Genomic DNA, 56,227 nt, shown 5'->3' on the forward strand with positions numbered 1-56,227 from the left:
TCGGCACGCTGTTGAGTTCTCAAGAATCGGACGCACACCGCGCTTCGCACTCTCGTTCGAAGCTCCGGGGCAACCCGCCAAACTTTACTGTTTCGACCCGAGCCGGTCAAATCGGCCCTTTTTCGACCCAGCCTCCCTACACGACTCAATGCCCGAAACCCGCCAAGGCGTGTTTCAGCTTCCGAGACCTTCAGGGAGTTTGTCAGAGAGCCGGCCGCTTCCGCGTCCTGCGCTTCGCTCCAACAAGAAGGACATTACTGACATTCGCGGTGCAGATGCAAATCGGGGTCCCGGACCTCGTCCGAGCCTCCCGGCACCTGCCCTCGGCACCGGTCCTCCGGCGTCGAGGGAAGCAGTGCTGATCCCTCTGGTCACTCCACTCGCACGCGTCTCCGCGAGCGACACCTCCATCATGCCGTACCCACACAAGTCGTTTTCGTGGAACGACCTGGGGAACGACACGGTGGGAGCCGGATCGGCTCCCACCTGTCACGCACTGCACCGCCCAGCAGACGCCTCTCGGCGAGTGGCCGCTCGTAGCGGCTGAGGTTGAGGCCCGGGGTCATGTTCCGGACGGCATCAGGTGTAACCGCCCTCCCCCACGACCTATTCCCGGACGCAGAGGAACTCCGCACCGCCCTGCCGAAGAGCGAGACCGCCGTCCCGGACCTCGAGCTGCACGTCGACACCGTCTCCGGCGAACCGCTCCGAAGACAGCGCTCTGAACTGCAGCGGCGGCTGCCCGTCGAACCGCACTCCCAGCCCTCGCGCCGCCGGCTCCACCACGAAGGTCATCCCGTTGCCCAGCGAATATGCCCCCGCCAGCGCCTCCAGCTGGTCATCCGTCGGCAGATCAGGGTCCTCGAGCTCATCCGGGTAGCCGGACCATCCGTACGCGGACGCGATGGCGGCGAACGCACGCAGTACGACCCATGTCCCCGCATCCCCGTTGGTCATCACAACGGCGCCCTTCCGGACGTCGCGATGCGCCAACATGTGGCAGCAGAAGCCTGCGTTGCCGCCACTGTGTCCGTAGCGGCTGCCCGACTCGTCCAGAAACAGGCCGAGGCCCAAGTGGTTCAGCCCGCCGATGCGTGAGGTCGCTCCGATCTGTGGAGTCAGCATCTCCGTCGCGAGCTCGACCGATAGCACCGCGTCGTCCGCCCCGGCGTACGCGCGCTGCACACCTAGAGCGAACTTCGCCAGGTCCGTCGGCGTCGTCCAGAGCCCCGCGGCGGCCAGCTGCGGATACACGTCCCACTTCCCGTCCAGCGGGCTGCCAGCGTCGTCGTGTCCAGTGGCTGCTCTCGGGTGGAGCTCCGCTGGAAGCGGTTGCGCGTAGTCGCTGTCGGACATGCCGAGCGGTTGCAGCACCAACTCCTGCATGAGCTCGCGGAACGGCGTACCCGTCACGTCCTCCAGCAGTTGCTGGATCACCGTTGTGCCGCCCCCGGAGTAGCGGAACTGCGTTCCCGGCACGAGATCGACGCGTACGCCGATGTTCGTGGCCGGCCGCACGCCGTCGAGGATCTGTGCTGTCGCCGGCAACGCCGCATCCCGCGTGTATCCAGGAAAGCCGGAGACCGTCATGCCGGCGCTATGGCTCGCCAGCTGACGAAGCGTGACCGCGGGCTGCCATTGACCAACCGGCGGAACCAGCCAGGACGTCAACTTGCGGTTCACGTCCTCGTCGAGGTCCAGGAGGCCGCGATCGACCAGCCTCAGCATCGCCAGTACGGTGACCGGCTTGCTGATCGAGGCCGCCTGGAAGAGCGTCGTCGGCGTGACAGGTCCCCCACCCGACACGTCGACGACGCCGGCTGCCCCGGTCTCGGCGACTGCACCGTCCTCGAACACGACCCAGCTCGCACCCGGCACACCGAACTCGTCCAGATCGGCTTCGATTCCACCGCGCAGCATGTCCCTGCCCCTCGCCGGTTCCGTCGGAAACCCTCGCAGCGACAGTACGGCGAACGGGGCTCGCGGCAGTCGTTATCGCGACGGCTGCGGCGCCGAGCAGTCGATCTTCGGGTTGGCGCCGATGTAGTTGAGCGGGCCGGCCACGATCGTCACCAGCGTGGTACCGACCCTGGCGCAGGTCGCGTCGGAGCCTGCGAAGTAGTTGCGTTGCGCGGCGGCCGCGAAACCGATCAGCAGCCAGACCACAGCAATGATCGCAACAGCTCGGGAACCAGTCGCAGAGGACCTACGAGTGCGCATGTTCACCTCCAGGGTTGGGCGCACACCCCCGTGTGAACGCCTCCCAAGTGCCCGTCGGGAAACGAGCGGAAACTCAGAGTTCGCGAACGTCGTAGTACGGCTTGATGTGTTTGTTGACGTACGAGCCGATGCTCGGCGCGGCCATGAGCGCCGCATACTCCGGCTGCGGAACGTCCAAGTACTGGTAGACGTAGCCGTTGACGTACTCGAGCTCCAGCGTCCCGTCGGACCATCCGACCGATCGCACACTCGACGAGTTCACCGGGCGTCGCCTCATCCGCGGCTCCTTCCGCACGCGCTCAGCCGCTCAGTCTGCCTGCCCCGGCGGTCATGATCACGCAGATCGCTCCGGGTCCTGCGCCTGGAGGCGTGCCAGAGCCCGGGTCAGGTCGCCGAGCGCCGTGTTGAGCTCGGTCAGCACAGCGTTGTCGAGCGGCCCGCCGGCGCGGTCCAGTCCGAGGTTGGCGGCGAACCGAACATGAGCGTCGGGCGGCGCCTTTTCGAGGTAGGTGTCGAGTGCCTGCTGGAGATAGGGGCTGGGCACGACCTCTGGTCTCTCGCGCCATTTGGTGAGCGTGCGCGGCGATATCCCGAGCTGCTCGGCGAAGGCTTCGTTCGTCAGCCGCAGCGCCGTACGCAAGGCGTGCGCGTGCCGGCCGGTCCATTCCTCGATGACTGTCATCCGTGCCGCTCCTTCCACATCGACTACTCCCTGCAATGAGAATATGGCGTTTCGGTCACCGCTGGTGGGCAGAATTTGTGCGCTGTGGATACCGGTTGAGTTCCTGGTGAGGACGCCGGACCACGCGTTGACTTGCCTCATGGACGAGATCAGCGGGAGAACCGCGACGCTGCTGCGCAACACCAGACAGCGTCATCTGCGCGTCGCACACACGTCCGGACCACGCCGCTTCGAGCTCGTCCGCCACCGCGACATCTCCGGCGTGAGTGGTACGGGCGTTGTCGCGGAGGGGATCGAGTGGAGCGACGGCACGGTCGCGCTGCGCTGGGGCGGCAACTACCCGACCACCACCGTGTGGCAGGACGGGATCGACGCGTTGCTCGCGATTCACGGTCACAACGGGGCGACCGTGATCCGCTGGCTGGACGAGTAGGCATGCGCGGTCGACTCCGGTGGGGCGGGCCCACCCTGCAGACAGCCCGCCTCACCGGCCTACTCGGTGAAGAACTGCTCCCGGTACGGCGTATCCGCCGCCTGCGCGGAACGCTCGGGGGCGGAGCCGTTTTGCTCGAGGGCGGAGCGGGCCTGCTTGGCGGAACCGTTCTGCTCGGGGGCGGGACGGCCCTGCCCCACGGCGGAACAGTTCTGTTCAGGCGCGGAGCCGTTCCGCTCGACGGCCAAGCCGTTCTGCCCGGGGGTGGAGCCGTTGTGCTCGGCGGGATCGTTCTGGTCCGACCTGGTGGGACGGGTTTCGTGACCGCCGTGTCGTGGGATCGGGCGCTGCTCGGATGGAGTGAGCGAGCCGGCCGGGTCGGGCATGGTTCCGTCCTGGTCGGTGTCGGTCAGCTCCTCGACTGCCGTGCTGAAGGCGAGTTCGGCGCGGGTCGGCCGTCGGCGTTCGATCTCCTCGGCGGCGGCTCGCCGGACCGGGAGATCGTTCGCCGCGGCCGACAGTTCGGCGAGGGTGTCGAGGAGGCCGAGCGCGTTCTCGACCTCGCCCGGGTGGTTCACCATCCACCAGACCGCGGCCGAGCCTGGCGTCGCGAAGACGTCGTCCTTCAGGTAGGCACGCTTGTCTTGCTCCATGCGGCGTTCGAGCAGCGTGGTCTGCTCCCGCCGGTGCAGCGAGGCGAGGTGCTGCAGGTGCTTCTGGTCCGCATCCGGCAGCCTGAGCCTCACCTCGGTGGCCCAACTGCGGACCAGGCCCTTCTCGTCCAGCGCGGGCTCGCCGAGGAGCGCGGCCAGGCGGTGCTGGTTGAGGGACTCCTCCGTCACCTGCTGCCGGGCGGTGAGCGATCGCGCCCTGACCAGCAAGGCATCGACCGCGACCGCACCGAGGTCCGCGTGGCGCGAGCCAGACAGGACCGTCGACCACTGCACGATCGCCGAGAAGCTGAACTGGAAGTCCGGAGAGGCCGACGGCAACCGTACGTCGGCGACCGTCCTGGACGGCGGCCCGGAGAAGACCGGCTCCGAGTCCGGGAGGACGACGTGAGGCGTCGGCGCCGGCTTGGTGACCACCGGACGGGGCTCGTCGGGCTGCTTCCACACAACGGCCAGCAACACCAGCAGCACCACGATCAGCACGACGGCCGCCCACGCCGGCAGACCGGCGACCAGCGAAACGACGTACAGAACCAGCACGATCGCCGCAGCGGTGAGGAGGGAGTTCCGATGGAGCTTCATGGCGCCGTTCCTTCACCGCGTCGGGCGGACGTCAGCAGGTGGACCAAGTCCACAGAAAGTTTCCCATGGGCTGCGGAGCGTGGCGATTGCTCTGCGTGTCGGTCAGCCGGTGAGCGAGCGCAGGGCCTGGCGGGAAGGAGTCAGGAGAACGGGTTTGTAGGGGCAGCGTTGGTCGGTGAGGGTTTCGTAGGCCCGGATGGCTCGGTTGGCGGCGTCCCAGCCTTGCTCGGCGGGAGTCCGGCCGAGGCCGCGGTTGCGAACCAGAGCGCCGTAGAAGGCGGAGCAGAAGACCGTGGCTTCGTACCACCCGATGACCGTGCTCGTGCCGATGTAGGTGATGTCGTCCTGGATGCAGTCGCGGATCGCACGTTGCCACTTGCCGATGCCGGTCTTGCAGCCGTCGGCGATGACGACGCCGCTGGCGATACCCCACTGGTGATCGAGGAACCAGTCGGCGAGCGACCGCAGCGACACCTGGGTCTCACCGTCGGTGGACAGGAACGACGGCTCCTCGCTGTGGTCACCGTGTGCCATCACGTGCAGGACGGTCGACGGGGTGGTGAGAGCCGAGAACGCGGTCTCGTGGTCCCGGGTCCGGACGAAGTTGACATCAAGGTACGGGCGGTCCCAGCCGGCGTTGATGTTGCCGGTGATGCCCTGGACGAACGACATCGACGCGTCGAACGAACTGTCCAGACCCAGATCCACCAGAGTGATCAGCCGGTTCTTCATAAGCCCACCCCTCCAACGCTTTTCCCCACTTTTCGCGGCCCGTCGCACCATGATGAACCACAGATCCGACAGTTCGCGCGCGGGTGGTGCGGTACTGAGACGGCCCGCCCGAACCGTACGTCGTACGGCGGATCGGAGGCTGCGAGAACCAGTGCGGACCGTGATCGGCCTATCGTGGGCCGGGCACGGGCGCCGAAGGAGGAAACCGATGAATCAGGTTCCGACGGTTACGCTGAGTCACGGGACCGCGATGCCGCGGATCGGGCTCGGGACGTCACCGATGAACGACGCGGACGCCGAGCGGGCGGTCGGCACGGCGCTCGAGCTCGGGTATCGCCTGATCGACACCGCGGAGAACTACCGCAACGAGACCGGCGTCGGCCGGGCGCTGAAGAACGCCCCGCGCGACGAGGTGTTCGTGACGTCGAAGTTCAACAAGCGCTGGCACAGCGTCGACGGCGCGCGTCAGGCGTTCGAGGCGAGCGCGGAGAAACTCGGCGTCGAGTACCTGGACCTCCTGCTCATCCACTGGCCGAACCCCCAGCAGGACCGGTACGTCGAGGCGTGGCACGGGCTCATCACGCTTCGCGAGGCGGGCCTGGTGCGCGCGATCGGTACGTCGAACTTCAAGCCGGCGCACCTGCAACGGCTGATCGACGAGACCGGCGTCGCGCCCGAGGTGAACCAGGTCCAGCTGAGCCCAGTCTGGGCGAAGGCGGCCGAGCGGGAGTTCCATGCGGCGCACGGGATCGTCACCGAAGCATGGAGTCCGCTCGGGAAGGGGACCGACCTGCTCAGTCACCCGACGGTGCAGCAGATCGCGAAGGCTCACGAGCGGTCGGCGGGACAGGTCGTTCTGCGGTGGGAGACGCAGCAGGACGTCGTACCGATCCCGAAGTCGGCCGATCGCGGGCGGCTTGCGGCGAACCTGGCGATCTTCGACTTCGACCTGACCGACGGCGAGCTGTCCGCGCTTGCCGGCCTCGACGGAACCGCCCGGCCTCCCGCGGACTCGGATCACACCGGTCACTGATTCCTGACCTCCCGGGCAGTTCGATCCGGCGCAGCTTGGTCCGGCGCAGCTTGGTCCGGCCCTCTCGCGGGATCGTCAGTCTGGGTGGGCTGGTCTGTGGGACGAGAGCGCCAAATAGGGGCCGACCAGCTCGAGGAAGAGAGGGCTGGGTGGCAGGCCCAGTTCTCGGTCGAGCATGGCTTCGAAGCGGTGGTAGTGCTTGATGGCTTCGACGATGTCGCCGTTGTCGAGATGGGTTCGGACGATGGTGCGATGAGCACTCTCGTGGAGCGGCTCGATGCTGATCGCGGCGCGGGCGGCCTCGAGGGTTTCGTGCGTACGGCCCTGTTTCCGGCGGCGGGTGGCGAGAGCGTCGAGTGCGCCCAGGCGAAGGTACTGCAGGCGTTCCCGGGCGGCGAGGACCCAGTCGTCGTACCAGCCGGGCAGCAGCTCGGCGGAGTGCAAGACCGCGTCGGCGGCATCCTCGGCTTCGGTGCTGCCGTTGTCGGGGTCGCGGATGAGCAGCTCGGCGCCGTCGCGGAAGCGGTCGACGTCGACGGCGACCGCGTCGGCCAGGGCCAGGGAGGAATCGCCGATCTCGATCAGGGGCGGTACGCCGACGTGCCGGTGCCGGAGGCGCCAGAGGACGGCGCGGAGACGGGCTGCGGCGACCTCGTCGGTGCAGTCCGGCCAGAGGGTCGCGGCCGCGTGGGTCCGGGCGCACCGGCCGTTGAGCGCCAGGAGGGCGATCAGGTTCTTCGGTCCCGCCGGCAGATCGATCTGCCGCACCGTCGGCGCGGAACCGTCGCCGGCCTGCCGCGCGAGAGGTGTGGAAAGACGGTCGTACGCCGAGTGTGCGGCGGCCGAGTAGCCGTGGGACAGGTCGGGAGAGGGTCCGTACGACGGGTGCTCGAAGGAGCGGTCGGGATACATCGCGGGCGAACCGTCGCGGTACGTCGCGGCGGAACGATCGTCTCCGGCCGGAAGAGGTCCGTCGTACCCCTGAGCGAACACGTGATCGGGTCGGCTCTCGGGAGGTCCGTCGTGCACCAGCGCCGCTGAACCGTTGGCCGGCGCCGTCAGGCGGCTCGGGTCGGTGCCAGATGCGGGCGACGGCAGGTCGGCGGGGCCGTCGACCTGCGCGGCGGGAAACCCGTTCGGTGGCGGGGCGGGAAGCTCGTTCGGTGCCGGCGCGGGCGAACCGTCAGGCCCCGCGGCGGGCCAACCGTTCGGCCTCGGGCCGGGCCAGCCGTTCGGCCTCGGGCCGGGCCAGCCGTCGGCTGCCGGGCCGGGCGAACCGTCCGGCCCCGGGCCACCAGAACCGTCCGGCTCCGGGCCACGAGAACCGTCCGACACTTGAGCGGGCCAACCGCTCGGCCCTTCGGTGGACCAACTGTTCGCCGCCGGGCCTGTCGAACCGTTCGATCCTTGGGCGGGCCGACCGTTGGGTGCCGGGGCAGGAGAACCGTTCGATCCTTGCGTTGGCCAACCGCTCGGCCCATGGGCGGGCCAACTGTTCGCCGCCGGCCCTGTCGAACCGTTCGATCCTTGGGCTGGCCGACCGTTGGCTGCCGGGCCGGGCCAGCAGTTGGGTGCCGGGCCGGGCGAACGGTTCGGCTCCGGGCCCGGAGAACCGGTCAGCTCCGGGCCAGGCCAACCGATCGCCCCTTGGGCGGGCCAACCGATCGACCCTTGGGCGGGCCAACTGTTCGCCCCCGGGGCAGGAGAACCGTTCGGCTCTGGGCCCGAAGAACCGTTCGGCTCTGGGCCAGGCCAACCGCTCGACCCTTGGGTGGGCCAACTGTTCTCCCCCGGGTCGGGCGAACCGGGCGATCCTTGGGTGGGGCGACCGTTGGGTGCTGGGGCAGGAGAACCGTTCTGTGCAAGGGATGGTGTGGTTGCGGGGTCCGTCACCGTCAGGAGCCAGTCGCCCAGCAGTTGCAGGCGCAGCTCACCTCGCAGGAATGTTCGCATCGCACGGCCCCCCTCGCTGAGGCGGCGCGCGTCGGACGAGCCCTGCCCCACGGCTGTGTTGCTCGCAGTCTGTCCCCGCTGTGTGTAACGGCCGAACCACCAACCGCCACGTACTTCCTTGCACCATTGGCCAGGACCGGCCCGTTGTCAAGACTCAGGTTCGCCCGACGAAGGCCTCGAGCCAGGCTCGGACTTCGTCGTAGACCGCCTCCGCGGACGTCACCACGACGGTCGTTTCAACCTCTCCGGCGAGGTCGGACACCTGGGTGATGCGAGCGCGCAAGCCGGTCGCCTCGTCGGTCTCCCGCCAGACCCGGATGACCATCGCCGCCGCGTCGGGCACGGAACCGCTCCCGGACTGCATCTGATCGGTCATGATCCACTCCCCCACGGGCCGACTGACCGCTGCCTCACGCCGTGCCCAGCACGGACAACCGGAAGACCCACGATGAGGCAACGATCCCTCGGCCCGGGCGGTTACGTCGACCACCGCATTCCTGACAACGCTGTGACAACGCCGGGACAACGCCGGGACAGCGATGTGACAGCGCTGCGATCATGCGGCCCGGCATCCACTGGCTGGGAGCACCGGATCGCACGGAGGGGGTGACTCATGAACGAGAAACTGACGGCGGTAGAGCTCGACCTGGAGGAATGCCAGGTACTTCCGGAACGGGAGGCGCTGGGCGGTTACAACTGGGCGAACATCTACGCGTCCAACACGGCGGTCGCGCTGAACGCGTCGTCGTACTGGTCGGTGGCCAAGGCCGCGGCCTTCCAGACGATCGTGGTCAAGCAGCGCTGACAGCGCCGGATCGGGTGTGCGGGCGGTGAGCATCGAGTTCGCCGTCCGCACGCCGCAGTACCGAGGGGGTTTCGATGACGGATCTCGGCAGGATCTCCCGGACGGAAATGGCCGGCCAGTCGGCCGAGCTGCTCCCGGCCCGGGAGGCGTTGGCACTGATCAACATCACCAACATCACAGCTGTCAACCTGGCGATCGCGGTGAACGCCGCATCGGTCGGCTCCAACGCGACCGCCATTGCCCTGCAGCATGTGGCCGCCTTCCAGCGCTAGTTCCAGTACTGGTTCCAGCGCTGGTTCCAGCGGCATCACGTTCCCGCCCGGCGCCTGCCGCGGCGGGCGGGTGCGTGCGGGCGGTCTCCGGGGGAACGCGAGGCAACGGTAGGGGGCGGGGTCGTGACGGCGACGGAGAGCGGCATTCGCACGGTGCCGGTACGAGGTGGGCCGAGGCCGCGCCGAGTGGCCGGCGTGCGGCTGCTCGGGCGGTACGAGGGCTCCGGGTTCCGGGACGAGCGGTACCTGGCCGAGCGGGCCGACCGGCAGATGGTCCTGCTCACGAAGCTGCTCTACCTGATCGTGGAGAACGCCGACGGGCATGCGTCGACCGACCTGCTGGCCGATCGGGTCAGCCGGGAGTACGGTCACCGGCTCGATCCCGACGACCTGATCAAGCTCATCCAGGAGAAGCTCGGACCGTCCGGCCTGGTCGCGCTGTGGAACGGCGCGCCGGTCGGGCAGCGCAAGGCGGATCCGCTGCTGGCGCTGAGCGTCCGCGGCGTCCTGCTGCCGGCCGGTCCGGTCCGGGTGATCGCACGCGTCCTCGCGCCGCTGTTCCACCTCCCGGTCATCGTCGCGGTCCTGGCGTCGGTCCTCGCGTTCGACGTCTGGATCGTGACCAGCATGGCACCGTCCGACGTGTTCGCCGCACTGGTCGAACCGGCCGGCGTCATCGCCGTACTGATCTTGTTGCTGGCGGCAACGCTGTTCCACGAGTTCGGGCACGCGGCCGGCTGCCATTACGGCGGAGCCAAGCCGGGGCGCATCGGCGTCGGCATCTATCTGTGGATTCCCGCCTTCTACACCAACGTCACCACCGCGTACCGGCTGAACCGCGCCGGCCGTTTACGAACCGACCTGGGTGGGGTCTACTTCAACGCGGTGTTCATCGTCGCCTCGGCCGGCCTGTATCTGCGGACCGGATGGACCCCGCTGCTGGCGATCATCGCCCTGTCCCACCTGGAGATCGCTCAGCAACTGCTGCCCATCGTCCGGTTCGACGGCTATTACATCCTCGGCGATCTCGCCGGAGTGCCGAACCTGTTCGGGCACGTCCGGCCGATCCTGTGGAGTCTCCTCCCCGGAGGTCGCGCCGCCGCCGGCGTCGCCCAGCTGCGGCTGCGCACCCGGGTCGTTGTCACGACGTGGGTGCTCATCACTGTGCCGGCGCTGCTCATCGGACTCGGACTCCTCACCTGGAACGCGCCGAGCTACCTCGCGAACTTCTGGGATCGCTCCGCGGAGCTGTGGAGCAGCGCGAGCGGACTCGCCGCGGCAGGTGAGATCGGCGCCGCGGTCGTCGCGTTCCTCTCGTTGCTGGCGATCACGATCCCGATCATCGGCCTCAGCGTCGTCCTGGTTCGGTCGGTGCTGCACGTCGTACGCGCGGTGCGGTCCCGGCATGCCGAGCCACCAGAGCCCGCGGAGGAGGAGCCAATGGACACCGAACTCCCGGGCGCGGCCGCGTTCACCGAGGAACGGATGCTCCACCACCGGCTCCCACCACCGCAGCATGGCTGGCGTCACGGTCTGTACTTCGTCTCCAGCGGCCGGATCAACGTAGGTCCCAGTCCTGCCGAGCAACGCCGGCAGGAGCGGATCGATCGCGTTCGTGCGCCGCTGCGCGGTCCGCGGCGCGTTGTCACCCTGAGCCGCAAGGGCGGGGCCGGGAAGACGACCACGACCCTGATGCTCGGCCATACCCTCGCCATGTACCGCGGAGATCGGGTGGTCGCGCTGGACGCCAATCCGGATGCGGGTTCGCTCGGCTACCGAGTACGGCGGGAGTCGCCGGCCACGGTCACCAATCTTCTGGGGGAACGCGACCTCATCACCAAGTACGCCGACCTGCGCGAGTACACCTCGCAGGCCCCCAGCCGACTCGAGGTCATCGCGTCGGACGACGACCCGACCATCAGTCAGGCCCTGGGAGCCAGGGACTACCGGGTCGTACTCGACCTGCTGACGCAGCACTACAACATGATCCTCGTCGACACCGGCACCGGCATTCTCGACAGCGCCATCCAGGGGATCCTGCGCGAGGCGGACCAGATCGTCGTCGTGATGCCGCCCGCACTCGACGGAGCACGGGTCGCGGCCGGGACGCTGGACTGGCTGGACCAGCACGGGCACGCCGACCTGGTGGCGTCCGCGGTCGCGGTGATCAACACGACCAGAGGCCGGCAACGCTGGCTGCAACTCGACGAGATCGAGAACCATTTCTCCTCCCGCTGCGCCGGAACAGTCCGGATCCCCTGGGATCCGGCACTGGACAGCGGCGCCGCTGTCGATCTGAACGACCTGCGCCCTGGCACCCGCGACGCCTACCTGGAGCTCGCGGAACTGGTCGCTGACGGCTTTGCAGTGAACCGCTGGACCACCGGAACGCTGACCGACCCGTCCACCACCCCCGAAGGAGTGTCATGAGCCGGCGATTCGAAGTCATCTTGGTGATCGCGTCCCTTCTCGCGAGTGCGACCGGTACCGCGAGCATGGTGACGTTCCGAAAAGGCCAGGACCTGGATCTGGTCGCGTCGGCCAACCCGGGGACGCCGGGCGGTTCGGACACCGACCGCACCGCCATGGTCGAGCGGGCGCGGGGCAAACGTGTGCAAGCTGATGCGGTGGCGAGCGCTTCCGCCACCTGCGACGGGTGCAGGGGTACGGCGGCCGCCGTACAGGTGGTCTATGTGAACAAGGCGAAGAAGCCGACAGCGGACAACCTCGCCAACGCGTGGTCGAGCTGCAGCAACTGTCGCGCCACGAGCGTCTCCTTCCAGGTCGTCGTGATCCGGCCCGGTACGACGCTGGCTGCCCGCAACCGCGCCTTCGCGGTGAACGCCTCCTGCAGCGGTTGCACGTCAGCGGCCGTCGCGGTGCAGTTCGTGGTCGTCACCAGCAAGCACCGCGCATTCTCCCGCCAGGGCCGGCAGCAGCTGGAGGCGCTGGCCAATGAGCTCCAGGCTCAGCTCTCGTCCCGGACCAAGGCCGATCGCCTCGCGGCGGCGAAGAACACGCCTGCGTCATCCGGGATCGACGCGCTGGTCCGGAAAGAACTGAAGCCGGTCAGTGTGACGCCGAAGGTCACGATCGAGACCGGCTGACGGGAGGTCGCATCATGTCTGTCCGTCGATGGGTCGTCCCCACGGTCGCTGCCCTGGTAACGCTCGGCTTGACCGCCTGCGAGCCGCTCGACACCACGACGCCCGGCGGCAGGTCGACCAGCAGCAAGGGAAAGCCGAAACCGACGGCACAGTCCGGCGCCACGGTCAAGATCACGACGTCGAACAGGACCTGCTGGGCGGGCAGAATCGGTACCACGACGAAGCAGGGCTGTGGTTCCGCGACCTTCCAGGTCAGGTCCTCGAAGGGGGCGTATACCGTCAATCTCCGCAAGACCAAGGGGGCCGACGGCATCAGCGTCGTACTGGTTGTCAATGGCAAGAAGGTCGACCAGGGCAGCAGCTCGAGCGTCGTCGCGGTCAGCTACGTCTCCGGCTGACCGCGCTTCCCAACGACCAGTACGCGTTGCCGGCACGGCCTATTCGGTCGCCCTCGTCAGGCAGGCGGCGGCCTCGGTCCGGTCTTGTACGCCGAGCTTGGACAGGATGCTCGCCACGTGATGCTCGACGGTCCGGCGGCTGATGTACAGCCGGGCAGCGATCTCCGGATTCGGCAGGCCCTCCGCGAGTACGGCCAGTACGTCGTACTCGCGCTTCGTCAGCAGCGCGACACCACGAGGTCCACGGCGGGCCGCACCCGCGCCGGCCGCGCGGAGCCAGGCCGCGGCCGCATCAGCATCCAGCGCAGCGCCAAGGTCCTCGAACACCGCCAGAGCCATCCGTGCCTCCGCGACCGCAGCAGCCGGCTCATCGGGAGCCATGGCGTCGGCCAGCAGCATCCGGGTGCGCGCGACCTCGAGCGGCATCTCCAGCAAGCCGAACCAGGTCTCGGCCGCCGAAAGCCGTGGCACTGCGTCATGATGCCGACCGTCCGCGATCAAGGTCACGCCACACAGCCGCGCGCCGCGGGCAGCGATCAGACCGCTGTCGGTCTTGGAGCCGAGCGCAGTCAGTCGAGCAGCCTCCGCGGCGGCACCGGCCGCGTCACCGGTTGCCAGACAGGCCCGGCCGAGTACCTCCCGCAGCCGAGCCTCCTCCAACGGCGTGGCCCGATCGAGCTGGTGTCGGATCAGCGAGATCGCCACCGCCGGCTGGCCGCCGGCCAGCTGAACGGCAGCAAGCACAGGCTGTACGACGATGCGGTCCTCGAACCCGATCAGAAGCCGCCGTGCCTCGGCCAGTCGCCCCTGCGCCAAGCGAAGATCGGCGAGAAACGCGGCCGCCTCGGCCTGCACGGCCGGCAACGCGTCCCGCGCGAGCTCCGCAGCCGCGGACAGTTCAGTCTCGGCCCGCGGCCAATCACCGGTGCAGGCGAGGACAGCGCCGTACGACGCCCGGCACGTCGCGTGCAGGTACGGACAGCCGTACCGCTCGATGAAGCCGTCTAGCGATCGGGTCCACTGCACAACGCGCAAGAAATCGGCGCCGCGGACGCACGAGCGCATCAGAAGACAGCTCGTGAAGACGACTGTGTCGAGCCGGGTGTCTTCACCGCCGAGCGCACCCGCCAGCGCCTCGTCCAGCAACTCCGTGCCCTCGAGCACGTGTCCCCGGTTGATCAGCGCCGAACCCCACAGACTCAAGGCGCACAACTCGAGATCGTGATCCCCCGCCTCGACCCCGACCTCGTACGCCGCCTCGGACGCGGCGGCGGCCTGCGATGCGTCGTCCGTACAGCCTGCCCGCGCGAGCGACGCCCACGCAGCCACGACCGGATCGCCGACCTGCGACGAGACCCGGACCGCCCGCGCGGCCCAGCCTCGCGCCGCGGCACGGTCACCGAAGTTGGCGTCGTACAGAAGGCTCAGGCCGATCGCCGTGACCACGGCCTGCGCGGGATCGGTACGGCGGTAGTACCCGTAGGCGAGTTCCCAGCAGGCGAACGCGGCGCCGATGTCGCCGAGCCACCAGTGGGCGTCCCCCAGTCCGGCCAGACCCCGGGCCGTTGCCGAGATGGTGACCGACTCGCCGAACGCGGCCCGAGCCGCGACCCAGTCCCCGGCGCCGAGGGCGTTCTCCCCGGCTGCGAGGAGACCGTCGATCCCCTCCACAGCTCGACGGTAGACGCGCTGCGGCCCCCGGGGGAAGTGGGAAGTTCCCGGGGGCCGTGGCGCTTTCAGCTGGTGCCGGCTGGACCGGCCGGTGGATCAGCTGCAGCCGGAGGTGCTGCCGCAGCCCTCGCAGACGTAGCAGGAGCCGCTCGGGCGCATCTTCGTGCCGCAGGTGAAGCAGAGCGGGGCGTCCACGGAGGTGCCGGTGATGAGTTCCAGCATCTCGGCGGTGGTGTGCGCCTCGCCCTTCACCGGCTTCGCGGAGGCGGCCTCCACCGCAGCGGGCTTCTCGATCTCGGCGGCCGGCTCGACCGTCTTCAGCGACTCGGCCTCGGACACCTCGACCGGAACCGGCTCGTACGAACCGGTGTCGAGCTGCCGGGACCGCTCCTCCGCCGAGTAGATGCCCAGGGCGGCCCGCTCGTCGAACGGCAGGTAGTCCAGCGCCAGGCGGCGGAAGATGTAGTCCATGATCGACTGCGCCATCCGGACGTCCGGGTCGTCGGTCAGACCGGCCGGCTCGAACTTCAGGTTGGTGAACTTCTGGACGTAGGTCTCCAGCGGCACACCGTGCTGCAGCGCGATCGAGATCGCGATCGAGAAGGCGTCCATCACACCGGCGAGCGTCGAGCCCTGCTTGCCCATCTTCAGGAAGACCTCGCCGAGACCGTCGTCCGGGTACGAGCCGGCGGTCATGTAGCCCTCGGCGCCACCGACGGTGAACGACGTGGTCCGCGACGGCCGCGACTTCGGCAGGCGCTTGCGGGTCGGCCGGTACTCGATGACCTTCTCGACGATCTTCTCCGCGACGGCAGCTTCGGCGGCAACAGCCTCCGCAGCCTTCTTCGCCCTGGCGTCCGCCAGCGGCTGACCGACCTTGCAGTTGTCGCGGTACACCGCGAGCGCCTTCAGGCCGAGCTTCCAGCCCTGGAAGTAGACGTCGGCGATCTCCTCGACCGTCGCGGTCTCCGGCAGGTTCACCGTCTTCGAGATCGCGCCGGACAGGAACGGCTGCGCCGCCGCCATCATCCGGACGTGGCCCATCGGCTTGATGGCCCGCTCACCCATCGCGGTGTCGAAGATCTCGTAGTGCTCCGGCTTCAGGCCCGGCGCGTCCACGACGTGGCCGTGCTCCGAGATGAACTCGACGATCGCCTCGATCGTCTCCTCGGTGTAGCCGTACTGACGCAGCGCCCGCGGGACCGTCGTGTTGACGATCTGCATCGAACCGCCGCCGACCAGCTTCTTGAACTTGACCAGCGAGAAGTCCGGCTCGATACCGGTCGTGTCGCAGTCCATCATGAAGCCGATGGTGCCGGTCGGCGCGAGCACCGAGGCCTGCGCGTTCCGCCAGCCGTTCTTGGTGCCGATCTTCAGCACGCCCTCCCACGCCGCGGTGGCGTGCTTCTGGACGTCCTTGTCGATCTCGTGCACGGTCCGGATCGCGTCGTTCGCCGCGGCGTGCTTGCGCATCACCCGGGTGTGGGCGTCCTTGTTCCGCTCGAAGCCCTCGTAGGCGCCGACGATGCCGGCCAGCTCGGCGGACCGCTTGTACGACGTGCCGGTCATCAGCGAGGTGATCGCGCCGGCGAGCGCGCGGCCGCCGTCGGAGTCGTACGCGTGACCCGTTGCCATCAGCAACGCACCGAGGTTCGCGTAGCCGATGCCGAGCTGCCGGTACGCGCGGGTGGTGACGCCGATCGCCTCGGTCGGGAAGTCCGCGAAGCAGATCGAGATGTCCATCGCGGTGATGATCAGCTCGACGGCCTGAACGAACTTCTCCGAGTCGAACAGGTCGTCGTCGCGGAGGAACTTCATCAGGTTCAGCGAGGCGAGGTTGCAGGACGAGTTGTCCAGGTGCATGTACTCCGAGCACGGGTTGGACGCGGTGATCCGGCCCGTCTCCGGCGTGGTGTGCCAGTCGTTGATCGTGTCGTCGTACTGCAGGCCGGGGTCGGCGCAGGCCCACGCGGCCTGCGAGATCTTGTCGAACAGCGCCCGCGCGTCGACGGTCTCGATCACCGAGTTGTCGAGCCGCGCGCGCAGCCCGAACTCGCCCTTCTCCTCGACCGCACGCATGAACTCGTCCGAGACCCGGACCGAGTTGTTCGCGTTCTGGTACTGCACGGAGGTGATGTCGCGACCGCCGAGGTCCATGTCGAAGCCCGCGTCCCGCAGGACCCGGATCTTCTCCTCCTCGCGCATCTTGGTGTCGACGAACTCCTCGATGTCAGGGTGGTCGACGTCGAGCACGACCATCTTCGCCGCGCGCCGGGTGGCGCCGCCGGACTTGATGGTGCCGGCCGACGCGTCCGCGCCGCGCATGAAGCTGACCGGGCCGGACGCCGTGCCGCCGGAGGACTGGAGCAGTTCCTTCGAGGAGCGGATCCGGGACAGGTTCAGGCCGGCGCCCGAGCCGCCCTTGAAGATCAGGCCCTCTTCCTTGTACCAGTTCAGGATCGACTCCATCGAGTCGTCCACGGCGAGGATGAAGCAGGCCGACACCTGCTGCGGCGAGGACGTCCCGACGTTGAACCAGACCGGCGAGTTGAAGCTGAAGTACTGGTGCAGCAGCAGCCAGGTGATCTCCTGCTCGAAGACCTCGGCGTCCTGCGGCGACGTGAAGTAGCCGTGCTCCTCGCCGGCCTTGCGGTAGGTCTTCACGACCCGGTCGAGCAGCTGCTTGAGGCTCCACTCCCGGTTGTCGTGGCCGAGTGCGCCGCGGAAGTACTTCGTGGTGACGATGGTGGAGGCGTTCACGCTCCAGAAGTCGGGGAACTCCACCCCGCGCTGCTCGAAGACCGTCTCACCCGTCTTCCAGTTCTGCTGCACGACGTCGCGGCGCTCCCACGTCACCTCGTCGTACGGGTGCACGCCTTCGGTGCTGAAGACTCGCTCGATGGTGAGTCCCGCGGGCGCGTTCTTGCGCCCCCGGAACCCGGCCGCCGACCTCTTGGTCGACCCCGAGTGGCCGGTCACCGTCTCTGTCATGGTTGCTCCTCGCCCTGTGTCTACTACCGCGGTCTGTCGGGACCGCCCCGTTGGAGTACTGCGCGACGCCACTACTTGTGGAACTACTTCTCGTTCCCCCGGTTTACGTCTACTGGGCCGGTTATTGGGTCGGCTTCAACTGGCCCGGCTCGGTGCCCTGCGGCTCCTTCTCGGCCCGCAGCAGCGCGATCTCGGTCTCGAAGTCGTCAGCCGACTCGAACTGCCGGTACACGCTCGCGAACCGCAGGTACGCGACCTCGTCGAGCTCCCGCAGCGGCCCGAGGATCGCCAGTCCGACCTCGTGCGCGGGCACCTCCGGCGAGCCGCCGCCCTTCAGCGCGTCCTCGACCTTCTGACCCAGGCGCGCCAGCTGGTCGGCGTTCACCGGCCGGCCCTTGCACGCCTTTCCGACCCCGTTGATGACCTTCTCGCGGCTGAACGGCTCGGTCGCGCCGGAGCGCTTCACGACCGTGAGCTGCATCTGCTCGACGGTGGTGAACCGCTTCTCGCAGACCGGGCACTGCCGCCGGCGGCGGATCGCTCCGCCGTCCTCGGCCACCCGGCTGTCGACCACCCGGGAGTCGGCGTGCCGGCAATACGGACAGTGCACGCGAACACTCCTCCCGTGACCACCCCGGAAGGGGCGGGTTGTGGATCGGCCTGGGGACAACTTGTGTAGAACCTGTGTGCAACCAACCACTACCTGTGGAAAATTACACCCGTGTAACCACTACATATAGGGATCCTAGATCGCTGCTCCGACAGTTTGCAAGCACGCTCGGATTGCCCGGGCGTGTCACAGATTTCAACACCGAAGCGGCCTCGTGTACTCCCGCGTGGCGTCGCCGCGACGACCCTTTCGAGGCGCAAACTACGGCCCGCACAGACCACTCCCCGGAGCCGGCCGAAGCCGCCCCGGGGAGTTGTCCACAGCTCACCGGCCGGGCGCAACGGTCTCCGCTCCGGGCTCGGCCGGAGCCTTCCGCGTCCGCAGTGTCACACCGGCCAGGACGGCGCCCGCGGCCGCGATCACCGCGGCGCCGATGAGCGCCGCCGAGTACCCGTCGGTCAGCGCCGCCGCGTCGTCCAGCAGGTCGGCGCCGTTCGCAGCAGCCACCGCGGTCATCGCGGCCAGCCCCAGCGCGGAACCGATCTGGTAGCTGGTGTTCACGATGCCGGACGCCAGTCCGCCCTCCTCGGGCCGCGCCGACGACAGGGCGATGCCGAGGCTCGGGATGAACGCCAGCGACATGCCAGCCGCCGCGACGAGCGATCCCGGCAGTACGTCGAACCAGAACGAGCCGGTCGGACGCAGCAGCGACAAGATCACCAGTCCGGCGGTGAGGACCGTCATACCGCCGACGAGGGTGTTCTTCGGGCCGACCTTGGCGATCAACTTCGGCGCGACGACGATCATCCCGAGCATGATGAACGTGGTCATCGGCAACAGCGCCGCCCCGCTCGGGAACGCACTCAGCCCGAGGACCTGCTGCAGGTAGAGATTCAGGAAGAACCACATCGGGACCCAGGCCGCGCCGAGCAGGAACTGCGCCACGTTGGCCGCGGCCAGGTTCGGCGTCGCGAAGATCCCGAGCCGCATCAACGGCTCCCGCCGCTTGGCCTGCACGAAGACGAACACGCCGAGCAGTACGACGGCCAGCGCGCCGACCAGCAGCGTCGACGCCGACGCCCAGCCGACCTGCGGAGCGCGGACGATCGCGTAGACGCCCGCGGCCAGTCCACCGGTCACGGTCAGCGCGCCGAAGACGTCGACAGATCCGGGTCGGGCGGCGGCCCGCGGCATCAAGGCCGGCGTGGCGAACAGGGCCGCCAGCGCGATCGGGACGTTCAGGTAGAACACCCACGGCCACGACAGGTACTCGGTGATCACACCGCCGAGGAACACGCCCGCCGTACCGCCGGCCGGCGCCGCGGCGCCGTACAACGCGATCGCCTTGGTCAGCTCACGCGGGTTCGCGCCGAACAGCATCATCAGCAGCGTCAGCGCCGACGGGGCGATCAGCGCGGCACCGATGCCTTGCACCGCCCGGCCCGCGAGTTCGGCACCGACACCGGTCGCGAGCCCCGCGACGAGCGACCCCACGAGCAGGACGCCCCAGCCGGCCGCGAAGACGCGGCGGGCGCCGAGCAGGTCCGACAACCGGCCGCCGAGCAGCAGCAGCCCGCCGAACGCCACGACGTACGCATTGAAGACCCACGACAGGTTGCCCGGGCCGAAGCCGAGGTCGGACTGCATCTTCGGCAGCGCGACGCCGACGATCGAGGTGTCCATGATCACCATGAACTGCGCCGCGGCGATGACGGCAAGCGCCCACCACCGCCGCGGCGACATCGTCTCACTCATATCTAAAACTCCCTACGGGTACGGGGTATAGCTTGGATTGCTCGGATACCATAGGGGGGTATCTACCGAAAGCGCAAGAGTGATCCCGTGGGCGATAGGGTTCAGCGGGACCCAGGGAGGATGTGGTGAGCGTGACCGAACCGGCCGGCGAGCATGCGCAGCACGGTTACATCGGCGACAAGAAGGCGTACCTCGCGCGACTGAAGCGCATCGAGGGCCAGGCCCGCGGGCTGCAGCGGATGGTCGAGGACGAAAAGTACTGCATCGACATCCTCACCCAGATCTCGGCGATGACGAAGGCACTCGAATCGGTCGCACTCGGCCTGCTCGACGACCACCTCGCGCACTGCGTGGTCGACGCCGCCGCGGCCGGCGGTCCGGAGGCCGACCAGAAGATCAAGGAGGCGTCCGCCGCGATCGCACGCTTGGTGCGCTCCTGAGCGGCATGCCTGAGGATGTGCGCATGAAGCCGGTGATTCTCGACGTCGACACGGGACTGGACGATGCGTGTGCGCTGCTGCTGGCGGCGCGGCATCCCGGGCTCGACCTGAAGGCAGTGACGTGCGTCGGCGGGAACGTCGGCATCGACGATGTCGTGCGCAACACCCTCACGGTGCTCGATGCCGCGGGCCGCCCCGACGTACCGGTGGCTCGCGGTGCCGCCGTACCGCTGATCCAGCCGGTGCGGGCGGCTCGGCACGTGCACGGTGAGGACGGGCTCGGGGACCTGGACTGGCCGCGGTCGACGCGGCCGACCGACCCCCGGCATGCGGTCGAGCTGCTGCGTGACGTACTGCGGGACGCCGCCGCGACCGGTGAGCTGATCACGCTGATCCCGCTGGCGCCGCTGACGAACGTCGCGCTGTTGCTGCGGACGTACCCGGAGGCGGCGCGCGGGCTGCGCGAGATCGTCTTCATGGGCGGAGCCGCCGGGATCGGGAATGCGACGGCGTCGGCCGAGTTCAACATCTGGACCGACCCGGAGGCGGCCGCGATCGTGCTGGCCGCGTCCCGTGACCTCGGCATCCCGCTCACCATGTACGGCTTGGACGTCTTCTACGACGTCGTCGTGACACTGGACCAGGCCCGCGCGCTGAGCGGATCCCCCTCGGCGGAGCTGGCCGGGAAGCTGATCGAGAAGCGCAGCGAGCGGTTCGGGTCCGACGGCGGGAGCATCGGCGACGGCGGCGCGGTGTGCGCGGTGATCGACCCGTCCGGCCTGACGACTCAGGAGTACCCGGTGCGGATCGAGTTGTCCGGCGGCTGGTCGCGCGGCCGGACGATCGTCGACACGCGGCACGCGGCCGATGTCGCGAACGACCCGCACAGGCCGGCGACGCCGATCCGGGTCGCGACGGCGGTGGACGGCAAGCGGTACGCCGAGCTGTGGCTGGCGACCGTCAGCTGAGCAGCTCGAGCAACCGGGCGCGTACGCCGTACAGGAACAGGTCGAGGCCCGCGGCGAACAAGTCCTCGGGGGGATCGGACACGACGGCGGCGAGGCTCCATCTGGCGGTGACTTCGAAGAGGTGACGCGCGTCGGACTCCGGTAGGCCGATGCGCACGAGCGCCTCGATCTGGGCGCGGATCAAGGCGGCCCGGGAACCGGCGCCCTGGTCTCGGTCCGGTGCCGCCTTGGACTGGATCAGTCCGGCGAGCCCTGGATGGTCGGCGTAGAAGGCGCGCAACTCGAGCGAGCCGGACCGGGTGAGCTCGATCCACTCGTCGACGGTCGTGAGCTCCTCGTACGCCGTGGTGTCCGCGGTGAACTGGTCGAAGGCGTTCCGGGCGACCAGGTCGAGCAGCTCGGACTTGTTGTGGACGTGGTGGTACAGCGACGGGGCGCGGACGTGCAGACGCTCCGCGACCGCGCGCATCGTGACACCGTCCACGCCGTCGGTGCGGATGACGGCCAGCGCGGCATCGGCGATCGCGGCGCCGGAGATGCCGGCCGCGGCGTGGGACGAAGGATCGCGTCTGCTCACGGAATCTCGTTGTCCGGGGTCGAGGGTCGGAGGTACTGTCTAACGTCGTTAGACAGAATAGCCGAGGATGGTGCCGTGACTGGATTCCGACCCGCGTACCCGCTGCTGACCGAGCGGCTGGAGCTGCGGCCGCACCGGATGGACGACCTGGACGACCTCTTCGCGTTCCACTCCCGGCCGGACGTGGTCCGGTACACGCCGTGGCCGGTGCGGAACCGGGAGGAGACCCGGGCCGCGCTCGAGCGGAAGCTGCCGCAGGGTGAGTTGACCGAGGACGGGCAGTGGCTGGTGCTGGCGATCGAGCTGCGCGAGACCGGGACCGTGATCGGCGAGGTGCTGCTGAAGTGGGCCAGCGAAGCCGACCGTCAGGGCGAGATCGGCTTCGCGCTGCATTCGGACTACCAGGGCAAGGGGCTCGCGGCGGAGGCTGCGCGGGAGATGCTGCGGGTCGGCTTCGACGAGCTCCGGCTGCACCGGGTCGTGGCGATCCTCGACGACCGGAACACCGCGTCGGCGCGGTTGCTCGAACGACTCGGGATGCGCCGGGAGGCACATCATCTGGATGCCGCGTGGTTCAAGGGCGAATGGGCGAACGAGTACGTGTACGCGCTGCTCGAGGACGAATGGCGTGGCCCGAGGCGTTGATCGGACGCCGACACTGCCGGAGAGTTTCGGCAGGGGGCTGCGATGCGGATCGACAACCAGGTCTACGACCGGATCGGCGACGGCTGGTGGGACGAGGAGAATCCGCTCAACCTGCTGCAGGGCAGCTTCACGCCGGGGCGTTTCGCGTACTTCCGCGACGTACTCGCGCGGACCGGGACCGATCCCGCCGGGCGGCGTGTCGTCGACATCGGAAGCGGCGGCGGTTTCCTGGCCGAGGAGTTCTCCCGGCTCGGCTGCCGGGTGATCGGCGTCGACCCGTCGGAGGTTTCGGTCCGTACGGCCGTCGGTCACGCGAGCGCTTCCGGCCTGCCTGTGCGGTACGTCGTCGCGGCCGGCGAACACCTGCCGCTGGCCGACGAGAGTGTCGATCTCGCGTACTGCTGTGACGTGCTCGAGCATGTCGCGGATCTCGACCGGGTGCTCGCGGAGACCGCGCGGGTGTTGAAGCCGGGCGGGGTCTACCTGTTCGACACGATCAATCGCACGTTCGCGTCGAAGGTCCTGGTGATCAAGGTGATGCAGGAATGGCGGCTGACCAGGGCTTCCGATGTCGCGTGGCACGCGTGGGAGATGTTCATCAAGCCGCCCGAACTCGCCGAGGGTCTGCGCCTCCACGCTCTGCGGCTGGGCGAGATCACCGGGCTCGGGGTGCGGGCTCGCAAGCTCGGCGTACTGCGGAACTTCGTCCGGGTGCGGCGGGGCAGGATCAGCATCGGCGAGTTCAGCCGGGCGCTGGACCTCGGGCAGGTGGCGAGCACCCGCGTGTCCTACATGGGCTACGCCGTCAAAGCGCGGTGATCAGCCGGCGACCGGGATCTGCAGGGTCTGGCCGGGAAGGATGTCGGCGGGCGTGGCGAGCTTGTTGAGGTCGGCGATCTTTTCCACGACCGCCACGGGGTCGACGGTCGGGTTGGTGTCCTCGGCGATGGACCAGAGGGTCTGGCCCGGCGCGACCTGCACCGGCACGGTGTGAGTGAAGTGCGGCCCGGGCTCCAGGACGCCTGCGATGCGGAGGCCGAGGACCAGGATCGCGGCGCCGAAGACGAGGACCGACACGGCGGTCAGCAGCATCCGGCCGCGGCGGGTGAGGCGCAGGGCCGGCTCGGGGTGGACCTCTCGACCGAGCGACTCCCCCGAGCAGCCGCGCACCGGGAGCCGGTCGGTGGATGCGCCCTCGATCCGCGGACGGCGGCGCGGCGCGACCACCGGCGGCGGCACCGCCGCAGGCGACGCGGAGCGCGCGACCGGCTCAGCCAAACGCCGCCCGGTCGGGGCCGACGTCGAGCGGCCGGTCGCGGTGGAGGTCGAGTGTCCGGTGGTGGTCGGGGCGGTGGGGTGGGAGATCGGGGGCGGGACCACGCGCAGGGGCCGTGGCGACGCCTGCTGTGAGCGGCGCGGGGCCGGCACGTCGGCGGCGACAGCTGCTGTGCTCATCGGATCCTCCAAGACCTCGGTCGGTGCGCGTTCTGCGGTGCTGGTTCCTGTCTATCGGCCGCCTCCGACAGTTTCGTTGCGGTCCCCACCCCACCGCCCCGGTCTGTTCCGAAGACCACCTCATCCGACCGGCCCGAACACCTGTTCGATCGAACGCCTGTACGAATGATTAACCGACAGCCGCCCGTCGCGCAACCACTTCCAACCGGGACACGCCCAGGAAATTCCCTGCCGCGGCAACACCCCGCGCACGCCTTATAACCTGACACCCGAACAAACATGCGAACCGACACGCCTTCGAACAGATGTTTGAAGAATCTCAGGATTCGGTCTACGGTCATCTCAGTCGAGCAAGCTTCGGCCGGTGGACGATCGCCGGCCCGACCCGAGGAGCAACCAGCGATGGCCAGGACGCCGAGCGGTTCCAGCAAGGACGAGACCGTGGACAAGGCGGCCGACAAGTCGGCGGGCAAGGCGGCGGGCAAGGCGGACCGCACGGTCGCCGAACTGCCCGACGGGCCGGCCGACGCGACCGGGCTGACCCCGCGCCAGCGCCGCGTGCTGGACGTCATCCGCGATTCGGTGGACAGCCGCGGCTACCCGCCGTCGATGCGTGAGATCGGCGAGCGGGTCGGCCTGACCAGCTCCTCCTCGGTGTCGCACCAGCTCCGGGTCCTCGAGCAGAAGGGCCTGCTCCGCCGCGACCCGAACCGGCCGCGCGCGATCGAGGTCCGCTACCCGGGCGAGGTCGACGCGGCCGCCCGCAAGTCGGCGCTCGGCCCGGTGCGCCAGACGGCGTACGACGAGACCGGCGCCGGTGACGCGCACCCGGACGCGGCGTACGTGCCGGTTGTCGGCCGGATCGCCGCCGGTGGCCCGATCCTCGCCGAACAAGAGATCGAAGAGGTCTTCCCGTTGCCCAAGGCAATGGTCGGCGAGGGCACGCTCTTCATGCTGCGGGTCAAAGGTGAGTCGATGATCGAGGCCGCGATCTGCGACGGCGACTGGGTCGTGGTCCGTCAGCAGCCGACCGCGGAGAACGGCGACATCGTGGCCGCGATGATCGACGGCGAGGCGACCGTGAAGACGTTCAAGAAGAGCAAGACCGAGATCCTGCTGCTACCACACAACCCTGCTTTCGAGCCGATCGACGGCAAGGACGCGATCATTCTCGGAAAGGTCGTAACAGTTCTGCGCCGAGTCTGACATATCGGACGGCGAGCGAAGTCGGGCGTGTCGTGTCAGCATTGAGTCATGACGACTGTCTATGACTTCAGCGCGCGCCGGATCGAAGGCAATGAACAGTCTCTTGCCGATTTCCGCGACCAGGTGCTTCTGGTGGTGAACACGGCGTCGCAGTGCGCCCAGACCCCGCAGTACACGGGTCTGCAGAAGCTCTACCGGACCTACCGCCGGCAGGGCTTCTCGGTGCTCGGTTTCCCCTGCGACCAGTTCGGCCACCAGGAGCCCGGCGACGAGAACGAGATCGCGAACTTCTGCTCGACGATCTACCACGTCACGTTCCCGATGTTCGCCAAGATCGACGTCAACGGGTCCCGCACGATCCCGTTGTACAACTGGCTGAAGCGCGAGCAGGGCGGCCTGCTCGGCGGCCGGATCAAGTGGAACTTCACCAAGTTCCTGGTCGGCCGGGACGGCCAGGTGATCGCGCGTTACGCGCCGACAAACTCGCCGGAGAAGCTGGTCGACAAGATCGAGGCCGCACTCGCGGTCCCGGCCCCGTCCCGGGAAACGAACGACTGAATTCCCGGCATTTTCTGCGACAGTTGAACAGAAAGCGTCTCAGCGCCGCAGAACATTCACCGCATTTCGAACATTTCCGCCCGGGACTGCATGTCGTCACCGGACCTGAATGCATTCAGTCGCGTCCGACGAGAACCGATTCCGGGTCGATGTCGAGGCGTAGACCACGCCATACCGGATGCCGGAGGCGGCCGTCGCCGCCCCAGCCGGAGAACGTGACCTCGGCGACCAGCACCGGGTCGAGCCAGTGTGCGCGCCGCCGGTCCGTCGTGGGGATGCCTGCCGGGTCGAAGGCCGGCTTGGCGATCTCGAGCCCGGTCAGCTCGGCGCTCAGCATGTCCAAAGTGGCGAAGTCGAGGCCGGAGCCGACCTTGCCGATCAGGACCAGCTCACCGTCGGAGTAGGCGCCGCAGTAGAAGGAGCCGATTCTTCCTTCCCGGTTCCCCTCCCCCGGGTGCCAGCCGCACAGGACGACGTCCCTGGTCTGCACGGGCTTGATCTTGATCCAGTCGGAGCTGCGCCGGCCTGGCAGGTACCGCGACTTGCGGCGCTTCGCCACCACGCCCTCGAGCCCTTGCGCGGCAGACTGTTCCAGCGCCTCGTCGCCGTCGGTCAACGCCGGCGGAACCTCCCAGAACGGGTCGCCGATGTCCAGCGACTCGAGCAGCCCGCGACGATCGTCGTACGTTGCGTCCAGCAACCACTGGCCGTCGAAGCGGAGCAGGTCGAACAGCCGCACCGAGACCGGCACCTCCGTGATCAGATGCCGGAGCTGGCGTGGATCGCGGACGTGCATCCGCCGCTGCAGCAGGCCGAACGACGGCGCGCCGTTCTCGTCGAGCGTGACGATCTCCCCGTCCAGTACGGCGGGCAGACGCAGACCCGGCGCCTCCGCGAGACCGATGAGCTCCGGGTACCCGCCGGAGACGTCGTGGCTGTTCCGCGACCAGAGCCGGCAGACGCCGTCGTCGACCTCGGCGATAACGCGGATGCCGTCCCACTTCAGCTCGTACGACCAGCCCGCGCCGGACGGCATCTGTCCCAGCGCCGCCATCATCGGCAGCACCGGCGGACCGGTCACCGGACTCATGACCGGCTCATGACTGGCTCATGTCGTCTGCAGTCGCTTCAGGGCCCCGAGCACCTTCTCACGATCGGCGGTCGGCCACATCGGCGGCAAGGAGGCGCGCAGGAACGCGCCGTACCGCTGGGTGACGATGCGGGGGTCGAGAATCGCGACCACGCCGCGGTCCGAGCTGCGGCGGATCAGCCGGCCGGTGCCCTGCGCGAGCAGCAGCCCGGCGTGCGTGGCGGCCACGGCCATGAACCCGTTGCCGCCCGCCTCGTCGACGGCGCGCTGGCGGGCCGCCATCAGCGGCTCGTCCGGGCGCGGGAACGGGATCCGGTCGATGATCACCAGGTTGCAGGTCGACCCGGGCACGTCGATCCCCTGCCACAGCGACAGCGTGCCGAACAGCGAGGTCTCCGGGTCCTCGACGAACTCGCGCGACAACTCGCCGAGCTGTGCGTCGCCCTGGCAGAGCACCTTGAGGTCGGTCGCCTCGCGCACCGCGGCGGTCGCCGCCTCCGCCGCACGACGCGACGAGAACAGGCCGAGGGTCCGGCCGCCGGCCGCGGTGACCAGGTCGATGATCTCTTCGAACTGCTTCTTGCCCAGCCCGTCGCGGTGCGGCGGCGGGAGGTGCTTGGCGACGTACAGGATCGCCTGCTTCTCGTACTCGAACGGGGATCCGACGTCGAGGCCGCGCCACGGCAACGGACCGGTCTCCGACGATTCGTCGAGCTCGGGCATCTCCTCGTCGTCGTCGAGCTTGTCGGCCGGTCGCAGGCCGACCTGGCGGGCGATCGCGTCGAAGTCGCCGCCCAGCGTCAAGGTCGCCGAGGTGAGCACCGCCGTACGGTCGCGAAGGACCAGCTCACGCAGCAGGCCGGCCACGGTGAGCGGGGCGATCCGGAGCTCGTGGCCGAAGCGGTCGCGGTCGATCATCCAGACCACGTCCGCGTCGCTCAGTGCGGCGACCCGCTCGGCGACGTCGAAGATCTCCTTGACCGCACCCTTGGACTGCCGCTTGGCCCCGTCCGGGTCGTCGTCCTTGTCGTCGGACTTCTTGTTCAGGTCGGAGTACATCGCGCGGGCCGCGTCGCGGACCAAGGCGGCGGCCTCCAGGACCGGCCCGTTGGACGCCTCGATCCGGCCCTCGCGGGTGCCGTCGAGCGCGGCGCGGAGCGCGTCGGAGGCGTCGATCAGGTCGTCGGCCTTGTCGTCATCGACGAACCGGCGGGCGCGCTTGGCGGCGCGCTCGACCATCTGCGGTGAGAGCTCGTCGCCCGCGGCGCCGGTGACGCGCGCAGGCAACTCGTGCGCCTCGTCGACGATCACGACGTCGTGCTCGGGGAGGACGATCCGGTTCTCGAAGGCGTCGATCGAGAGCAGCGCGTGGTTCGTGATGATGATGTCGGCCTTGCGGGCCTCATCCTTCGCCTTCTCCGCGAAGCACTCCTCGCCGTACGGGCATTTCTCGGCGCCGAGGCACTCGCGGGCGGCGATGGAGACCTGCTGCCACGCCTGGTACTGGTGCGAGGGAGCGTGGTCGCGGTCGCCGGCGCCGCCGTCGGCCAGTTGCTGCTCGGCCCAGTCGCGCAGCTCGACGACCTGGCGGCCGACCTCACCCGCCGGCGGTACGTCGACGAGCATGCCGTCGTCGTCCGGCGCACCCTCGCGGATCCGGTGCAGGCAGGCGTAGTTGTTCCGCCCCTTCTGGATCGCGTACTTCGGGCGGCGCGGCAGGAGCTTCTCGGTCGCGTCCAGCAGAGCGGGCACATCACGGTCGACGAGCTGCGCCTGCAGGGCGAGAGTCGCCGTGGAGACGACCACGCGACGGTCCTCGATCGCGTGCAGCAGCGCGGGCACCAAGTACCCAAGGGACTTGCCGGTGCCGGTGCCTGCTTGGACGAGAAGATGCGACCCGTCGTGCATCGCGGTGTCCACGGCTTGCGCCATCTCCACCTGCCCCGGCCGGGTCTGACCGGCGATCCCGGACACGGCAGCTTCCAGCAGTTCCCGCACATCTACACCCACCGCCACACCCTAGCCCGCCGGACGGACAGATTTCCGGTCCGGCGGCCGGGGTGTGGATAACCCGCTGTGCTACACGACTGCGCCGCGGTCCGGCTGGGCGTCCCGATCCACCTGCGCGCGCTTCGGACGCGGCGGCGGGGCCGGGTAGCGGCGCTCGAGCTCGAGGAGCAGCGGGGCCGCGGTCAGGTTGGAGGAGTACGTGCCGACGAGGATGCCGAGCAGCAGCGCCAGAGCGAAGTCGGCCAGTGAGTCGCCGCCGAGGAACAGCAACGCGGCGAGGATGAACAGCGTCGAGATACCGGTGTTGACGGTTCTCGGCAGCACGTTCACGATCGCGGTGTCGATGATCGTGCCGAGGTTGTCGGTGGATCGCGCGCTGCGGGTCTCACGGATCCGGTCGAAGACGACGACCGAGTCGTTCACCGTGTAGCCGATGATGGTCAGGATCGCGGCCAGGAAGATGCCGTCGATCGGTTTCCCGGTCCAGGCGAACACACCGACCACGACCGCGACGTTCTGCACCAGCGCCAGCACGGCACCGGCGCCGAAGGTCCAGCGGAACCGCGCGGCGAGATACGCCAACTGGGCGAGCAGGGCGATGCCGAGCGCGATCAGGCCCTTGTTCCGCAGCTCTGCACCGAGCGACGGGCCGATGCTCTCGTTGCGGATCACCTCGGCGTCGCCGCCGATCCTGGCGAGCGACTCCTTGATCTTCACGGCCTCGTCGTCGCTGATCGTCCCGGTCCGCACGGTGATGTCGTCGGTGCCGGAGGCTTGTACGACGGCGGTCGGGTACCCGGCCTCGGCGACGGCGGCGCGTGCCTGGTCCGGCGTGACGCGTTGCGCCGTACTGACCTCGATCAGGCGGCCGCCGGTGAACTCGATGCCGAGGTTCAGCCCGCGGACGGCGACACCGGCCACGCTCACCACGATCGCGACGGCCGTGATCACGAGCCAGCGGCGGCTGTGCTTCATCAGCGACGGCCGGCGGGCCTCCAGCCAGGTCCGCACCCGGCCGTGCCCGGCGATCCCACTCAGGCCCGGGTGGCGCAGGACGAAGCCGCGCGCCACGACGAACTCGGCGAGCACGCGGGTCACCACGAGGGCCGACAGCATCGACGCGATCACGCCGATCGACAGCGTGACGCCGAAGCCGCGGACCGGGCCGGCGGCCAGGAAGAACAGCAAACCGGCAGCCAGCAGGGTGGTGATGTTCGAGTCGGCGATCGCGGACAGCGCGTTCTGGAAGCCGCTGCGGAGCGATCTCCGCAGGCCGTCCGTGCGGCCGGCGATGTAGTCCTCCCGGGCGCGTTCGAAGACCAGGACATTCGCGTCGACCGCCATACCGATCGCCAGGACGAATCCGGCGAGGCCTGGCAGCGTCAGCGTGGCGCCGAGCGCGGTGAGAGCGGCGTACGACATCGCGGCGTACCCGAGCAGGCCGATGACCGCCATCAGGCCGACGAGGCGGTAGACGATGATGATGAACAGCGCCGTCAGCGCCAGGCCGATCATCGCGGCGAGCGCGCTGGCCTGGATCGCGTCCTGGCCGAGCGACGGGCCGACGGTGCGCTGATCGATCACCTCGACCGGTACCGGCAGGGCGCCGCCGGAGATCAGCGCGGCGAGATCCTTCGCGCTCTCCTCGGTGAACGAGCCGGAGATCGTGGTGGTGCCGCCGGCGATGCCGGTGTTGCAGAGCTGGTTGCCGCCGTTCGGGTCGACCTGCGGCGAGCTGATCACCTCGTTGTCGAGCACGATCGCGATCAGGCGCTGCGGCGTACCGACCGGCTGGCAGGCGGCCTTGCCGGTGATGTTCGCCCAGATCTTGCCGCCGTCGCCCTTGAAGTTCATCTCGACGAACCAGCCCTGCGCGACCTGCTGCGGGTCGAGCCGGTGCTCGGCGCCGCTCACCAGCTCGCCGGTCATCGCGGGCTTGGCGAGGCGCAGGAAACCCTGACCGCTCTCGGGCTGCAGGTACGTCTCCCCCGCCGCCGGTTTGGCCGGCTTGGCCGCCACCTGGTCGAGGACCTCGTGGAAGGTCAGCTGCGCGGTCTTGCCGATCACCTTCGCGGCCTCGCGCGGGTCCTGCACACCTGGCAGCTCGACGATGATGCGCTTGTCGCCCTGGCGGGTCACGTTCGGCTCGCTGACACCGAGCGCGTCGATCCGCCGGTGCAGGACCTGGGTGGCCTTGTCCGTGGTCTCCTTGGTCGCCTTGACCGTCGGCGAATCCTTCGCCTCCAGGACGATCTGCGTCCCGCCGCGCAGGTCGAGACCGAGCTGTGGTTTCGCGGTCAGGGTGACATACGTCGCCCCCGCGAGGACCAGGAACGCGAGAAGCGCGCGGACAAGGGACGACCGGTTCACCGAAGCCTCCGGAGCTGGGCACCCGCTGTGCGAGTGTCATGACAGAGAGCATCCACGTGGATGTGGAACGCACAGTGTACGGACGCCATTCAACCGGCCGCTACACAATCGCACAAGCGACGGCGTCGCGCGTGCGAAGCCCCGCTTGCCTGTGCAGCCGCTAGCTTCGTCGCTCCGCCGCTCCTCAAACGCGGCCGCTCCGCGCGCTCCCACCCCACTCCCCGAGCATTTGCCTCCGGCTGACACCGGGAGTTGCAGCTGGCGCCGGGCTTGTGGGCTGGCGCCGCGTGCTGGAGTCGGGGTCGTCGAGTCGTGGAGATTGGCGGTGAAATCCAACCGATATCCACGACTCGACTCAGGGCCTGGGAGCCAACAGCCACGACTCGGAGTCGAAGGCGGCGACCATTCAGAGCCAGCTCGTCGCAAGCGAGTGCCAGCGAGCAACTCGCGGGCGCCAGCCCACAACTCCGGCGGCAGCCGGATACGGTCGGCGGAGCCGCAACCCCGCGGCGCCAGCCGCAACTCCCCGGCGCCAGCCGGGGAGTTGATGCTTCGGGCGCTAGCCCGGGGTCCGTGGGAGCGCGCGTCGCGGCCGTGTCTGAGGAGCGGAGCGACGAAGTTGGCGGCTGGGCCGGATTACTCGCTGAATCCGTTTTCGATGGCGTACCGGACGAGTTCGGCTCGGTTGTGGAGTTGGAGTTTGCGGAGGGTGTTCTGGACGTGGTTCTCGACGGTGCGATGGGAGAGGACCAGGCGGGTGGCGATCTGTTTGGCGGTGAGGCCGCGGGCGACGAGGCGGAGTACTTCGGCTTCGCGGTCGGTGAGCCGGGGGACCTCGGGGCCGGTGCTGCCCAGGCGGCGGTACTCGCCCAGTAGCAGTCCGGCGAGGCCCGCGCTGAAGATCGCGTCGCCTTCGGCGGTCCGGCGTACGGCGTCGTCGAACTCGTCCAGCGATGCGGATTTCACCAGGTAGCCGGACGCGCCGTTCTTCACGGCGGCGAGTACGTCGTCCTGCTCGGCGCTGGCCGACAGCACCAGGACGCGGGTGTCGGGGAGGGCTGTGGTGATCTCGCGGGTCGCGTCCACGCCGGAGCCGTCGCCGAGCTGGAGGTCCATGACGACCACGTCGGGACGGGTCGCCAGCGCGATCTTCACGGCGCTCGCGACGTCCGCGGCGGTCGCGCACACGTCGTACCCGCGACTGCCCAGATCCCGGGCCACGCCTTCGCGCCACATCGGGTGGTCGTCGACGATCATCACACGCGTCATGCGGTCACCACTTTCAGTTCCCATTCGGTTCCTTCGCCGGGGGCGGTGCGGACGGTGACGGTGCCGCCGAGGTCGGCGATGCGGCCGCCGATCGACTGGCTCACGCCGAGGTGCCCGTCCACGTGGGCCTGCTCGAGACGGGCGGGGGTGGTACCGATCCCGTCGTCGCGCACCGACACCACGACCTCCTCGCCGAGGTCCTCGACCACGACCCACGACCGGGCCTCCGGGCCGGCGTGCTTCACCACGTTGCTCAGCGCTTCTTTGACCGCGGCAACCAGTTCGGCGGCGGCCGGTGCGGGCAGCAGGACCTGGGCGGCCGGTACGACGACGTCGACCCGGGTCGTGGCCAGCGGCAACAAGAGTCCACACAGATCAACGCGATCCCCCTCCGCCACGGCAGGGCGCGTCGACATCAAGGTGCGGAGGGCAACTTCCTGTTCGGCGGCCAGCCGGGCCAGCTCGGTCGCCTCGCCGCCGATCGCCGTACCGCGCCGCTGCACCTGGGCGAGGACCTGCAGTACGCCGTCGTGGATCGAGCGACTGAGTCGCAGCCGCTCGGCGGTCGCGCTCTCCACGGCGATCGCCTCGCGCAGCCGCCGTCCCGCCTGCCGCAGGGTCGACGCGGCGTACCCGACGACCAGACCGGCCACCAGCAGCAGCTGAACATTGCTCAGGATCTTCGCCGCGTGCTCGACGCCGCGCAGCGAGAGCAGCGCCAGGCTGATCGTTGCCGCGCCGAGCAGCCCGCCGTCGCGTCCGCGGGAGATCGCCAGTGCGAGGACCGGCCCGGCGGCCCACACCGACGTGAGCACGGAGGCCCCGGCGCGGATGTCGAGCAGCGGTTGCGCCCACAACGTCGCGTACATGCAGCCGACCGTCACCACGAGATCCGCGAACGCGAGCCGCGTGTTGCGCCGGCCCCAGCGGCGGCTGTAGCCGTACGACGAGATCAGCGTCCAGACGCCCATCACGGCCAGCTGGAGCACCGCGCCGTACGGGTGCACGATGCCGTCCCAGCGGGTCCAGACGCCGAAACAGGCGAACCCCCAGGTGAGGATGCGGAACACGACCAGCGCTCGCCACAGGGGCTGCAGCAGGTCGACCGTCTCGCGCTCCACGCGCACAGTCTGCCAAGGCAAAGGGCTGGGGAGCGTGAGCCCTTCTACTCAGACACGCAGGATTCCCCGCTGATTCACAGCTTTTCCTCAGGATCCACTTCAGCTGGGCGGATTTTCCCCGTACTGTCGCGCGCACACGCTCGGGGGAGCTACGAACACACTGCGTCATCGACAACGGAGGGGAATCGTGCGCAAGTTACCCGCCGGGCTGTTCAGCCTGGCCTTGGCGGCGACGACCGGGCTCGGCATCGCCGCGGCCTCGTCCGGGAACGCCGCCACACCGTCCACGCAGGGGTCGGCGCCCGCCGCCAGTGAGCCCGCACCGGTATCCGACGAGCTGCCCAGCCCGCTCGAGGACAAGCGCCGCGAGCTGCGGCAGGAGGCGCTGACCAAGGTCATCAACGGCCAGGCCACGCCCGAGCAGCGCAACGGCAGCACGGTCGTCAAGCTCGGCACCAAGGCCGCCGGCGCGAAGGGCGTCAAGAACGCGGCCGGCAAGGTCGACCAGTACGTCGAGCTGTCCCGGGAGAAGACCGACAAGATCTTCGTCGTGCTCGCCGAGTTCGGCAACGAGCGGCACCCGAGCTACCCGGACAAGGACCAGAACGCGAACATCCCCGGCCCCGCCACCTTCGAGGGCCCGCTGCACAACGCGATCCCGGCGCCGGACCGCTCGGTGGACAACTCCACCGTCTGGCAGGCCGACTACAGCCGGCAGCACTACCAGGACATGTACTTCGGCACCGGCAACTCGCTGAAGAAGTACTACGAGAAGCAGTCGTCCGGCCGGTACTCCGTCGACGGTGAGGTCACCGACTGGGTGAAGGTCAAGTACAACGAGGCGCGGTACGGCCGGTCGAACGGCTACCCGTGCGGCGGCAACGTCTGCAGCAACACCTGGTACCTGATCCAGGACGCGGTCAACCAGTGGGTCGCGGACCAGGAGGCCAAGGGCCGGACCAAGGCCGAGATCACCGCGGACCTGAAGTCGTTCGACCAGTGGGACCGCTACGACTTCGACGGTGACGGCAACTTCAACGAGCCGGACGGCTACATCGACCACTTCCAGATCGTGCACGCCGGCGGCGACCAGGCCGACGGCGACCCGCAGCAGGGCGAGGACGCGATCTGGTCGCACCGCTGGTACGCCGGGTTCCCGGGTGGTCCCGCGACCAACCCGAACGGCGGCGCGCAGATCGGTGACACCGGCCTGTACGTCGGCGACTACACGATCCAGCCGGAGAACGGCGGCGTCAGCGTGTTCGCGCACGAGTTCGGCCACGACCTCGGTCTGCCGGACGAGTACGACACCTCCGGTGCGGCCGTCGAGAACGGCGTGAACTGGTGGACGCTGATGGCGCAGAGCCGGGTCAGCGCGGCCACGGACGGCGGCATCGGTGAGCGCGCCGCCGACCTGAACGCGTGGGACAAGATCCAGCTCGGCTGGCTCGACTACGAGATCGTGGCGGCCGGCCAGAACCGGACCGTCGAGCTCGGCCCGCACGAGTACAACTCGACGAAGGCCCAGGGCCTGGTGGTGACGCTGCCGAAGAAGGAGGTCACGCACCAGCTCGTCCAGCCCGCGACCGGGACGAAGTCCTGGTGGAGCGGTCAGGGCAACGGCTTCACGCACACGATGAGCCGCCAGGTCACGCTGCCGGCCGGTCAGCCCGCGAGCCTCACGTTCCAGGCGAACTGGGACATCGAGGACTGCGGTCCGGACGCGTGTGACTACGCCTACGTCGACGTGAACGACGGGACCGGCTCGAAGCCGATCAAGGGCAGCATCACGAAGGACGCCGAGGGCAACGGCATCGACGGCAAGAGCGCCGGCTGGGTGCCCGCGACGTTCGACCTGTCGGCGTACGCCGGCAAGACGATCACCCTGCAGTTCCGCTACGCCACCGACCCGGCGGCCGGCGGGATCGGGTTCTTCGCCGACGACATCAAGGTGACGTCGGGCTCGACCACGGTCGTCGACTCGGGTGCGGAGACCTCCCCGGAGGGCTGGACGCTGAACGGCTTCAGCTCGGTCGGCGCGTCGTACACCAGCCTGCACGACAACTACTACCTGGCGTCGAACATCAACTACACCTCCTACGACCAGTACCTGAAGACGGGTCCGTACAACTTCGGTTGGGCGAACTCGCTGCCGGACAAGGTGGAGCACTTCCCGTACCAGGACGGCCTGCTGGTCTGGTACTGGGACACCTCGCAGGAGGACAACAACACCAACGAGCACCCCGGCGAGGGCCTCGTCCTGCCGATCGACTCGCACCCGACTCCGATCAACCGTCTCGACGGCCAGATCTGGCGTCCGCGGATCGCGGCGTACGACGCTCCGTTCGGTCTCGAGAAGGCGGACTCGTTCACGCTGCACGTGAACGGACAGGCCAGCTACATCCGCGGCCAGAACGCCGTACCGACCTTCAACGACAGCAAGTCGTACTGGACCGCGGACCAGCCGACGAGCAGCGTGAAGATCCCCAACAACGGCGTCAACATCAAGGTCCTGTCGAAGACCGGCACCTCGATGACGGTCCAGGTGACCAAGCGCAAGTGACGTCCTGAAACAGCAAGCGGCCCCCGAGGAAACTCGGGGGCCGCTTCGCGTTCGCTCAGACCGCTGCGTACGGCGTGAGGTCGCCGGCCAGGGCGGGGTGTACCCGGGCGGTGATGCGGGTGCCGTCCGCGGTGTGTTCGAGGTGTTCGACCGAGCCTTCGGAGTGGATCCGGGAGACCAGGTCGCCGCGGTCGTACGGGAGCAGGACGTCGAGGGAGATGTGCGGCTGCGGCAGCGCGCCCTCGATCAGCTCGCGGAGCTTGTCGATGCCCTCGCCGGTGCGCGCGGACACGACGATCGCGTTCGGCTCCCGGTGCAGGATCGGGGCCAGCGCCAGCGGATCGGCGGCGTCGGCCTTGTTGATCACCACGATCTCCGGGACGTCGGTCGCGTCGATCTCGGCCAGCACCTCACGGACCGCCTGGATCTGCGCGATCGGGTCCGGGTGCGAACCGTCGACGACGTGCAGCAGCAGGTCCGCGTCGGTGACCTCCTCCAGCGTCGACCGGAACGCCTCGACGATGTCGTGCGGCAGGTGCCGGACGAACCCGACCGTGTCGGTCAGCGTGTACACGCGGCCGTCCGCGGTCGTCGTCCGGCGGGTCGTCGGGTCCAGGGTCGCGAACAGCGCGTCCTCGACCAGCACGCCCGCGCCGGTGATCTGGTTCAGCAGCGAGGACTTGCCGGCGTTGGTGTACCCGGCGATCGCCACCGAGGGAACCAGGTTCCGGCGCCGCTCCTGACGCATCGTCGACCGGGTGCTCTTCATCTCCTTGAGCGTCCGGCGGAGCTTCGCGATCTTGGTGTTGATCCGGCGCCGGTCGGTCTCGATCTTGGTCTCACCGGGACCACGGCCGCCGATACCGCCACCGGCAGCACCGACGCGGCCACCGGCCTGGCGGGACAGGTTTCCACCCCAGCCACGCAGGCGCTGCTTCATGTACTGCAGCTGAGCCAGCTCGACCTGGGCCTTGCCTTCCTTGCTCTTCGCGTGCTGCGCGAAGATGTCCAGGATCAGCGCGGTCCGGTCCACGACCTTGACCTTGAGCTTGTCCTCCAGGTTGCGCAGCTGCGCGGGCGCCAGCTCGCCGTCGGCGATCACGGTGTCGGCGCCGAGCGACGCCACCAGGTTGCGCAGGTCGGCGACCTTGCCGGAGCCGATGAAGGTCGCCGGGTCGGGCTTCTTGCGGCGCTGGATCACGCCGTCGAGCACCTCGGAGCCGGCGGTCTCGGCGAGCAGCTTCAGCTCGGCCAGCGAGTTGTCCGCGTCCTCGGCGCTGCCCTCGGTCCAGACGCCGACCAGCAGCACCCGCTCGAGCAGCAGCTTGCGATACTCGACCTCGCTGATGTCGGTCAGCTCGGTCGACATACCGACCACGCGGCGCAGCGCCTGGCGCTCCTCGAGGTCGAGGCCCTCGGTGGTCAGATCCTGGTCATACTCATCGTGACCCGTCAACGAAGCGCCGGAGTCATCGCCCTCGATGAGGTCGGTTTCGACGTCGGTGGTCTCGTATGCCTGTGAATGGGTCGTCATATACCTTCCATGGTGGCACGGGCTCCTAGTACAGGCGACCCGTTTACCAGGAGTCAACGCCCCACGCAGGAATCAGATTCCCAACCAGGCCCGATCGAACTCGCCGCGCGCGTGCAGCACTGCCGGTCCGGTCAGTTCCAGATGATTGTCGGCACGCCACGTGACCGACACTTCACCGCCTGGTACGCCGACGCGGTACGTCACCGGAAGTTCGTCGCGGGCCTGGCGCGCGGCCGCGACCGTGACGGCACAGGTGCCCGTCCCGCAGGACCGGGTCTCCCCCGCGCCCCGCTCGTGCACCCGCATCTGGACGTCGTGCGCACCCCGGCGTACGACGAACTCGATGTTGACACCCTCCGGAAACGCCTCAGCCGGAGACCAGCCGGGCTGATCGCACAGGTTGCCGGGCTCCTCCAGGCTGTCGACGAACGCGACGGCGTGCGGGTTGCCCATGTCCACGGACACGGCGGGCCACTGGTGACCGTTGGCCTCGACCACGATTCCGGCCGCTGCGGGGAGCGTCGGCTCGCCCATGTCCGCGGTCAGCGTGCCGTCGTCGTTCTGCCGGACCTCCTTGACGCCCGCGCGCGTGCCGACCCGGACCGGTTTGCCGTCGATCAGGCCCGCCTCGGCGAGGTACTTCACGAAGACCCGGACACCGTTCCCGCACATCTCCGCGATCGAACCGTCCGCGTTGCGGTAGTCCATGAACCAGTCGCCGCCGTCCGCGACGTAGGACTGCTGGTCGCCCCGGATCACCCGCAGCACCCCATCCGCGCCGAGCCCCGCGTGCCGGTCGCACAGGAACCGCACCACGGCCGCGTCCAGCTCGCCGTGCACGGAACCGTCCGGGTCGGGCAGAACCACGAAGTCGTTCTCCGTGCCATGGCCCTTCAGCCAGGGAAACGTACTCATGCGGACAGCGTACGGTGTCGTCCGTGCAGCTGATCGCGTACTTCTGGGAGCGGGACGACGCCGTCGCCGTCGCGGACCAACTGGGCGGTGAGGTCGGCCGCGGGCGGTTCCACGGGGAGGACGACGACGAGGATCACCCGTGGGTCGTCGTACTGGAGGACGTGGACCGGGCCGCGCTGGATGCGTTGCTGGCTGAGCACGACGGGTGGCTCGACACCGAAACGGACGAGGCGCCGGCAGCTCCTCCCCCGCTGCCGGACCGGCCGAAGCGGTTCAAGGGTCGGCAGCTCGACAGGTAGAGCACCGGCGAGACGGTGTACGCGCGGACACGATCACGCTCAGGTGCACTATGTAGGCGCTTTGTACGTACTGTTCAGCTGGCGACAACCCGGCCGGCACGGCGACCGGTCGGTGTGCTGTTGGTGAAGGCTGGCTGGCCGGCGAGGAGGACGTGCCGTACGCCGACGGACAGCTGCCAGGGGTCGTCGTACGTCGACTTGTCGGCGACCTGGGCCGCGTCGAGGACGACCAGGTCGGCCATGGCGCCGGGTTGGATCACACCGCGGTCGGACCAGCCGAGGCGGGAGGCTGGGAGCGAGGTCATCCGGCGGATCGCCTCGGGAAGGGTGAGGACACCCCGGTCGCGGGCGTAGTGGCCGAGGACGCGCGGGAAGGTGCCGAAGTTGCGGGGATGCGGGTGGCCCGGTCCGGTCGCGTCCATGATCCAGCCGTCGCTGGCGACCGCGGTCCGGGGATGTTCGAGGACCGTCGTCACATCGTCCTCGCTCATCGCATGGTTCACGACGCTGACCGCGGCGTGGTGCGACTCGAGGATGCGGAGCACGATCTCGGCGGCGTCCACCCCGTCCCGCCGGGCGATCTCGGCGAGGCTCAGGCCGCGGCAGTCCGCGTAGCGCCCGGGTGGGAGGGATGCGATCACGACGGTATCGGGTGAGAGCAGGACGTCGGCCCGCAGAGCGTCCGCGATCCGTGCTCGTTCGGCGGGATCGGCAAGCCTGGCGAGCAACGCGGGGCGACGAGCGCTGCCTCGCGCGGGTGCCGGTAGCGTCTCGTCGGCGAGCGCCCAGGTCGGCAGCCTGGTGGTCAGCGTCGTGCTCGTCGCCGTGTACGGGTAGGCATCCCAGCCCAGGTCGACATCGTCGACCCGGTCCAGCAGTTCGAGGGCCGCGGCGACCAAGCCGTAGTTGGCCTTGCCAACGGCTTTCAGGTGCGAGATCTCCAGCCGTGCGCCGCCGGCCCGTGCGGCCGCGATCGCCTCGTCAAGTGCGGACAGCAGGCCGGCGCCTTCGTTGCGGATGTGGGTCGAGTACAGCAGACCGCACTCGGCGGCAGTGCCGACGAGCGCGGCAACCTCTTCCGGTGACGCGTAGGTGCCTGGCGCGTAGATCAGGCCGGTGGAGAAGCCGACGGCACCCTGGTCGGCCGCCGCGCGCAGCAGGTCCTGCATCGTCCGGAGCTCGGACGGCGACGGCGGTCGCTGCGCGCTGCCCATCGCGGCGATCCGCAGCGTGCAGTGGCCGACCTGGAGGGCGAGGTTCACGGCCGGTTCCAGCGTCGTCGCGAAGCCGGCGAGGTCGTGCCACGACCAGTCGTGCCGGGGATCGAGGAACGCCGTGCCCGCCCGCAGGGTCTCGAGATCGGTGATCGGGAACGGGGACCAGCCGCAGTTCCCGGCGACGAGAGTGGTGACGCCCTGGGTGAGCTGCGACGCTGCCGCCGGACTCGAGCCGAGACTGAAATCCGCGTGCGAGTGCAGGTCGACGAATCCCGGTGCCACAATGTTGCCTGTGGCATCGATGACCTCTGCGTCGGACACCGGATCGCCGGGCGGCAGCACCGCGCTGATGCGCTCCCCCTCGACGAGCACGGTACCGGGCCTGAGCTCGGCGCCGGTGCCGTCCGCGACCAGGCCGCCGGTCAGCGCCACGCGCATCGAATCACTCCTGTTCTGGTCCGAGGGACAGCTCGGCGACCGTGCCGGCGGCGATCAGCTCGCGATCCACGGCATGCCCGAGACCGGGTGCCTCAGGCACCTGGACGACGCCCCGGACCGCGGTCACGGCGGGTACGACGACATCCCTGGCGTAGTACTTCTCCGAGGCGGACACATCCGATGGGAGGGTGAACCCGGGGAGAGCGGAGAGCGCGACGTTCGCCAGCCGGCCGATCCCGAATTCGTGCATGCCGCCGCACCAGACCGGGATCCCGGCGTCCCGCGCCCGGTCGTGCGCTTCACGCGCTGGGGTCAGCCCGCCCATCCGGGACACCTTGATGTTGAGGACCTGCAGCGCTTGTAGTTCCAGCGCGGTCTCCAGGTCGGCGACCGTCTCGATGCTCTCGTCGAGGCAGACAGGGGTGCTGATCCGGCGCTGCAACTCGGCGTGGGTGAGCAGGTCGCGGGGCGCGAACGGTTGCTCGATCATCGTCAGCCGGTAGGCGTCCAGCTGTTGCAGGTGTGCCAGGTCGTCGGCTGTGTAGATGCCGTTGGCGTCGACATGTAGATCGAGCTCCGGGTACGCCGTACGCACGGCACGAACCGGTTCGATGTCCCAGCCCTGGGCGATCTTCAGCTTGACCCTCGGATACCCGGCGTCGACCTGACGCTGTACCTGTCCGAGCAGTTCGTCGATCGTCGGCTCGATGCCGAGCGAAACACCCGCGACGACCTCGGTCCGTGTCCCGCCCAGAACTGTCGCGAGCGGCAGTCCGTGGGTCTCTGCCCACAGGACCCAGGTCGCCATGTCGACGCCTGCTTTGGCGAAGTTGTTGCCGCGGACCTTGGACCACCTGCGGGCGAGCTGATCCGGATGCGTCCAAGGGGTATCCAAGACGGCGGGCAGCAAGTATTTCGAGGCGATGTGCCAGCAGGTCTCGACCGTCTCGGGGGCGTAGAACGGGTCGGAGGACGACGCGATCTCGCCCCAGCCGACCGCGCCGGACGCGTCCTCCAGCTCGACCAGGACGTGGTCGAGGAACGCCTTGCGGTGCGAGCTGGTCCGGAACTCGTGCACCAGCGGCATCCGGACCCGGTGCAGCCGGGCGGCGACGATCTTCAGGTCAGTTGACATACAACCCCAGCTCCGTGTTCAACCGGTCGCGCTCCATCAGCCGCCGGCGCGCGCCCTTCGCACTCGCCGTGGTCAGCGTCGCGAGGACATGCAGCACCGAGGCGACGACCGTCGGCGAGTCGACGTACGACGCGCTGCCGGTCGCGACGTAGATGCACTGGTCGGCGAGCTTCGCCAGCGGCGCGTCCTCGAAGTCGGTGACCGCGACGAGTTCACCGCCCGCCTCGACGAAACGGCGGGCGATCTCGACGGTGTCGCGGCGGTACCGGCGGAACGAGAACGCCACCATCAGGTCGTTGGACCGGACGTCGGCCAGCACGTCGACACCGCGCACCACGGTGCCGTCGATCAGCGTTACCTGGGAGAGCCCGACGCCGAGGTCGAACGCCAGCAGGGACGCGTACGAGAACGACTTCGCCGAGCCGATGATGAAGCGCCGGCGGGCGGCGACGATCCGGGCCGCGGCCTGGGCGATCGACTCGTCGGTGAGGATCTGGTCCAAGGCCTCGTCGATCGAGGCGCGCTCCTGCTCGACGACGCGGCGCTGCAGCATCGTGGACGAGCGGCGCTGCAGCCGGGCGTCGTACCGCTCGTGAGGGGTCGCGAGTTCGCGGTTCAGCGGGTCGTCAGGCATCGTCGGCCGGTCCGAAGTAGTAGGCGCCGGCGCCGTCGGCGAGCCGGCGGCACGAAACGGCGACGAGCCCCTTCGCCAGCAACTCCTCGAAGGACCGCCGCAACTCACCCGCGTCGGCCGGCACGACCAGTTCGGTCAAGCCGGACGGTGTGCTGGGCTGCTCACGGGTCAGATCCCATTCGACGATCACGCGGTCGGTGCCCGGGCCGTACATGTCGGGAGCGAACCAGCGGCCGCGGGCGCCCAGCACGTCGAGGTTGAAGTGCGCGTTGCGGATCTGCGCCGGATCGTAGGTCCAGCGCATCCGCGACATGCCATGACTGAGGGCAACTTCGCGCTGGGCGTGCTTGAGCATCCGGCCGAGGCCGTGCCCTTGCTGGTCGGAGGCGACGACGGCCGACTGCGAGTAGTGGTAGAAACCGCGCCGGTCGGTGGCGCAGAAGCCGTACGCGAAGGCGACCAGCACGTCGTTCTGGTCGAGGATGCCGACCACCGAGCCGCCGTTGCTCGCCAACGCGCCGAGCAGCCGCGGGTTCAGCCCGTACGCCGGGTCGAGGTAGCCGAAGACCTCGCGGTACAGCGTCGAGGCCTCGGCGAACCTCGCCGCCGTGGTGAGCGAGACCGCGCGGAAGCTCACCTCAGAGATACGATTCATATCTCGATCCTAACCTCGCTCAATCCACGCTGGTCAATCGCCGATCGGATGATGATACGTTGACTATCCATGAGCATCGAGCGACTCAGGGAGTACGTCGGCGCGGAGACCCCGACCGGTGACGCGACCGCGCTGAACGCCTTCGCCGACCGGCTGGCGGCGCGCTACGCGGAGCTCGGCGGGACCGTCCGCCGGGTGCCCACGCCGACCGGCGACCATCTGGTGGCCGACTTTCCCGGGCGCGCCGGCGAGGCGCCGCTGCTCTTCCTGGCGCACCACGACACTGTCTGGCCGATCGGGCAGCTGACCGACGCAATGCCGTGGCGCGAGGCGGACGGGATCATCCACGGCCCCGGCGTGTTCGACATGAAGGGCGGCCTCGTCGTTCTCGAGACCGCGCTGGAGCAGGTCGCCGACCGCGACCACCGCCCGCTGCGGGTCGTGGTCGTCGCGGACGAGGAGATCGGCTCCCCGTCGGCGCGGGAGCTGGTGACGGCCGAGGCAGCCGGCGTGTACGCCGCTTTCGGCTTCGAGCCGCCGCATCCGAACGGCGACCTGAAGACGTCCCGCTGGGGCAGCACGCGGGTCCGCATCGAGGTCACCGGCCGCGAGGCACATGCCGCTCTCGATCCGGCGAGCGGTGTGTCCGCGATCGACGAACTCGTCGACCAACTGGTCGCCGTCCGGCGGATCGTCGCCGAGCACGACGAGGTGCTGTGCAATGTCGGCACGATCACCGGCGGCGGCCGCACGAACGTCGTACCGGGCTCGGCGGCGGCCGACATCGGGTTCCGTTTCGTCGATCCGTCGACGGAGGAGTCGGTGCTGGCGGCCGTCACCGCGTTGCGGCCGGTGCGGGACGCTCAGCTGACGGTGCGGGTGATGTCGAACCGGCCGGCCTGGCAACCGTCACCCGCGAGCGACGAGCTGCTGGCGAAGGTGGCCGCGGCCGGACGGTCCGTCGGCCAGGAGGTCGGCGGTGCGGCCGCGTCCGGCGCGGCCGACACCAACCTGACCGGATGGTTGGGGATCCCAACGCTGGACGGCCTGGGCCCGCTCGGCAAGGGGGCCCACGCCGTCCACGAACAGATCGTCGCGGCGACCTTGGCCGAGCGCGCCGGCCTGGTCGCCGCGATCATCACCGCACTCTGACGGGCCAGGCCGTTCCGGCCGCTCCCCCACCGCGCCGGGCCGGTTCCGCGGCCGCGAGGATCGCGCCGCCCGGCAAGAACTCCAGCGCCGCGACCGCTCCGATCTCGGAGGCCGAGCTTCCCGGTGCACCGGCGGGCGTGAACGTGTGGCCGTACGGCGCGAGCGCCGCGCCGTACCGGTCGATGAACGCCTGCTCCGCGGTCACCGAGGCGGTGTTGCGCTGCGATGCCCGCGGCGCCGCGATCGCCTCGGGCAGCGTCATGCCGCGGTCGAGCCGGTTCGTCAGCGTCTGCAGGACGGTCGTGATGATCGTCGAGCCGCCCGGTGAGCCGAGCGCGATGTACGGCCGCCCGCCGCGCAGCACGATCGTCGGCGACATCGACGACCGCGGCCGCTTCCCGGCCTCGACCCGGTTCGGGTCCTTCGGGTCCGGTACGGCGGAGAAGTCGGTGAGCTCGTTGTTCAGCAGGAAGCCGCGCCCGGGCACGGTGATCCCGCTGCCGCCGGTCTGCTCGATCGTCAACGTGTAGGACACCACGTTGCCCCACTTGTCGGCCGCGACCATGTGCGTCGTCGACCGTCCCTCGGTGTCCGGACGCTCCTCGACCGCACTGCTCTTGCCGCACTTCGAGTAGTCGCCGTCGGGCGAACCAGCCTTGACCGGCTTGGTCGCCGCGTGCTGCGGGTCGATCAGGCAGGACCGCTCGGCCCCGAACCCCTTCGACAACAGTTCCTTCAGCGGTACGTCGACGTACGCCGGGTCGCCGACGTACGCGCCGCGATCCGCGAAGGCCAGAGCGGACGCCTCGAGATAGGTGTGCAGCGCCTGCGTCGTCGACATTTGCCGGATGTGCTGCGGCTGCAGGATGTTCAGCGCCTCGCCGACGGTGCTGCCGCCCGAGGACGACGGCGGCATGCCGTAGACGTCCAGGCCGTCGTACCTGACCTTCGTCGGCTTGCGGTCGATCGTCTTGTACGCCGCGAGGTCGCTGGTCTGCAGGTAGCCGGGGAAGAACGGCAGCGTGGCGTCCGCGGTCTTCGGCGGATTCTTGGCGACGGCCGCCATCTCACCGGCCAGCGCTCCGCTGTAGAACGCCGACGGTCCCTGCTGACCGATCAGCTTGTAGGTGGCCGCGAGCTCGGGGTTCTTGAACAGCGAGCCGACTTGCGGCGCGTCACCGTTCGGCAGGAACAGCTTGGCGGTCGGGACGACCTGCGCGAAGCGGTCCTTGTTCTCCAGCGTCTGCAGGCGGAACGTCGGGTCCACCACGAAACCGCGGTCGGCCAGGTCCGCGGCCGGCTTCAGCGCCTTGCCGAGCGACAGCGAACCCCACTGTTCCAGGGCCCGGTCCCACGTCGCGAGCGTTCCCGGTACGCCGATCGACACACCCGACGTCACGAGCTGCGCGAACGGATACGCCTGGCCGGTCGCGGGGTTGACGAACGCGTTCGACGGCATCGTCGCGGGCGCGGTCTCCCGGCCGTCGATCGTGTACACCTTGTGGGTCTTGGCGTTGTAGTACACGAAGTACCCGCCGCCGCCGATGCCGGCCGAATACGGCTCGGTGACGCCGAGCGCGGCAGCTGTGGCGACGGCCGCGTCGACGGCGTTGCCACCGCGACGCAGGACGTCGAGACCGATGTTCGTCGCGTCGGGGTCGACGGAGGACACGGCGCCGCCGTACCCGATCGAGGTCGGCTGTCTGGTCGGGGCTTGCGCACCGGCGGTGGTCGTTGTTGCGGTGAAGGCAGTCAGGATCAGAGTGCCTGCGGACAGGGTTGCGACCAGCTTCTTCACGAACTTCCCCCACACGGACTCGGGGACAGGGACAAGCCCTGCCTATCCCACCTGGGGGTCGCGCGCCAGTTGTGGCGCGCCTAGGTTCTGTCTAGTTCACGGTGCAGGAGTTCATGAAGCGGCGTAGCACGTCGTCCGGCCACTCGACCGTGCCGGCCGGGAGCTCGACCAGCAGCCACTGGTCGGCGAGCTTCACCTGACCGCTCAGCCGGCCGCCGAGGGTGCCGATGTGGAAGGTCTTGCCGCTCGCGTCGGTCACCCGGACCTGCAACAGGCTGTGGGCCTGCGGCGCGGTCTGCAGGATCACCTTGGCGGCGGCGTCCGCGGTTCGCATCGTCGGCTGGGACAGCACGACCTGGTTGGCCGCGATCGGGGTCTCGGCGCTCCAGCCCTTCGGCGCCAGCGAGCAGGTGATCGTCCTCCAGGGCTGTTTGTTCGCCACCAGTTCGACGACGGACGCGCCGAACATCGACACCGGCTCGCTGCTCTGCGGCGTCACAGGCGGTGCCGTCGAGGGACTCGCGGCCGACGTCTCAGGCTCGACGGTGCCAGCGGTGCCGCCGGCCACCTCGCTGCCGTTGCCCCACCACTTCACCTGGTTGCCGATCGCGAGCACGAGGGCCGACGCCGCGGCGACGCACAGCACCCCGGTGACCCGGCGCCGGCGCTTGATCCTGCGCAGCGCGAGCCGGCCACGGCTGACGTCCGCGTCGATATCCGCGTCCGGCAGCCCTTCGGCGGCACGGTCCGCGAACCCCTCCAGTAGTTTCTTGACCTCGTCCACTGTGCTCTCAGCTACTCCCCGTCTCTTCCGTCATCAGTTCCTTGAGGCGCTTCAGCGCCTTGGCTGTCTGGCTCTTCACCGTGCCCTCGGTGCAGTCCAGGATCCGCGCGCAGCTGGCGACGTCGAGATCCTGGAAGTACCGCAGGACCAGGACCGCCCGCTGCCGCGGCGCGAGGTCCAGCAACGCGCCCCGGACGGCGAGGGTGTCCGCCTGGTCCGCTACATCGGTCAGTCGCGGCTCGACCGCCTCCGCGGTCACCACCTCCGGGTGGCGGCCGGCGCGGCGGCGCTCGTCCAGGAAGGCGTTGACCAGGATGCGGTGCGCATACGGGCCCGCGCCTTCGTGCTTGATCCGGTGCCAGTGCACGTACACCCGGGTGCAGGCGGTCTGGACCAGATCTTCGGCGGTGTGCACATCCCCCGCGGTGAGCAGCAACGCCGTACGCATCAGCCTCGTGCGGTCCGCGAGCAGGTACTCACGGAACTCGGCCTCACGGTCACCCCCTCGCATCGACGGCCCCAGTGTCGTTGCCCGGGCCTGTTGTCACCTCGACTACGCCGGGGACGGCTTCGCGGTTGCCTTGGGCCACATCAGTTCTACTGAGCACTTCGAGTGCCTTCTCCACCAGGTCGTCGGCGTCGTACGGGAGCCAGGTGATGCGTTGGTCCTTACGGAACCACGAGTCCTGCCGGCGCGCGAACCGGCGGGTGGCCTGGGCGGTCCGCTCGCGGGCCTGCGCTTCGTCGATCTCACCGTTCAGCAACGCGATCACCTGCGAATACCCGAGGGCGCGGTTGGCAGTCTTCCCCTCAATCAAACCCTTGTTCAGCAGACCTCGCACCTCGGCCACGAATCCGGCGTCGAACATCCGGTCCACCCGGCGGCCGATCCGCTCGTCGAGAACCGGCCGCGGGACGTCGAGACCGAGCTGGACCGCGCCCGCGTAGACGTAGCGGTGCTCGGGCAGCGTCGCGACGTACTGGCCCTGGGTGATCTCGATGACCTCCAGCGCGCGGACGATCCGGCGGCCGTTGCTGGGCAGGATCTGATCGGCGGCCTTCGGGTCCCGCCGGCGCAGTTCCGCGTGCAAGGCGCCGGAGCCGTGGGCCTCCAGCTCGGCCTCGAGGCGGGCGCGGACCACCGGGTCGGTGCCGGGGAAGACGAAGTCGTCGAGGATCGCGCGGACGTAGAGCGCCGAGCCGCCGGCCAGCACCGGGACCTTCGAGCGCGCGATGCAGTCGTCGATCGCCTGCCGGGCGAGCGCCTGGAACTCGGCCACGGTCGCCGTCTCGGTCACGTCGAGGATGTCCAGCAGGTGGTGCGGTACGCCGGCGCGCTCCGCGGTACCGATCTTCGCCGTACCGATGTCCATCCCGCGGTACACCTGCATGGCGTCCGCGTTCACCACCTCGCCGCCCAGGCGTTGCGACAGCGCGATGGCAAGGTCGGATTTCCCGGCCGCGGTGGGACCGACGACCGCGACGACGAGTGGAGCAGACATCGCTCCAGTCTGGCAGCACCGTGATGAAGAGTTCGCCAAGAGGTCTGGACCAGCCTTGTGGATGACCCGGAAAGTTCGGTAGGAACGCTGGAGTTCGCAACATTTCTACGGGAGGAACGAAGTGACGAATCCGTTCGAGGAAGAGTCGGACGCGGCCAAGGACGCGCTCGGCCTGGGGGACGAGGCGGACAACGTGTCCGCGGCCAAGCGCAGTGGTGGTGACGTCGAGTTCAGCGCCGGCGATGTCGAGCCCGGTGGCGACTCCGGCGGCGACGTGGAGTCCGGCGGGGACGTGGAGTCGGGCGGCGACGTCGAATCCGGCGGTGGCACGACGGACAGCGGCGGCGACGTCGAGTAGTAGCCTGTCCGGCATCGTTTTGGGTACGGCGCTCGCGGAGATCCCACAGTTCCGGCGTTCAGGGTGCAAAGATCACGCTAGCTGTCTGTAAGCACTCAACTACGCAGGAATGGGAGCCCCGAGATGGGCATCTTCGACAAGTTCAAGGGCAAGGCCGAGGACCTGAAGGACAAGGCCACCGACTTGGTCGACAGCCACGGCGACAAGGTCGGTGAAGGTCTGGACAAGGCCGGTGACTTCGTCGACGAGAAGACGGGCGGCAAGTACGGCGACAAGATCGACACGGGCGTCGACAAGGCCAAGGAAGGGTTGGACAACCTGGACGGCCAGAACGACGACATCCCCGATCGGCAGAACCCCGCCTGACGCACACCCACGAAGGGCCGCAAGCACCCCGCTTGCGGCCCTTCGCCGTGTCCGGGAGAGGGTTTGCGCATGGGAGCCTTGCAGTTCACCGTGCTGGGGTCTGCCACGCCGTACCCGGCGGTCGGCAACCCGTGCTCGGGATATCTGGTCGCCTCCGGCGCCACGCGGATCTGGATGGATGCGGGCACCGGGACCCTCGGTCCGCTGCAGGAGCACGCGCGGCTCGACGAGCTCGACGCGATCTGGATCTCGCACCTGCATGCGGATCACTGCGCCGACCTGCTGACGGCGTACTACGGGGCGCTGTACGCCGACATCACCTTGCGTGCGCCGATCCCGCTGTACGGCCCGCCGGGGATCGCCGACCGGCTCGCGGGTTTCCTCACCAACGGTCCGGCTCGGAGCCCGATCGAGTCTGCGTTCGAGGTCATCGAGCTGTATGACGGACAGGTTGCAGCCGTCGGCTCGGTCCGGCTCACCAGTCGCGCGGTCGAGCACGGCATGCCCGCGTACGCCGTACGGGTCGAGACCGGTGGGCGCTCGCTTGTGTACTCCGGTGACAGTGCGCCGTGCGACAGCTTGACCGCGCTGGCGACCGACTGCGACGTACTGCTCTGCGAGGCGGACACCTCCACCGAGGAGCCGGCGCACCACACTCCCGAGCAGGCCGGCGACACGGCGGCCGCGGCGCGCGCCAAGCGTCTGATTCTCACGCATATCGGCCGCTCGCTCACGCCGTCTGTCGCGGTTGCGCGCGCGGCCGAGAGGTTTTCGGGGACGATCGAGTACGCCTCCCCCGGTACGACGTACACCGTCTGACGTTCCGGACGGGGATCGTCCGGATAGCGTCGTACCCTCGGCTCATGGGCGGGGGCGGCAAGAAGATCACCGCCTCCTTCCTCTACAACGGCACCCGCACCCTCTTCGAAAAAGCCGGCTTCACCTACGACCGCCCCAAAGGCAAGAACCACTGCGTGATGAGCAAGACCGTAGCTCCGAGCAACTGACGTCCCCCGGCCTGTGCCGTCCTGCCCCAGAGGATGACGGGTGGGTGGGGTGATTAGGGTGCGGGTATGGATCGGTTTGTGGTGGTGCCGGCGGCTTATGTGATTGTTCGGCGGGGGGACGAGGTGTTGTTGTTGCTGCGGGCCGACACCGGATACATGGATGGGTACTGGGCGGTGCCCGCGGGGCATGTGGAGCGGGGTGAGTCGGTGCTCGCGGCGGCGGTGCGGGAGCTCAAGGAAGAGGTCGGGATCGACGTCGACCCGTCGGACCTCCAACCGGTGACGGCGATGCACCGCACGGGCGGCACCGGGGATCCGATCGACGAGCGGGTCGATTTCTTCTTCGTGACCGAGAAGTGGAGCGGCGAGCCGCGGCTGATGGAGCCGGACAAGGCGGCCGATCTCGACTGGTATCCGCTGGACAACCTGCCGGATCCCGTGGTCCCGCACGAGGCGCGGGTGCTCGCGTCGTTGACCGGTGACGTGCTTCCCGCCGTGATCGCCCAGGGTTTCGCCTGAGTTCACCGCCGGGCCCCCGCCATGAGGTTCGCTGCGGTGTCAGCGAGCACAGGAGCGTGGGGCGATGAACGAGCGGTACGACGGAACGAGCCGGCGACGGCTCCTGCAGGCGGGCGTACTCGGGGCGGGCGCGATCGCAGCACCCGGCGTACTGGGTTCCACGACCGCCGCGGCGAGCCCCACCAAGATCGACACCGAGCACCCGCGGTTCACGCTGGCGGTCGTGCCCGACACGCAGTACCAGTTCGACCAGGACCGCGGTGACGCCGCACCGCTCACCGCGACGTTCGAGTACCTGATCGACCAGCGCGGCGAGCAGAACATCGTCTTCGTCGCGCATCTCGGCGACGTCGTGGAGAACGCGCTGGCGAGCGAGTTCGCGCAGGCCGACCCGGTGTTCCGGATCCTCGACCGCGCCCGCTTCCCGTACTCCGTGCTGGCCGGCAACCACGACATCGACGGCTCGAAGGACGACACCCGCGGCCCGTCGCCGTACCTGGACACGTTCGGCCCGCGGCGGTTCCGGTGGATGCCGACGTACGGCGGGTCGACGCCGAACGGCTACAACTCGTACCACGTGTTCCGCGTGGCCGGTCGCCAGTGGTTGCTGCTGGCAATGGACTGGCGGCCGTCGGACGCGAGCTTCGCCTGGGCCCGCGCGGTCATCGAGGCGCACCCGAAGCTGCCGGTGATCCTGACCATCCACGAGCTGGTGAACGCCGACCACGGCAACCCGGTCGCGTACTTCAGCGACCACGGCAACCGGGTCTGGGACCAGCTCGTCGACGGCAGCGACCAGATCTTCCTCACGCTCAACGGCCACTACTGGCCGCCCGGCCGCATCACCCGGAAGAATGCCGCCGGCAACGACGTGCACCTGCACATCACGAACTACCAGGACCGGTACTACGGCGGTTCGGGGATGGTCCGGCTGTACCACTTCGACCTGGCCCGGAACACGATCGACGTCGAGACGATCGCGCCGTGGATCCTGGCCCAGGACCCGGCCCGGCGCAACGAGCTCGCAGAGGCGGAGATCGAGCTGAGCGACGACGTCAACCGGTTCAGCGTGCCGATCGACTTCGCGGAGCGGTTCGCCGGGTTCGCGCCGGAGCCCGTCCGTCCGGCGCGTCCGGCCAAGCAGCTCGTCATCCCCGGTACGGTGGCGTACTGGCGCTTCGACGGGCCGGTCGCGGACAAGGTGGCCGACCAGTCCGGTCACGGCAACGACCTGACCCGCGTGCAGCTCAGCACCGACCTGCCGACGGCATCGGCGGAGCACCACCCGGATCAGCCGGGTCATGCGAGCTGGCTGTTCCCCGGCGGCAAGAACCCGGCCCGCGGCGGATACCTGCAGACCGCTGACGACGCCCCGCTGAACGCGATGACCTTCGCGAACGGTTACACGATCGAGGCGTTCGTGAAGCTTGCTGACGACGGGCAGGACCACGCGTGGGAAGGGCTGTTCACGCGGCTCGGCAGCGGGCGCGACGCGGGCAAGACGGGCAGCGACCCGGACGAGCCGGCCGCCAAGCTCGGGTTCTCGGGCGGTCTGCAGGTGCAGTGGGCGGTGTACCCGGCCGACAAGAACGACACGTTCACCAACTGGGGCCACGAGCAGCGCGCCGGCGAGTGGTTCCACCTGGCGATCGTGAACGACGGCCGGCACAGCGTCGTGTACGTCGACTCCTCAGAGCTGCTCCGCAACCCGGCGACCCCGTCCAACGGTCTCGCCCCCACCGGCAAACCGTGGCTGGTCGGCGCCGGCCACTACGCCAACACGATCGACCAAGGCTTCGCCGGCCACATCGGCGAACTCCGCATCGTCGCCCGCCCCCTCAAGCCCTCACAGTTCCTGAACGCCTGAGCGGTGCCGACGGACAGGAGGTGTTCCCGGTGCGACCGCCCGGACAGCCACGGACACGCTCCGCGTCCTCATGAGCCGGCTGTGCGAGCGGGACACTTCCTGTTCTTCGGTACCCAGGCACGCTCAGAGGTGGGAGCGGATGAGTGCTTCCTGGGCCGGGAGCAGGGCAAGTTCTTCTGGTGTCAGGGTGCGGTTGTTGCCGCGTCGGCGGAGTGCGTCGGGCAGGCCGGGTGTCGGGTCGATCGTGTTGGCCAGGTAGGTCGCCAGTGCGTCGCGCAGCAGGTCGCTGAAGTTCTCGTACGTCGGGTCGAGGGCGACCTGGGCGAAGATGATCGCGGTCATCGCGACGTCGAACTCTGGCGTGCCCTCCTCGGCGTTGCGCCAGTCGATGACGACCGGGCCGCCGGCGGTGGCGATCACGTTCAGCGGATGCAGATCGCCGTGCACGACGACGTGACCCGGCGTACCGCTCGGGGCCGGGATGGCCTGCAGCCGGTGGTGCAGGTCGGCGTGGATCCGGCCGATCTCGGTGGCGCTGAGCTCACCCGCCATCGCGGCGTCGCCGAGCGTCGGTCCGTCGAGGCGCTGGATGACCATGTCCGCGCCGTCGACGTCGCGGACCGCGGGCACCGGATACCCGTGCTGCGCGACGTGCCGCATGAAGTCGGCCTCGTCGCGGACCGGGTGACCGTTGCGGTACCGCCGCAGCACCCAGTCGTCGTCGATCGCGTAGATGTCCGCGTCCCGGCCGAACGCGAACGGCTCCGCGTCCGCCGGCAGGTTCATCCGGCCTGGCAGCCGCCCACTGCCGGCTCCATCGGCTTCGCGCCGATCGTCGGCATCCCGAGCATCACGCCCGGTGCGGCGGCCGGTGCGCCCTGAGCCCGCTCCCAGGCGTCCCCGGCGCGGGTCCGGCGGACGGCGCCGAACACGTCCGCGACCAGGTGGTGCGGCGCGGCGTACGTGACCTCGACCGTTGCCATGTCACCCGGTCGCGGCGTCTCGGCGCCCTCCGGTACGGCGAAGTGGACGAGGCGGTTGTCCGCGGCGCGACCGCTGAGCCGATGGGTGGTGGCGTCCTTGCGCCCCTCCCCCTCGGCCACGAGCACCTCGACGGACCGGCCGACAACCTGTTTGTTCTCGGCCCAGGCCATGTCGTCCTGCAGGGCGACCAGCCGCTCGTACCGCTCCTGGACGACGTGCCGCGGGACCTGGTGGTCCATCGACTCGGCCGGCGTGCCGGGGCGCTTGGAGTACTGGAAGGTGAATGCCCCCGCGAACCGCGCCTGCCGGACCACGTCGAGCGTGCCCTGGAAGTCCTCCTCGGTCTCCCCCGGGAACCCGACGATGATGTCGGTGGTGATCGCCGCGTCCGGCATCGCCGCGCGCACGTCCTCGATGATCTTCAGGTAGCGGTCCCGCCGGTACGACCGGCGCATCGCCTTCAGCACGGTGTCCGAACCGGACTGCAGCGGCATGTGCAGCGAGGGCATCACGTTCGGCGTCTCGGCCATCGCCTCGATCACGTCCGCGGTGAAGTCGCGCGGGTGCGGCGAGGTGAACCGGACGCGCTCCAGCCCGTCGATCTCCCCGCACCTCCGGAGCAGCTTCGAGAACGCATACCGGTCGCCGAACTCCACGCCGTACGAGTTCACGTTCTGGCCGAGCAGCGTCACCTCGAGCACGCCCTCGCCGACCAGCGCCTCGACCTCGGAGAGGATCTCGCCCGGCCGGCGGTCCTTCTCACGGCCGCGCAGCGCCGGCACGATGCAGAACGTGCAGGTGTTGTTGCAGCCCACGCTCACCGACACCCAGGCCGAGTACGGCGACTCGCGCCGGGTCGGCAGCGTCGACGGGAACACCTCGAGCGACTCGAGGATCTCGACCTGCGACTCCTGCTCGATCCGGGCCCGCTCCAGCAGCACCGGCAGCGAGCCGATGTTGTGCGTCCCGAAGACCACGTCCACCCACGGCGCCTTGCGCGTGATGGACGCCTTGTCCTTCTGCGCCAGGCAGCCGCCGACGGCGATCTGCATACCGGGTTTGCGAGCCTTGACCGGCGCCAGGTGACCGAGGTTGCCGTACAGCTTGTTGTCGGCGTTCTCCCGGACCGCGCAGGTGTTGAAGACGACCACGTCGGCCTCGTCGCCCTCGGGCGCGCGGACATAGCCCGCGTCCTCCAGCAGCCCGCGCAGCCGCTCGGAGTCGTGGACATTCATCTGGCACCCGTAGGTGCGGACCTCATAAGTACGCATGACAGCCACCAAGAGTACGTCCTCGCCGCCCCGGCTCCGAAAAGCACCTCAGCCCAGCAACGATACCGTCCGGCCGTCCTCCGACTGCACCAGCGCCTGTCCCGGACCGATCGACGACTGCCGGGACATGTCGCCGCCGCGCGCCAGCCGCCCGGCGATCCGCTCGCCGGTCCGGGCGTCCCAGGTCGTCAGCCAGCTGTACTGATCCTTCCGGGGGAAGAAGGGGTTGTGGCTGCTCACCTCGCTCCGGACCAGTACACCGCCGTTGTCCACGAGTACGCCGATCACCTTGCCCGGAGCGTCCTGCTTCCAGAGCTCCTGCCCGCTGCCGGCGTCCCTCGCGGTGAGCGTCTTGCCGTCGCGGTACACGATCACATCCGGTCCGGGCGCCGGAGTGCTGCCCGGCCAGCCGCTCAGTCCCACGCCTTCCAATGCTTGCGCGGCGCCGTCCGTCATGCCCACGGTGAGTTGTCCGCGGCCCGCCTCGCCGTCCATGTACGCCCGCTCCCCGACGATCGTCAGTCGCCCCAGGACCAAACACCGCACACCGTCGGTGCTGAAGGCCTGTTCGCCGTCCCGGTACCCGACGATTCGGCAGCCATCTCCACTGAACTCCGCGAAGACAGCGATATCGCCCTGTACGGCGGTGCGTGTGCCGACCAGTCGCTTGTGCAGCAACAGTTCGCGCCCGTCGGCCGCAGCCAGCACCACGTAATTCTCTTCGCCCTTGCCGAGGATGATCGACGGCAGGGCCGACAGGGTACGGCCGAACATCATGCTCTGCTCGTTCTCCGCCGAAGGCTGCCAGTCGGTCGTTCGCGTCCAGCTCGTCTCCCCGGTCTGATCGACACCGGTCCAGGTGCAGTTGCCGTACGACTCCTGACGCCCGTCGCGGCAGTCCGCCAGGACGACGACGCCGTCGGCCGCAGCGACTACCGGCGTCCGCTGCGGCAGCCTGTCGATCGTCGACCGCCCGTGGAACTGTCTTGTCCACCGCACCTTCCCGTCCGGTGCGTAAAGCGTCACCTGACGTTTCTGTGCCTCCCCAGCCGTCCAGCCGACAACCGAGCCGTCCGCCGTCACCGCGACGTGGTCTGCGGTTGCCGCCGGGTACGTTGCGACCAGCCGGCCGGTGCCACGGTCGTACGACCGCATCGGCAACGAACTGCTCGCAACGTAGATGCGGTCACCAATCACCCACGTCCGGAGGAGACGGTCTCCCGGGGCCCGATCCGCCAGCTCCGCGGACCAGCGAATCTCGGGTCGGAGCTGTGCCGCCAGCACAGCCTTCGGTACGGCGATGGCGGCGGCAACGAGGACCGCGACGATCACCGACAGGACGACGAGCTCACGGCGCGTTCGATGGACGGCAAGCCGGACCAGCAGAGCAGATGCGCAGGCGAGCACGCCGGCGACGTACAGTCCAGGACGCGGTACTGCAACCGCCCACATCACTGCTGCGAGTCCAGCCGCTGCCGCGACGATCGATCCGACGAACAGCCCCCGCGCCACCTTCATGGGCAGAGAGTAAGCGTGACCCGGGGGCGCTGAAGGGGGACATTCCCCTACCGGGAGGGTGGTCGTGCGCCCAGTGCCGGCGCCGTT

The 56,227-nt window shown here is 69.1% G+C and carries 54 protein-coding genes; 22 read left to right on the plus strand and 32 right to left on the minus strand.

The window, feature by feature from the left end:
* Positions 1–606 precede the first annotated feature (606 nt).
* The 4 genes from AB0L64_RS27430 to AB0L64_RS27445 form a co-directional block, all read right to left on the minus strand.
* The gene (locus tag AB0L64_RS27430) at positions 607–1,920 is read right to left on the minus strand and encodes a serine hydrolase domain-containing protein (protein WP_363714556.1); all 1,314 of its coding nucleotides are present in this window, start codon (positions 1,918–1,920) and stop codon (positions 607–609) included.
* Between the two features lie 72 nt (positions 1,921–1,992).
* Positions 1,993–2,166, minus strand: a complete 174-nt coding sequence (locus AB0L64_RS27435; protein WP_355699353.1) for a hypothetical protein — start codon at positions 2,164–2,166, stop codon at positions 1,993–1,995.
* 127 nt (positions 2,167–2,293) lie between these two features.
* Positions 2,294–2,497, minus strand: a complete 204-nt coding sequence (locus tag AB0L64_RS27440; RefSeq protein ID WP_355699352.1) for a KTSC domain-containing protein — start codon at positions 2,495–2,497, stop codon at positions 2,294–2,296.
* A 57-nt stretch (positions 2,498–2,554) separates the two neighbouring features.
* A complete protein-coding gene (locus AB0L64_RS27445; protein ID WP_363714559.1) occupies positions 2,555–2,902 on the minus strand; it encodes an XRE family transcriptional regulator in 348 nt (115 codons plus the stop codon).
* 139 nt (positions 2,903–3,041) lie between these two features.
* Between AB0L64_RS27445 and AB0L64_RS27450 the strand changes: the two genes are divergently transcribed.
* On the plus strand, positions 3,042–3,335 hold the full coding sequence (locus AB0L64_RS27450) for a hypothetical protein (protein ID WP_363714561.1): 294 nt from the start codon (positions 3,042–3,044) through the stop codon (positions 3,333–3,335).
* 59 nt (positions 3,336–3,394) lie between these two features.
* Here the strand turns inward: AB0L64_RS27450 and AB0L64_RS27455 are convergent, their stop codons facing one another.
* Both AB0L64_RS27455 and AB0L64_RS27460 read right to left on the minus strand, forming a co-directional pair.
* A complete protein-coding gene (locus AB0L64_RS27455; RefSeq protein ID WP_363714563.1) occupies positions 3,395–4,588 on the minus strand; it encodes a hypothetical protein in 1,194 nt (397 codons plus the stop codon).
* Positions 4,589–4,690: 102 nt separating this feature from the next.
* Positions 4,691–5,320: a hypothetical protein gene (locus AB0L64_RS27460; RefSeq protein ID WP_355699348.1), complete on the minus strand. Its 630-nt coding sequence runs from the start codon at positions 5,318–5,320 to the stop codon at positions 4,691–4,693.
* 208 nt (positions 5,321–5,528) lie between these two features.
* Between AB0L64_RS27460 and AB0L64_RS27465 the strand changes: the two genes are divergently transcribed.
* Complete coding sequence (locus tag AB0L64_RS27465) at positions 5,529–6,353, plus strand: aldo/keto reductase (RefSeq protein WP_363714565.1); 825 nt, start codon at positions 5,529–5,531, stop codon at positions 6,351–6,353.
* Positions 6,354–6,428: 75 nt separating this feature from the next.
* Here the strand turns inward: AB0L64_RS27465 and AB0L64_RS27470 are convergent, their stop codons facing one another.
* Positions 6,429–7,382, minus strand: a complete 954-nt coding sequence (locus AB0L64_RS27470) for a BTAD domain-containing putative transcriptional regulator (RefSeq protein ID WP_363714566.1) — start codon at positions 7,380–7,382, stop codon at positions 6,429–6,431.
* 1,078 nt (positions 7,383–8,460) lie between these two features.
* On the minus strand, positions 8,461–8,682 hold the full coding sequence (locus tag AB0L64_RS27475) for a hypothetical protein (RefSeq protein WP_363714568.1): 222 nt from the start codon (positions 8,680–8,682) through the stop codon (positions 8,461–8,463).
* A 237-nt stretch (positions 8,683–8,919) separates the two neighbouring features.
* On the opposite strand from AB0L64_RS27475, the gene AB0L64_RS27480 reads away from it, so the two are divergent.
* The 5 genes from AB0L64_RS27480 to AB0L64_RS27500 all read left to right on the plus strand — a co-directional run bounded on the left by AB0L64_RS27480 (position 8,920) and on the right by AB0L64_RS27500 (position 12,888).
* The gene (locus AB0L64_RS27480) at positions 8,920–9,111 is read left to right on the plus strand and encodes a hypothetical protein (RefSeq protein ID WP_355699344.1); all 192 of its coding nucleotides are present in this window, start codon (positions 8,920–8,922) and stop codon (positions 9,109–9,111) included.
* Positions 9,112–9,185: 74 nt separating this feature from the next.
* Positions 9,186–9,383, plus strand: coding sequence for a hypothetical protein (locus tag AB0L64_RS27485; protein WP_355699343.1), 198 nt, complete (start codon positions 9,186–9,188; stop codon positions 9,381–9,383).
* A 123-nt stretch (positions 9,384–9,506) separates the two neighbouring features.
* Positions 9,507–11,813, plus strand: a complete 2,307-nt coding sequence (locus tag AB0L64_RS27490; RefSeq protein WP_363714571.1) for a MinD/ParA family protein — start codon at positions 9,507–9,509, stop codon at positions 11,811–11,813.
* Entirely contained in the window at positions 11,810–12,490 is a 681-nt protein-coding gene (locus AB0L64_RS27495) for a hypothetical protein (protein WP_363714573.1), read from the plus strand. Before AB0L64_RS27490 ends, AB0L64_RS27495 begins: the two co-directional genes overlap by 4 nt.
* A gap of 14 nt (positions 12,491–12,504) precedes the next feature.
* Positions 12,505–12,888, plus strand: coding sequence for a hypothetical protein (locus tag AB0L64_RS27500; RefSeq protein WP_363714575.1), 384 nt, complete (start codon positions 12,505–12,507; stop codon positions 12,886–12,888).
* A 39-nt stretch (positions 12,889–12,927) separates the two neighbouring features.
* On the opposite strand, the gene AB0L64_RS27505 is transcribed toward AB0L64_RS27500, so the two are convergent.
* The 4 genes from AB0L64_RS27505 to AB0L64_RS27520 form a co-directional block, all read right to left on the minus strand.
* Complete coding sequence (locus tag AB0L64_RS27505; RefSeq protein ID WP_363714577.1) at positions 12,928–14,559, minus strand: LuxR C-terminal-related transcriptional regulator; 1,632 nt, start codon at positions 14,557–14,559, stop codon at positions 12,928–12,930.
* Positions 14,560–14,655: 96 nt separating this feature from the next.
* Positions 14,656–17,550 carry a vitamin B12-dependent ribonucleotide reductase gene (locus AB0L64_RS27510; RefSeq protein WP_363714579.1) on the minus strand — a complete coding sequence of 965 codons (2,895 nt, stop codon included), beginning with the start codon at positions 17,548–17,550 and terminating at the stop codon, positions 14,656–14,658.
* Positions 17,551–17,671: 121 nt separating this feature from the next.
* Positions 17,672–18,160, minus strand: coding sequence for a transcriptional regulator NrdR (nrdR, locus tag AB0L64_RS27515; protein ID WP_167208700.1), 489 nt, complete (start codon positions 18,158–18,160; stop codon positions 17,672–17,674).
* A 324-nt stretch (positions 18,161–18,484) separates the two neighbouring features.
* Positions 18,485–19,915, minus strand: coding sequence for an MFS transporter (locus AB0L64_RS27520; protein WP_363714582.1), 1,431 nt, complete (start codon positions 19,913–19,915; stop codon positions 18,485–18,487).
* Positions 19,916–20,037: 122 nt separating this feature from the next.
* Here AB0L64_RS27520 and AB0L64_RS27525 point away from each other — a divergent pair, with 122 nt between their 5' ends.
* Complete coding sequence (locus AB0L64_RS27525; RefSeq protein ID WP_355699336.1) at positions 20,038–20,355, plus strand: metal-sensitive transcriptional regulator; 318 nt, start codon at positions 20,038–20,040, stop codon at positions 20,353–20,355.
* A 23-nt stretch (positions 20,356–20,378) separates the two neighbouring features.
* Complete coding sequence (locus AB0L64_RS27530; protein ID WP_363714584.1) at positions 20,379–21,323, plus strand: nucleoside hydrolase; 945 nt, start codon at positions 20,379–20,381, stop codon at positions 21,321–21,323.
* On the opposite strand, the gene AB0L64_RS27535 is transcribed toward AB0L64_RS27530, so the two are convergent.
* Positions 21,316–21,900 carry a TetR/AcrR family transcriptional regulator gene (locus AB0L64_RS27535; protein ID WP_363714586.1) on the minus strand — a complete coding sequence of 195 codons (585 nt, stop codon included), beginning with the start codon at positions 21,898–21,900 and terminating at the stop codon, positions 21,316–21,318. The genes AB0L64_RS27530 and AB0L64_RS27535 overlap by 8 nt on opposite strands.
* Positions 21,901–21,975: 75 nt before the next feature.
* Here AB0L64_RS27535 and AB0L64_RS27540 point away from each other — a divergent pair, with 75 nt between their 5' ends.
* Both AB0L64_RS27540 and ubiG read left to right on the plus strand, forming a co-directional pair.
* Complete coding sequence (locus AB0L64_RS27540; protein WP_363714588.1) at positions 21,976–22,545, plus strand: GNAT family N-acetyltransferase; 570 nt, start codon at positions 21,976–21,978, stop codon at positions 22,543–22,545.
* Between the two features lie 42 nt (positions 22,546–22,587).
* Complete coding sequence (gene ubiG / locus AB0L64_RS27545) at positions 22,588–23,364, plus strand: bifunctional 2-polyprenyl-6-hydroxyphenol methylase/3-demethylubiquinol 3-O-methyltransferase UbiG (RefSeq protein WP_363714590.1); 777 nt, start codon at positions 22,588–22,590, stop codon at positions 23,362–23,364.
* Here ubiG and AB0L64_RS27550 read toward each other — a convergent pair whose 3' ends face one another.
* Positions 23,365–24,000 carry a LysM domain-containing protein gene (locus AB0L64_RS27550; protein ID WP_363714592.1) on the minus strand — a complete coding sequence of 212 codons (636 nt, stop codon included), beginning with the start codon at positions 23,998–24,000 and terminating at the stop codon, positions 23,365–23,367.
* A gap of 402 nt (positions 24,001–24,402) precedes the next feature.
* Between AB0L64_RS27550 and lexA the strand changes: the two genes are divergently transcribed.
* Positions 24,403–25,206, plus strand: a complete 804-nt coding sequence (gene lexA, locus AB0L64_RS27555) for a transcriptional repressor LexA (protein ID WP_363714594.1) — start codon at positions 24,403–24,405, stop codon at positions 25,204–25,206.
* A 48-nt stretch (positions 25,207–25,254) separates the two neighbouring features.
* Positions 25,255–25,764: a glutathione peroxidase gene (locus AB0L64_RS27560; protein WP_355699329.1), complete on the plus strand. Its 510-nt coding sequence runs from the start codon at positions 25,255–25,257 to the stop codon at positions 25,762–25,764.
* 115 nt (positions 25,765–25,879) lie between these two features.
* Here AB0L64_RS27560 and ligD read toward each other — a convergent pair whose 3' ends face one another.
* The 5 genes from ligD to AB0L64_RS27585 form a co-directional block, all read right to left on the minus strand.
* A complete protein-coding gene (gene ligD, locus AB0L64_RS27565; RefSeq protein ID WP_363714597.1) occupies positions 25,880–26,854 on the minus strand; it encodes a non-homologous end-joining DNA ligase in 975 nt (324 codons plus the stop codon).
* Positions 26,855–26,872: 18 nt separating this feature from the next.
* The gene (locus AB0L64_RS27570) at positions 26,873–28,870 is read right to left on the minus strand and encodes an ATP-dependent DNA helicase (protein ID WP_363714599.1); all 1,998 of its coding nucleotides are present in this window, start codon (positions 28,868–28,870) and stop codon (positions 26,873–26,875) included.
* Between the two features lie 63 nt (positions 28,871–28,933).
* Positions 28,934–31,234, minus strand: a complete 2,301-nt coding sequence (gene secD, locus AB0L64_RS27575) for a protein translocase subunit SecD (RefSeq protein WP_363714601.1) — start codon at positions 31,232–31,234, stop codon at positions 28,934–28,936.
* 636 nt (positions 31,235–31,870) lie between these two features.
* A complete protein-coding gene (locus tag AB0L64_RS27580) occupies positions 31,871–32,503 on the minus strand; it encodes a response regulator transcription factor (RefSeq protein ID WP_363714603.1) in 633 nt (210 codons plus the stop codon).
* Positions 32,500–33,624 (minus strand): DUF5931 domain-containing protein, encoded by a 1,125-nt coding sequence (locus AB0L64_RS27585; protein WP_363714605.1) that lies wholly within the window; start codon positions 33,622–33,624, stop codon positions 32,500–32,502. The genes AB0L64_RS27580 and AB0L64_RS27585 overlap by 4 nt, the downstream gene beginning before the upstream one ends.
* Before the next feature lie 187 nt (positions 33,625–33,811).
* Between AB0L64_RS27585 and AB0L64_RS27590 the strand changes: the two genes are divergently transcribed.
* Positions 33,812–36,187: an immune inhibitor A domain-containing protein gene (locus AB0L64_RS27590; protein ID WP_363714606.1), complete on the plus strand. Its 2,376-nt coding sequence runs from the start codon at positions 33,812–33,814 to the stop codon at positions 36,185–36,187.
* Positions 36,188–36,242: 55 nt separating this feature from the next.
* Here the strand turns inward: AB0L64_RS27590 and hflX are convergent, their stop codons facing one another.
* Together hflX and dapF are read right to left on the minus strand one after the other, a co-directional pair.
* Complete coding sequence (gene hflX, locus AB0L64_RS27595; RefSeq protein WP_363714608.1) at positions 36,243–37,721, minus strand: GTPase HflX; 1,479 nt, start codon at positions 37,719–37,721, stop codon at positions 36,243–36,245.
* A 72-nt stretch (positions 37,722–37,793) separates the two neighbouring features.
* Positions 37,794–38,636, minus strand: coding sequence for a diaminopimelate epimerase (gene dapF, locus AB0L64_RS27600; protein WP_363714610.1), 843 nt, complete (start codon positions 38,634–38,636; stop codon positions 37,794–37,796).
* Positions 38,637–38,659: 23 nt separating this feature from the next.
* On the opposite strand from dapF, the gene AB0L64_RS27605 reads away from it, so the two are divergent.
* Entirely contained in the window at positions 38,660–38,935 is a 276-nt protein-coding gene (locus tag AB0L64_RS27605; RefSeq protein WP_363714612.1) for a hypothetical protein, read from the plus strand.
* A 74-nt stretch (positions 38,936–39,009) separates the two neighbouring features.
* Here AB0L64_RS27605 and AB0L64_RS27610 read toward each other — a convergent pair whose 3' ends face one another.
* Genes AB0L64_RS27610 through AB0L64_RS27625 form a run of 4 tightly spaced genes read right to left on the minus strand, consistent with a single transcriptional unit; the run spans position 39,010 to position 43,014 of the window.
* A complete protein-coding gene (locus AB0L64_RS27610) occupies positions 39,010–40,590 on the minus strand; it encodes an amidohydrolase family protein (protein ID WP_363714614.1) in 1,581 nt (526 codons plus the stop codon).
* A gap of 4 nt (positions 40,591–40,594) precedes the next feature.
* Positions 40,595–41,725: an o-succinylbenzoate synthase gene (gene menC, locus AB0L64_RS27615; protein WP_363714615.1), complete on the minus strand. Its 1,131-nt coding sequence runs from the start codon at positions 41,723–41,725 to the stop codon at positions 40,595–40,597.
* The gene (locus AB0L64_RS27620) at positions 41,715–42,359 is read right to left on the minus strand and encodes an SIS domain-containing protein (protein ID WP_363714617.1); all 645 of its coding nucleotides are present in this window, start codon (positions 42,357–42,359) and stop codon (positions 41,715–41,717) included. Before AB0L64_RS27620 ends, menC begins: the two co-directional genes overlap by 11 nt.
* The gene (locus AB0L64_RS27625; RefSeq protein WP_363714619.1) at positions 42,352–43,014 is read right to left on the minus strand and encodes a GNAT family N-acetyltransferase; all 663 of its coding nucleotides are present in this window, start codon (positions 43,012–43,014) and stop codon (positions 42,352–42,354) included. Before AB0L64_RS27625 ends, AB0L64_RS27620 begins: the two co-directional genes overlap by 8 nt.
* 69 nt (positions 43,015–43,083) lie before the next feature.
* Between AB0L64_RS27625 and AB0L64_RS27630 the strand changes: the two genes are divergently transcribed.
* A complete protein-coding gene (locus AB0L64_RS27630) occupies positions 43,084–44,166 on the plus strand; it encodes a M20/M25/M40 family metallo-hydrolase (RefSeq protein WP_363714621.1) in 1,083 nt (360 codons plus the stop codon).
* Here AB0L64_RS27630 and ggt read toward each other — a convergent pair.
* From ggt to miaA, 4 genes are all read right to left on the minus strand, one after another.
* Entirely contained in the window at positions 44,153–45,964 is a 1,812-nt protein-coding gene (ggt, locus tag AB0L64_RS27635) for a gamma-glutamyltransferase (RefSeq protein WP_363714623.1), read from the minus strand. The two genes, AB0L64_RS27630 and ggt, sit on opposite strands and share 14 nt — an antisense overlap.
* Before the next feature lie 91 nt (positions 45,965–46,055).
* Complete coding sequence (locus AB0L64_RS27640) at positions 46,056–46,748, minus strand: hypothetical protein (protein ID WP_363714625.1); 693 nt, start codon at positions 46,746–46,748, stop codon at positions 46,056–46,058.
* Positions 46,749–46,755: 7 nt separating this feature from the next.
* Positions 46,756–47,259: a SigE family RNA polymerase sigma factor gene (locus AB0L64_RS27645; protein ID WP_363714627.1), complete on the minus strand. Its 504-nt coding sequence runs from the start codon at positions 47,257–47,259 to the stop codon at positions 46,756–46,758.
* The gene (gene miaA / locus AB0L64_RS27650) at positions 47,246–48,250 is read right to left on the minus strand and encodes a tRNA (adenosine(37)-N6)-dimethylallyltransferase MiaA (RefSeq protein WP_363714629.1); all 1,005 of its coding nucleotides are present in this window, start codon (positions 48,248–48,250) and stop codon (positions 47,246–47,248) included. The genes AB0L64_RS27645 and miaA overlap by 14 nt, the downstream gene beginning before the upstream one ends.
* Before the next feature lie 121 nt (positions 48,251–48,371).
* Between miaA and AB0L64_RS27655 the strand changes: the two genes are divergently transcribed.
* From AB0L64_RS27655 to AB0L64_RS27680, 6 genes are all read left to right on the plus strand, one after another.
* On the plus strand, positions 48,372–48,608 hold the full coding sequence (locus AB0L64_RS27655; protein ID WP_355699310.1) for a hypothetical protein: 237 nt from the start codon (positions 48,372–48,374) through the stop codon (positions 48,606–48,608).
* 123 nt (positions 48,609–48,731) lie between these two features.
* Positions 48,732–48,974 (plus strand): antitoxin, encoded by a 243-nt coding sequence (locus AB0L64_RS27660; RefSeq protein WP_355483677.1) that lies wholly within the window; start codon positions 48,732–48,734, stop codon positions 48,972–48,974.
* A gap of 69 nt (positions 48,975–49,043) precedes the next feature.
* Positions 49,044–49,793 (plus strand): MBL fold metallo-hydrolase, encoded by a 750-nt coding sequence (locus AB0L64_RS27665; RefSeq protein ID WP_363714632.1) that lies wholly within the window; start codon positions 49,044–49,046, stop codon positions 49,791–49,793.
* Positions 49,794–49,837: 44 nt separating this feature from the next.
* A complete protein-coding gene (locus tag AB0L64_RS27670) occupies positions 49,838–49,981 on the plus strand; it encodes a hypothetical protein (RefSeq protein ID WP_363714634.1) in 144 nt (47 codons plus the stop codon).
* Positions 49,982–50,047: 66 nt separating this feature from the next.
* The gene (locus AB0L64_RS27675; RefSeq protein ID WP_363714636.1) at positions 50,048–50,500 is read left to right on the plus strand and encodes an NUDIX domain-containing protein; all 453 of its coding nucleotides are present in this window, start codon (positions 50,048–50,050) and stop codon (positions 50,498–50,500) included.
* A gap of 64 nt (positions 50,501–50,564) precedes the next feature.
* Positions 50,565–52,367, plus strand: a complete 1,803-nt coding sequence (locus AB0L64_RS27680) for a LamG-like jellyroll fold domain-containing protein (protein WP_363714638.1) — start codon at positions 50,565–50,567, stop codon at positions 52,365–52,367.
* A gap of 123 nt (positions 52,368–52,490) precedes the next feature.
* On the opposite strand, the gene AB0L64_RS27685 is transcribed toward AB0L64_RS27680, so the two are convergent.
* Genes AB0L64_RS27685 through AB0L64_RS27695 form a run of 3 tightly spaced genes read right to left on the minus strand, consistent with a single transcriptional unit; the run spans position 52,491 to position 56,140 of the window.
* A complete protein-coding gene (locus AB0L64_RS27685; RefSeq protein WP_363714640.1) occupies positions 52,491–53,153 on the minus strand; it encodes a phosphotransferase in 663 nt (220 codons plus the stop codon).
* Complete coding sequence (gene miaB, locus AB0L64_RS27690; protein ID WP_363714642.1) at positions 53,150–54,622, minus strand: tRNA (N6-isopentenyl adenosine(37)-C2)-methylthiotransferase MiaB; 1,473 nt, start codon at positions 54,620–54,622, stop codon at positions 53,150–53,152. The genes AB0L64_RS27685 and miaB overlap by 4 nt, the downstream gene beginning before the upstream one ends.
* A gap of 48 nt (positions 54,623–54,670) precedes the next feature.
* Entirely contained in the window at positions 54,671–56,140 is a 1,470-nt protein-coding gene (locus AB0L64_RS27695) for a PQQ-binding-like beta-propeller repeat protein (RefSeq protein WP_363714644.1), read from the minus strand.
* Positions 56,141–56,227: the final 87 nt, after the last annotated feature.

This window comes from Kribbella sp. NPDC051936 (assembly GCF_040680955.1).
In the GTDB taxonomy this organism is placed as follows: Bacteria; Actinomycetota; Actinomycetes; order Propionibacteriales; family Kribbellaceae; genus Kribbella.

Bases quoted from the DNA above. Each gene is read 5' to 3' on its own strand.
- AB0L64_RS27450 (WP_363714561.1), top strand. From the start codon at position 3,042: ATGGACGAGATCAGCGGGAGAACCGCGACGCTGCTGCGCAACACCAGA.
- AB0L64_RS27445 (WP_363714559.1), bottom strand. From the start codon at position 2,902: ATGACAGTCATCGAGGAATGGACCGGCCGGCACGCGCACGCCTTGCGT.
- miaB (WP_363714642.1), bottom strand. From the start codon at position 54,622: ATGCGTACTTATGAGGTCCGCACCTACGGGTGCCAGATGAATGTCCAC.
- AB0L64_RS27620 (WP_363714617.1), bottom strand. From the start codon at position 42,359: ATGCCTGACGACCCGCTGAACCGCGAACTCGCGACCCCTCACGAGCGG.
- AB0L64_RS27580 (WP_363714603.1), bottom strand. From the start codon at position 32,503: ATGACGCGTGTGATGATCGTCGACGACCACCCGATGTGGCGCGAAGGC.
- AB0L64_RS27665 (WP_363714632.1), top strand. From the start codon at position 49,044: ATGGGAGCCTTGCAGTTCACCGTGCTGGGGTCTGCCACGCCGTACCCG.
- AB0L64_RS27475 (WP_363714568.1), bottom strand. From the start codon at position 8,682: ATGACCGATCAGATGCAGTCCGGGAGCGGTTCCGTGCCCGACGCGGCG.
- menC (WP_363714615.1), bottom strand. From the start codon at position 41,725: ATGTCAACTGACCTGAAGATCGTCGCCGCCCGGCTGCACCGGGTCCGG.
- AB0L64_RS27660 (WP_355483677.1), top strand. From the start codon at position 48,732: ATGGGCATCTTCGACAAGTTCAAGGGCAAGGCCGAGGACCTGAAGGAC.
- AB0L64_RS27530 (WP_363714584.1), top strand. From the start codon at position 20,379: ATGAAGCCGGTGATTCTCGACGTCGACACGGGACTGGACGATGCGTGT.
- AB0L64_RS27645 (WP_363714627.1), bottom strand. From the start codon at position 47,259: ATGCGAGGGGGTGACCGTGAGGCCGAGTTCCGTGAGTACCTGCTCGCG.
- AB0L64_RS27695 (WP_363714644.1), bottom strand. From the start codon at position 56,140: ATGAAGGTGGCGCGGGGGCTGTTCGTCGGATCGATCGTCGCGGCAGCG.
- AB0L64_RS27670 (WP_363714634.1), top strand. From the start codon at position 49,838: ATGGGCGGGGGCGGCAAGAAGATCACCGCCTCCTTCCTCTACAACGGC.
- AB0L64_RS27560 (WP_355699329.1), top strand. From the start codon at position 25,255: ATGACGACTGTCTATGACTTCAGCGCGCGCCGGATCGAAGGCAATGAA.
- ligD (WP_363714597.1), bottom strand. From the start codon at position 26,854: ATGAGTCCGGTGACCGGTCCGCCGGTGCTGCCGATGATGGCGGCGCTG.
- AB0L64_RS27520 (WP_363714582.1), bottom strand. From the start codon at position 19,915: ATGAGTGAGACGATGTCGCCGCGGCGGTGGTGGGCGCTTGCCGTCATC.
- AB0L64_RS27675 (WP_363714636.1), top strand. From the start codon at position 50,048: ATGGATCGGTTTGTGGTGGTGCCGGCGGCTTATGTGATTGTTCGGCGG.
- AB0L64_RS27485 (WP_355699343.1), top strand. From the start codon at position 9,186: ATGACGGATCTCGGCAGGATCTCCCGGACGGAAATGGCCGGCCAGTCG.
- AB0L64_RS27510 (WP_363714579.1), bottom strand. From the start codon at position 17,550: ATGACAGAGACGGTGACCGGCCACTCGGGGTCGACCAAGAGGTCGGCG.
- AB0L64_RS27625 (WP_363714619.1), bottom strand. From the start codon at position 43,014: ATGAATCGTATCTCTGAGGTGAGCTTCCGCGCGGTCTCGCTCACCACG.
- AB0L64_RS27495 (WP_363714573.1), top strand. From the start codon at position 11,810: ATGAGCCGGCGATTCGAAGTCATCTTGGTGATCGCGTCCCTTCTCGCG.
- AB0L64_RS27680 (WP_363714638.1), top strand. From the start codon at position 50,565: ATGAACGAGCGGTACGACGGAACGAGCCGGCGACGGCTCCTGCAGGCG.
- AB0L64_RS27550 (WP_363714592.1), bottom strand. From the start codon at position 24,000: ATGAGCACAGCAGCTGTCGCCGCCGACGTGCCGGCCCCGCGCCGCTCA.
- hflX (WP_363714608.1), bottom strand. From the start codon at position 37,721: ATGACGACCCATTCACAGGCATACGAGACCACCGACGTCGAAACCGAC.
- AB0L64_RS27480 (WP_355699344.1), top strand. From the start codon at position 8,920: ATGAACGAGAAACTGACGGCGGTAGAGCTCGACCTGGAGGAATGCCAG.
- dapF (WP_363714610.1), bottom strand. From the start codon at position 38,636: ATGAGTACGTTTCCCTGGCTGAAGGGCCATGGCACGGAGAACGACTTC.
- miaA (WP_363714629.1), bottom strand. From the start codon at position 48,250: ATGTCTGCTCCACTCGTCGTCGCGGTCGTCGGTCCCACCGCGGCCGGG.
- ubiG (WP_363714590.1), top strand. From the start codon at position 22,588: ATGCGGATCGACAACCAGGTCTACGACCGGATCGGCGACGGCTGGTGG.
- AB0L64_RS27455 (WP_363714563.1), bottom strand. From the start codon at position 4,588: ATGAAGCTCCATCGGAACTCCCTCCTCACCGCTGCGGCGATCGTGCTG.
- AB0L64_RS27460 (WP_355699348.1), bottom strand. From the start codon at position 5,320: ATGAAGAACCGGCTGATCACTCTGGTGGATCTGGGTCTGGACAGTTCG.
- AB0L64_RS27500 (WP_363714575.1), top strand. From the start codon at position 12,505: ATGTCTGTCCGTCGATGGGTCGTCCCCACGGTCGCTGCCCTGGTAACG.
- AB0L64_RS27610 (WP_363714614.1), bottom strand. From the start codon at position 40,590: ATGCGCGTGGCGCTGACCGGCGGCCTGGTCGCGGACGGCACCGGCGCC.
- lexA (WP_363714594.1), top strand. From the start codon at position 24,403: ATGGCCAGGACGCCGAGCGGTTCCAGCAAGGACGAGACCGTGGACAAG.
- AB0L64_RS27440 (WP_355699352.1), bottom strand. From the start codon at position 2,497: ATGAGGCGACGCCCGGTGAACTCGTCGAGTGTGCGATCGGTCGGATGG.
- AB0L64_RS27430 (WP_363714556.1), bottom strand. From the start codon at position 1,920: ATGCTGCGCGGTGGAATCGAAGCCGATCTGGACGAGTTCGGTGTGCCG.
- AB0L64_RS27465 (WP_363714565.1), top strand. From the start codon at position 5,529: ATGAATCAGGTTCCGACGGTTACGCTGAGTCACGGGACCGCGATGCCG.
- AB0L64_RS27685 (WP_363714640.1), bottom strand. From the start codon at position 53,153: ATGAACCTGCCGGCGGACGCGGAGCCGTTCGCGTTCGGCCGGGACGCG.
- AB0L64_RS27630 (WP_363714621.1), top strand. From the start codon at position 43,084: ATGAGCATCGAGCGACTCAGGGAGTACGTCGGCGCGGAGACCCCGACC.